At 70.8% G+C, this 56062-nt stretch carries 49 protein-coding genes (1 of these 49 running past the window's edge); 13 read left to right on the top strand and 36 right to left on the bottom strand.

The window, feature by feature from the left end:
• Nucleotides 1–240: the 3' end of an ATP-binding protein gene (locus ACTMVF_RS17860; RefSeq protein ID WP_441272032.1), read on the top strand. It extends 297 nt beyond the left edge of the window; the window shows 240 of its 537 coding nt (coding positions 298–537); its start codon lies beyond the left edge, outside the window; it ends in the stop codon at nt 238–240.
• A gap of 238 nt (nt 241–478) precedes the next feature.
• On the opposite strand, the gene ACTMVF_RS17855 is transcribed toward ACTMVF_RS17860, so the two are convergent.
• The 3 genes from ACTMVF_RS17855 to ACTMVF_RS17845 are packed head-to-tail and all read right to left on the bottom strand — an operon-like array spanning nt 479 to nt 4076.
• A complete protein-coding gene (locus tag ACTMVF_RS17855; RefSeq protein WP_441272095.1) occupies nt 479–3040 on the bottom strand; it encodes an ABC transporter permease in 2562 nt (853 codons plus the stop codon).
• Nucleotides 3041–3045: 5 nt separating this feature from the next.
• Entirely contained in the window at nt 3046–3798 is a 753-nt protein-coding gene (locus ACTMVF_RS17850; RefSeq protein ID WP_441272031.1) for an ABC transporter ATP-binding protein, read from the bottom strand.
• Nucleotides 3795–4076: an SHOCT domain-containing protein gene (locus ACTMVF_RS17845; protein WP_441272030.1), complete on the bottom strand. Its 282-nt coding sequence runs from the start codon at nt 4074–4076 to the stop codon at nt 3795–3797. Before ACTMVF_RS17845 ends, ACTMVF_RS17850 begins: the two co-directional genes overlap by 4 nt.
• A 215-nt stretch (nt 4077–4291) precedes the next feature.
• Here ACTMVF_RS17845 and ACTMVF_RS17840 point away from each other — a divergent pair, with 215 nt between their 5' ends.
• From ACTMVF_RS17840 to ACTMVF_RS17830, 3 genes are read left to right on the top strand one after another with little or no spacing between them, the layout of a single operon-like run.
• Nucleotides 4292–4882, top strand: a complete 591-nt coding sequence (locus ACTMVF_RS17840) for a TetR/AcrR family transcriptional regulator (RefSeq protein ID WP_441272029.1) — start codon at nt 4292–4294, stop codon at nt 4880–4882.
• Nucleotides 4883–4894: 12 nt separating this feature from the next.
• On the top strand, nt 4895–5473 hold the full coding sequence (locus tag ACTMVF_RS17835; RefSeq protein WP_441272028.1) for a DUF4865 family protein: 579 nt from the start codon (nt 4895–4897) through the stop codon (nt 5471–5473).
• Nucleotides 5474–5503: 30 nt separating this feature from the next.
• Nucleotides 5504–5953, top strand: a complete 450-nt coding sequence (locus ACTMVF_RS17830) for a tautomerase family protein (protein ID WP_441272027.1) — start codon at nt 5504–5506, stop codon at nt 5951–5953.
• On the opposite strand, the gene ACTMVF_RS17825 is transcribed toward ACTMVF_RS17830, so the two are convergent.
• A complete protein-coding gene (locus ACTMVF_RS17825) occupies nt 5950–7419 on the bottom strand; it encodes a ketol-acid reductoisomerase (protein WP_441272026.1) in 1470 nt (489 codons plus the stop codon). The two genes, ACTMVF_RS17830 and ACTMVF_RS17825, sit on opposite strands and share 4 nt — an antisense overlap.
• Before the next feature lie 90 nt (nt 7420–7509).
• Between ACTMVF_RS17825 and ilvY the strand changes: the two genes are divergently transcribed.
• Entirely contained in the window at nt 7510–8361 is an 852-nt protein-coding gene (gene ilvY / locus ACTMVF_RS17820; protein WP_441272025.1) for an HTH-type transcriptional activator IlvY, read from the top strand.
• On the opposite strand, the gene ACTMVF_RS17815 is transcribed toward ilvY, so the two are convergent.
• Nucleotides 8348–8797, bottom strand: a complete 450-nt coding sequence (locus ACTMVF_RS17815) for an RpiB/LacA/LacB family sugar-phosphate isomerase (protein WP_441272024.1) — start codon at nt 8795–8797, stop codon at nt 8348–8350. The two genes, ilvY and ACTMVF_RS17815, sit on opposite strands and share 14 nt — an antisense overlap.
• An 84-nt stretch (nt 8798–8881) precedes the next feature.
• Between ACTMVF_RS17815 and ACTMVF_RS17810 the strand changes: the two genes are divergently transcribed.
• Complete coding sequence (locus ACTMVF_RS17810; RefSeq protein ID WP_031483953.1) at nt 8882–9169, top strand: hypothetical protein; 288 nt, start codon at nt 8882–8884, stop codon at nt 9167–9169.
• 116 nt (nt 9170–9285) lie between these two features.
• Here ACTMVF_RS17810 and ACTMVF_RS17805 read toward each other — a convergent pair whose 3' ends face one another.
• Together ACTMVF_RS17805 and ACTMVF_RS17800 are read right to left on the bottom strand one after the other, a co-directional pair.
• Nucleotides 9286–10524, bottom strand: coding sequence for an ROK family protein (locus ACTMVF_RS17805; protein WP_441272023.1), 1239 nt, complete (start codon nt 10522–10524; stop codon nt 9286–9288).
• Between the two features lie 36 nt (nt 10525–10560).
• Nucleotides 10561–11217 carry an alpha-ketoglutarate-dependent dioxygenase AlkB family protein gene (locus ACTMVF_RS17800; protein ID WP_441272022.1) on the bottom strand — a complete coding sequence of 219 codons (657 nt, stop codon included), beginning with the start codon at nt 11215–11217 and terminating at the stop codon, nt 10561–10563.
• Between the two features lie 77 nt (nt 11218–11294).
• Here ACTMVF_RS17800 and ACTMVF_RS17795 point away from each other — a divergent pair, with 77 nt between their 5' ends.
• Nucleotides 11295–12428, top strand: coding sequence for a methyltransferase (locus tag ACTMVF_RS17795; protein ID WP_441272094.1), 1134 nt, complete (start codon nt 11295–11297; stop codon nt 12426–12428).
• A gap of 31 nt (nt 12429–12459) precedes the next feature.
• Here ACTMVF_RS17795 and ACTMVF_RS17790 read toward each other — a convergent pair whose 3' ends face one another.
• A complete protein-coding gene (locus ACTMVF_RS17790) occupies nt 12460–13329 on the bottom strand; it encodes a class II fructose-bisphosphate aldolase (protein WP_441272021.1) in 870 nt (289 codons plus the stop codon).
• A gap of 29 nt (nt 13330–13358) precedes the next feature.
• Nucleotides 13359–14240 carry an SIS domain-containing protein gene (locus tag ACTMVF_RS17785; protein ID WP_441272020.1) on the bottom strand — a complete coding sequence of 294 codons (882 nt, stop codon included), beginning with the start codon at nt 14238–14240 and terminating at the stop codon, nt 13359–13361.
• A 133-nt stretch (nt 14241–14373) separates the two neighbouring features.
• On the opposite strand from ACTMVF_RS17785, the gene ACTMVF_RS17780 reads away from it, so the two are divergent.
• Nucleotides 14374–15153, top strand: coding sequence for a DeoR/GlpR family DNA-binding transcription regulator (locus ACTMVF_RS17780; protein WP_441272019.1), 780 nt, complete (start codon nt 14374–14376; stop codon nt 15151–15153).
• Nucleotides 15154–15237: 84 nt separating this feature from the next.
• Nucleotides 15238–17073 carry a glycoside hydrolase family 15 protein gene (locus ACTMVF_RS17775; RefSeq protein WP_441272018.1) on the top strand — a complete coding sequence of 612 codons (1836 nt, stop codon included), beginning with the start codon at nt 15238–15240 and terminating at the stop codon, nt 17071–17073.
• Between the two features lie 29 nt (nt 17074–17102).
• On the opposite strand, the gene ACTMVF_RS17770 is transcribed toward ACTMVF_RS17775, so the two are convergent.
• Nucleotides 17103–18056 (bottom strand): hypothetical protein, encoded by a 954-nt coding sequence (locus tag ACTMVF_RS17770; RefSeq protein ID WP_441272017.1) that lies wholly within the window; start codon nt 18054–18056, stop codon nt 17103–17105.
• Nucleotides 18057–18243: 187 nt separating this feature from the next.
• Between ACTMVF_RS17770 and ACTMVF_RS17765 the strand changes: the two genes are divergently transcribed.
• Together ACTMVF_RS17765 and ACTMVF_RS17760 are read left to right on the top strand one after the other, a co-directional pair.
• The gene (locus ACTMVF_RS17765) at nt 18244–18459 is read left to right on the top strand and encodes a heavy-metal-associated domain-containing protein (RefSeq protein ID WP_441272016.1); all 216 of its coding nucleotides are present in this window, start codon (nt 18244–18246) and stop codon (nt 18457–18459) included.
• Between the two features lie 67 nt (nt 18460–18526).
• On the top strand, nt 18527–20782 hold the full coding sequence (locus ACTMVF_RS17760; RefSeq protein WP_441272015.1) for a heavy metal translocating P-type ATPase: 2256 nt from the start codon (nt 18527–18529) through the stop codon (nt 20780–20782).
• Nucleotides 20783–20830: 48 nt separating this feature from the next.
• On the opposite strand, the gene ACTMVF_RS17755 is transcribed toward ACTMVF_RS17760, so the two are convergent.
• The 20 genes from ACTMVF_RS17755 to ACTMVF_RS17660 all read right to left on the bottom strand — a co-directional run bounded on the left by ACTMVF_RS17755 (nt 20831) and on the right by ACTMVF_RS17660 (nt 45154).
• Nucleotides 20831–21556: a DUF4328 domain-containing protein gene (locus ACTMVF_RS17755; protein WP_441272014.1), complete on the bottom strand. Its 726-nt coding sequence runs from the start codon at nt 21554–21556 to the stop codon at nt 20831–20833.
• A 133-nt stretch (nt 21557–21689) separates the two neighbouring features.
• On the bottom strand, nt 21690–22289 hold the full coding sequence (locus tag ACTMVF_RS17750; RefSeq protein ID WP_441272013.1) for a hypothetical protein: 600 nt from the start codon (nt 22287–22289) through the stop codon (nt 21690–21692).
• A 5-nt stretch (nt 22290–22294) separates the two neighbouring features.
• Nucleotides 22295–23161 (bottom strand): carbohydrate ABC transporter permease, encoded by an 867-nt coding sequence (locus ACTMVF_RS17745; protein WP_441272012.1) that lies wholly within the window; start codon nt 23159–23161, stop codon nt 22295–22297.
• The gene (locus ACTMVF_RS17740; RefSeq protein ID WP_441272011.1) at nt 23158–24102 is read right to left on the bottom strand and encodes a carbohydrate ABC transporter permease; all 945 of its coding nucleotides are present in this window, start codon (nt 24100–24102) and stop codon (nt 23158–23160) included. The genes ACTMVF_RS17745 and ACTMVF_RS17740 overlap by 4 nt, the downstream gene beginning before the upstream one ends.
• Nucleotides 24099–25382 (bottom strand): ABC transporter substrate-binding protein, encoded by a 1284-nt coding sequence (locus ACTMVF_RS17735; protein ID WP_441272010.1) that lies wholly within the window; start codon nt 25380–25382, stop codon nt 24099–24101. The genes ACTMVF_RS17740 and ACTMVF_RS17735 overlap by 4 nt, the downstream gene beginning before the upstream one ends.
• A gap of 63 nt (nt 25383–25445) precedes the next feature.
• On the bottom strand, nt 25446–26198 hold the full coding sequence (locus ACTMVF_RS17730) for a cupin (RefSeq protein WP_441272009.1): 753 nt from the start codon (nt 26196–26198) through the stop codon (nt 25446–25448).
• Nucleotides 26192–27130, bottom strand: coding sequence for a PmoA family protein (locus ACTMVF_RS17725; RefSeq protein ID WP_441272008.1), 939 nt, complete (start codon nt 27128–27130; stop codon nt 26192–26194). The genes ACTMVF_RS17730 and ACTMVF_RS17725 overlap by 7 nt, the downstream gene beginning before the upstream one ends.
• Nucleotides 27127–28242, bottom strand: a complete 1116-nt coding sequence (locus ACTMVF_RS17720; protein WP_441272007.1) for a Gfo/Idh/MocA family protein — start codon at nt 28240–28242, stop codon at nt 27127–27129. The genes ACTMVF_RS17725 and ACTMVF_RS17720 overlap by 4 nt, the downstream gene beginning before the upstream one ends.
• 253 nt (nt 28243–28495) lie before the next feature.
• Entirely contained in the window at nt 28496–29749 is a 1254-nt protein-coding gene (locus ACTMVF_RS17715; protein WP_441272006.1) for an ROK family protein, read from the bottom strand.
• Between the two features lie 12 nt (nt 29750–29761).
• Nucleotides 29762–32290, bottom strand: a complete 2529-nt coding sequence (locus ACTMVF_RS17710) for a beta-galactosidase (RefSeq protein ID WP_441272005.1) — start codon at nt 32288–32290, stop codon at nt 29762–29764.
• Complete coding sequence (locus tag ACTMVF_RS17705; RefSeq protein WP_441272004.1) at nt 32287–33222, bottom strand: carbohydrate ABC transporter permease; 936 nt, start codon at nt 33220–33222, stop codon at nt 32287–32289. The genes ACTMVF_RS17710 and ACTMVF_RS17705 overlap by 4 nt, the downstream gene beginning before the upstream one ends.
• Nucleotides 33222–34172, bottom strand: coding sequence for a carbohydrate ABC transporter permease (locus tag ACTMVF_RS17700; protein WP_441272003.1), 951 nt, complete (start codon nt 34170–34172; stop codon nt 33222–33224). Before ACTMVF_RS17700 ends, ACTMVF_RS17705 begins: the two co-directional genes overlap by 1 nt.
• Before the next feature lie 6 nt (nt 34173–34178).
• Nucleotides 34179–35462: an ABC transporter substrate-binding protein gene (locus ACTMVF_RS17695; RefSeq protein ID WP_441272002.1), complete on the bottom strand. Its 1284-nt coding sequence runs from the start codon at nt 35460–35462 to the stop codon at nt 34179–34181.
• 199 nt (nt 35463–35661) lie between these two features.
• The gene (gene polX / locus ACTMVF_RS17690) at nt 35662–37398 is read right to left on the bottom strand and encodes a DNA polymerase/3'-5' exonuclease PolX (RefSeq protein WP_441272001.1); all 1737 of its coding nucleotides are present in this window, start codon (nt 37396–37398) and stop codon (nt 35662–35664) included.
• A 110-nt stretch (nt 37399–37508) separates the two neighbouring features.
• Complete coding sequence (locus ACTMVF_RS17685) at nt 37509–38750, bottom strand: DegT/DnrJ/EryC1/StrS family aminotransferase (protein ID WP_441272000.1); 1242 nt, start codon at nt 38748–38750, stop codon at nt 37509–37511.
• A 153-nt stretch (nt 38751–38903) separates the two neighbouring features.
• Complete coding sequence (locus ACTMVF_RS17680; protein ID WP_441271999.1) at nt 38904–40034, bottom strand: GNAT family N-acetyltransferase; 1131 nt, start codon at nt 40032–40034, stop codon at nt 38904–38906.
• Between the two features lie 191 nt (nt 40035–40225).
• Nucleotides 40226–40993: a class I SAM-dependent methyltransferase gene (locus ACTMVF_RS17675; RefSeq protein WP_441271998.1), complete on the bottom strand. Its 768-nt coding sequence runs from the start codon at nt 40991–40993 to the stop codon at nt 40226–40228.
• A 96-nt stretch (nt 40994–41089) separates the two neighbouring features.
• Complete coding sequence (locus ACTMVF_RS17670; RefSeq protein ID WP_441271997.1) at nt 41090–42310, bottom strand: aminotransferase class V-fold PLP-dependent enzyme; 1221 nt, start codon at nt 42308–42310, stop codon at nt 41090–41092.
• A gap of 4 nt (nt 42311–42314) precedes the next feature.
• Complete coding sequence (locus ACTMVF_RS17665; protein ID WP_441271996.1) at nt 42315–43649, bottom strand: pyridoxal-phosphate dependent enzyme; 1335 nt, start codon at nt 43647–43649, stop codon at nt 42315–42317.
• Entirely contained in the window at nt 43646–45154 is a 1509-nt protein-coding gene (locus ACTMVF_RS17660) for a Y4yA family PLP-dependent enzyme (RefSeq protein WP_441271995.1), read from the bottom strand. The genes ACTMVF_RS17665 and ACTMVF_RS17660 overlap by 4 nt, the downstream gene beginning before the upstream one ends.
• 239 nt (nt 45155–45393) lie before the next feature.
• Between ACTMVF_RS17660 and ACTMVF_RS17655 the strand changes: the two genes are divergently transcribed.
• Nucleotides 45394–47637: a WD40/YVTN/BNR-like repeat-containing protein gene (locus ACTMVF_RS17655; protein WP_441271994.1), complete on the top strand. Its 2244-nt coding sequence runs from the start codon at nt 45394–45396 to the stop codon at nt 47635–47637.
• Nucleotides 47638–47712: 75 nt separating this feature from the next.
• Here the strand turns inward: ACTMVF_RS17655 and ACTMVF_RS17650 are convergent, their stop codons facing one another.
• The 4 genes from ACTMVF_RS17650 to ACTMVF_RS17635 all read right to left on the bottom strand — a co-directional run bounded on the left by ACTMVF_RS17650 (nt 47713) and on the right by ACTMVF_RS17635 (nt 51980).
• A complete protein-coding gene (locus ACTMVF_RS17650) occupies nt 47713–48123 on the bottom strand; it encodes a VOC family protein (protein ID WP_441271993.1) in 411 nt (136 codons plus the stop codon).
• A gap of 97 nt (nt 48124–48220) precedes the next feature.
• Nucleotides 48221–50125, bottom strand: coding sequence for a molecular chaperone HtpG (gene htpG, locus ACTMVF_RS17645; RefSeq protein ID WP_441271992.1), 1905 nt, complete (start codon nt 50123–50125; stop codon nt 48221–48223).
• 107 nt (nt 50126–50232) lie between these two features.
• Complete coding sequence (locus ACTMVF_RS17640; protein ID WP_441271991.1) at nt 50233–50949, bottom strand: class F sortase; 717 nt, start codon at nt 50947–50949, stop codon at nt 50233–50235.
• A 116-nt stretch (nt 50950–51065) separates the two neighbouring features.
• Entirely contained in the window at nt 51066–51980 is a 915-nt protein-coding gene (locus ACTMVF_RS17635) for a hypothetical protein (protein WP_441271990.1), read from the bottom strand.
• 225 nt (nt 51981–52205) lie between these two features.
• Between ACTMVF_RS17635 and ACTMVF_RS17630 the strand changes: the two genes are divergently transcribed.
• Nucleotides 52206–53330, top strand: coding sequence for an acyltransferase family protein (locus ACTMVF_RS17630; protein WP_441271989.1), 1125 nt, complete (start codon nt 52206–52208; stop codon nt 53328–53330).
• 8 nt (nt 53331–53338) lie between these two features.
• On the opposite strand, the gene ACTMVF_RS17625 is transcribed toward ACTMVF_RS17630, so the two are convergent.
• Nucleotides 53339–53935: a TetR/AcrR family transcriptional regulator gene (locus ACTMVF_RS17625; RefSeq protein ID WP_441271988.1), complete on the bottom strand. Its 597-nt coding sequence runs from the start codon at nt 53933–53935 to the stop codon at nt 53339–53341.
• A gap of 19 nt (nt 53936–53954) precedes the next feature.
• Nucleotides 53955–56018 (bottom strand): galactose-binding domain-containing protein, encoded by a 2064-nt coding sequence (locus tag ACTMVF_RS17620; protein ID WP_441271987.1) that lies wholly within the window; start codon nt 56016–56018, stop codon nt 53955–53957.
• Between the last annotated feature and the right edge of the window lie 44 nt (nt 56019–56062).

Here is a 56062-nt window from a genome sequence, read left to right as displayed (position 1 = left end):
ACGCTCGCCACCTGCGGGCGTGGCCTCGCGATGGTGGCCGCGGTCAGCGAGAGCTGGGGCGTGCGGCCGGACGGGGACGCGGGCAAGGTCGTCTGGTTCACGCTTCCGACGCCCGGCGCCGCGGCACGGGCCGGGCTCTCGCGGTCGCCGCAGCGGGCGGCCGTGGAGAAGCCTGCGCGGCGGTTCGCGGAGGTCGGGGCGCGTGTTGACCTGCGCAGGCCCGAACGTGCTCCTGCCTGAATTGTTCGGTCGCCTACGGGCGCTCTCAGCCGGTGTCGAGGCGGCGATCGTGCTCAGCGCTCCGCGCCTCCGCGCGTTCGCCCCCTCGACACCGGCGCGCCCTTCGGCTCCCTCATGGCCGGTGTCCTTGGTCCAGTGAGGTTGGTGGGCCCTTGCCGTTGGCTGGGTTGGCCATCGAGTGGCCCTGGGTCGGCAAGAGCTGCCCTGCCGCCCTGCCATCCGGCCACCCCGGCGAGGTTCACTCGGTGGCGATCGCCCGTAGTACGTCCAGGCGTGCCGCCCGGCGCGCCGGGCGCAGGCCCGCCAGGGCTCCGGCCGTGAGGCCGACCAGTGCCACCACCGCGAGTTGCAAGGGCGGCAGCGCGAACGCGAAGGCGCTGTCGCTCGCGCCGTCGGAGGCCTTGACCAGGACCCAGCCGAGGAAGGCGCCGAGGGCGAGGCCGCCGACCGTGCCGAAGGCTGCCACCAGGATCGACTCCCAGCGGACCATCGCGCGCAGTTGGGAGCGGGTCTGGCCCACGGCTCGCAGCAGGCCCAGTTCGCGGGTGCGCTCGTGGATCGCCAGGGTGAGGGTGTTGGCGATGCCGAGGAGGGCGATGAGCACCGCGAGGGCGAGGAGTGCGTAGACGAGGGTGAGCATCATGTCGATGCCGCCCGCCGAGGACTGTGCGTACTCGTCGCGGGTCTGCACCTCGGGGTTGCCGTACTTGACCGCGACCTTCTCCACCGCCGCCTTGCCCTCGTCCGCGCCGACGCCGTCCTTGAAGGAGACGGCGAGGAGGGTGTCGGCGTCCTGGGTGCGGTGCGGGGCCCAGGCGTCGCGGGTGATGACGTAGTCGCCGGCGAGTTCGGACCGGCCGTAGACCGCGCGGACCGTGAAGGTCTGCTGCTGACCGTCGGTGAAGGTGAGATGTGTCTTGTCGCCGGTCGTCAGGTTCTGCTTGTCGGCCTCCTGCTCGGTGAGGGCGATGCCGTCCGTGCCGAGGTCGCGCAGGGAGCCCCGGACGTCGCCGAGGTCGAAGGTGCGCTGCAGGGCGACCGGGTCGGTGACCGTCAGCGCGCGTCCCTTGCCGTCCACTTCGGCGACCCCTCGGCCGAGGCCGACGGCGGTGTCCACCTCGGGCAGCCGCTGGACCGCGGCGGCGAGGCGAGGGCTCAGGCCGCTGCCGCCCGCGCCGAACGACGGGGTGCTGACGGCCACGTCACCCGCGAAGGACCTGGACACGGTCTGGTCCATGGTCGCCTTCAGCGAGGCGCCGAACACCGTGAAGAGGGAGACCACGGCCACGCCGATCATCAGGGCGCTCGCGGTGGCGGCCGTCCGCTTCGGGCTGCGCAGGGCGTTGCGGCGGGCGAGCGAGCCGGTGACGCCGCGCAGCCGGTCGAGGGGGCCGCCGAGGATCCGTACGGCCGTCGTGGAGGCGACCGGGCCGAGGACCACGAAGGCGGCCAGGGCCAGGACGGCGCCGGTTCCCGCCAGCCAGATGGACGGGGACACCAGGACACCGCCGAGCGTCGTGCCGACCGCGAGGGCCAGCAGGCCCAGGCCGGTGACGGCGCGGGGGCGGGAGGCGCCGGAGGTGTCGACGGCCGTCTCGTGCAGGGCGGCCAGCGGTGCGGTGCGGCCGGCGCGTGCGGCGGGCAGCAGTGCGGAGCCGAGGCAGACCATGATGCCTACCGCGAGCGGCAGGGCCATGGACAGTGCGCTGATGACCAAGTCGCCCTCGGGGAAGGGGAATCCGATCGCCGGGAACAGCGCCTGGAGGCCTGCCGCGATACCGATGCCGCCCGCGAGGCCGGCCACCGACGCGGTGACGGCAACGGCGGTCGCCTCGACGAGGGTCGACGCGGTGACCTGACGGCGTGAGGCGCCGAGGGCGCGCAACAGGGCGTTCTCGCGAGTGCGTTGGGCCACGACGATCGCGAACGTGTTGTGGATGGAGAAGGTCGCGACCAGCAGGGCCACGCCGGAGAACACCAGGAGGAAGGTGGTGAAGATCGTCAGGAACTGGCTGGAGATCATGTCGGTGTTCTCCTCGGCCGACTCCTGGCCGGTGATGGCCTCAATTCCCTTGGGTAGTACGGGAGTCAGCTCGTCGACCAGCTCCTGCTGGCTGACGCCCGGTCCGGCGCGCACCTGGATGCTCGCCGCCTCGCCGGGCCCGGCCGTGAGGTACTTCTCGGCGTCGGCCCGGGTCAGGCCGGTGAAGGTCACCTGGGCCATGCCGTCCTCGCCGCCGAAGGTCGCGAGGCCGACGATGGTCACCTTGATCGGGTCAGGCGTGCGCAGGGTCGTCGTGTCGCCGATGTGCAGGTCGCCGCGCTCGGCGGTGCCACGGTCGATGACGACCTCGCCGGACTTCTGCGGTGCGCGGCCCTCGGCGAGCTGGTACGCGTTGAGCTCGGGGTCGGCGATCCAGTTGCCGGCGAGGGTGGGTGGGCCCTGGCCGCCGATCGGGTCGCCGTTTCTGCCGACGAGCTGGCCGGCGCCCTGGATGTTGGGCGCGACGGCCGCTACGCCGGGGACCTTCTCGATCGTGCTCTCCAGGTCCGTGTCGACCGGTTCGCGTACGCCCTCGCTCTCGCCGGGCGTGGTGATGGCGTCGGCGCTGCGGACGACGGCGTCCGTACCGCTGGTGGCGTTGCCGAACATCGTGTCGAAGCCGGCGCGCAGCGTGTCGCCCATGACGAGGGTTCCGGCGAGGAAGGCCACGCCGAGGAACACCGCGAGGAACGTACCGGCGAAGCGGCGCCGGTGGGCGCGCAGGGAGGACACGCTCAGGCGGACGGAGGCGTTCATGGCGGTCATGACGACGACACCTCGAAGGCTTTCATGCGGTCCAGGACCTTGTCGGCGGTCGGGGATTCCATACGGTCGACCAGGCGCCCGTCGGCGAGGAAGACGACCTCGTCGGCGTGGGCGGCGGCCACCGGGTCGTGGGTGACCATGACAACCGTGCGGGCCGTCTGACGCACCGCGCAGCCGAGCAGACCGAGAACCTCCTCGCCGGAGCGGGAGTCGAGGTTGCCGGTGGGCTCGTCGGCGAAGACGACGTCCGGCTGCCCCGCGAACGCCCTTGCCACGGCGACGCGTTGCTGCTGCCCGCCGGAGAGCTCGGCGGGCCGGTGGTGGAGCCGGTCGCGCAAGCCGACGACATCGATCAGCGCGTCGATCCACTCCGCGTCGCCCTTGCCGCCCGCCAGGTCCAGCGGCAGCGTGATGTTCTCGGCGACGGTCAGTGTCGGCACCAGGTTGAAGGCCTGGAAGACGAAGCCGACGCGGTCGCGGCGCAGCAGGGTGAGGCGGCGGTCGTCGAGGCTGCTCAGGTCGGTGTCGCCGATGTGGGCCGTGCCCGAGGTGAGCGTGTCGAGGCCGGCCGCGCAGTGCATCAGGGTGGACTTTCCGGAGCCCGAGGGCCCCATGATCGCGGTGAAGCGGCCGACCGGGAAGCCGACACTCACCCCGTCCAGGGCCCTCACGCTGGTGCCGCCGGTGCCGTACACCTTCACGGCGTCGACGACCCGGGCGGCGGTCCGGGTGACGGTGGTGGTCGTCATCCCGCACCACCCTTGCCGGTACGGCCGAACTGCTCGTCCAGGACGGACAGTCGGCGCCAGTACTCGTCCTCGTCGATCTCGCCGGAGGCGAAGCGGTGACCGAGTACGGTGATGGGTGAGTTGTCATCGGCGGCGGGCCGCCAAGAGGCGCGGCGCCCACGCCATACCGTGCGGCGCAGCAGCGTGATGCCGCCGATCACGATGGCCGCCCAGATCAGCTGGAAGAGCAGGATCCAGGGGCCGGGGCCGCCGTCTGTGAAGTGAGCCAAGGTCTGCATCTCAAGTCATCTCCCGAGTCGGTTCGGACGGTTCGTTCGGTGATGCTTCGAGGCTCGCGCCGCAGGGGGCCCGGGTCGTCGTACGGCCAGCGGCAGTGGGCGTACCTCGCGGGGAGTACGAGGGGCAGGGCTGCGCTGCTCCGGAAGGGCTCGTCCAGGACTTGACCAGGGCTCGGCCAGGGCTCGATCAGGGCTCGACTTCTGTAACTACTAGTATGTACAGTGAGGGCATGAGCACCTCGGACACCTCGGACCGACTGATCGAGTCCACCCGTGAGCTGCTGTGGGAGCGCGGCTATGTGGGCACCAGCCCCAAAGCCATCCTGGAGCGCGCGGGCGCCGGGCAGGGCAGCATGTACCACCACTTCAAGGGGAAGCCGGATCTCGCGCTGGCCGCGATCCGGCGTACCGCCGAGGAGATGCGGGCTACCGCCGCGGGAGTACTCGACGATCCGGGGACGCCGTACGAGCGCATCGAGGCGTATCTGCGACGGGAGCGCGATGTGCTGCGTGGCTGTCCGGTCGGGCGGCTGACCATGGATCCGGACGTGATCGCCAGTGACGAGCTGCGGGCGCCCGTCGACGAGACGCTCGACTGGCTGCGTGAACGGCTCGCCGGGATCGTCGAGGAGGGCAAGGAACTGGGCCAGTTCGCGCCCGGGCTCGACGGCGAGTCGATCGCGGCGACGATCGTCGCGACCGTCCAGGGCGGCTATGTCCTCGCCCGCGCGTCCGGTTCACCCGCCGCCTTCGACGTGGGCGTCCGGGGACTGCTCTCCCTGCTCGCACCGCACCAGGAACACTAGGAGGGCGTCCCGATGCACGCGATGCAGTACGAGCTCACCCTGCCCGCCGACTACGACATGGAGATCATCCGTCGCCGCGTCGCGAGCAAGGGGCACCTGCTGGACGAATGGGACGGCCTGGGCTTCAAGACGTATCTGATGCGCGAGCACGGCGTCCACGGGTCGCCGGTCAACCAGTACGCGCCGTTCTATCTCTGGAACACCGTGGCAGGCATGAACTCCTTCCTCTGGGGCGGCCCGTTCCAAGGGATCGTCAACGACTTCGGGCGGCCGTCGGTCCGGCAGTGGTCCGGGCTGGCGTACGAGGAGGGCGGCGCCACCGACTCCCCCGCTCGGGTCGCGGTGCTGCGGCGCCAACAGGTGCCGGACGGTGTGCGGTTGACCGATGCCATGGCGGACGCGGCGCGAGAGACCGGGCGGCTGGCAGGCGAGGGCGGCGTGGTGCTCTCGGCGGCTGCCGTGGACACGAGCCGCTGGGAGGTCGTCCACTTCTCACTCTGGGAGCACGACACGCCCAAGGCCGACGGTGACGTGTACGAGGTCCTGCACATGTCCGAACCGGGGCGGGCCCGGCTGCCACAAACGGTGTAAGACCCCACCCTCTGAAAGGAGTCCCCCGACATGCCCTTCGTCCGTATCGACGCCCTGGGATCCGACCCCGAGCGGCTGGACGCCCTCGGCCGTGCCGTGCACGACGCCCTGGTGGAGGCCGTCGGAATCCCGGCCGACGACCGGTTCCAGGTGCTGGTCGGGCACGACGGCACCCGAAGCACGCTGCGCTACGACAGCGACTATCTCGGCATCCACCGGGACGACGGCCTCGTGTACGTCACGATCACCCTGCGCTCCGGCCGGACCCCCGCGCAGAAGCAGGCGCTGTACCGGCGGATCGCCGAACTCGCCCACGCCTACGCGGGGACCGAGCCGCGGAACGTTTTCGTCAACCTCATCGAGAACGAGCCGATCAACTGGTCGTTCGGCGAGGGAGTGGCCCAGTACGCCGACTCCCCCGCCCCCGTCGACTCGCCCGCCCCCGTCGACACTCCCGCCCTCTCCGGACCGTCGTCCTAGGCCACGGCGATGTCCACCGTCGGCCGGAGCTTCGCGGCCGCGGCCAGGGCCTCGTGCACCGGGTGGGTGTCGAAGGCCTCCAACAGGGCAGCGTCCGCCGGGTGTTCGGCGGCCGGGTAGGCGATCTGCTCGTAGGCGGCCTGGAAGCGCGGGCCCCAGCGGCGAGCGCCGAGGCGGGCCGTGCGGGAGCAGTTGTCGACCATGTGGGCCACGTCCCGGGCGTGCATGTAGGGCAGCAGTGAGTCAACGGCCTCGATGACGGACTCGTTGACGATCTCCGACCAGGGGTGGCCGCGCTCGGCGAACTCGTCGATCTGGGCGGTCATCGTGGCCACGAACACCCCGGCGGTGAACGGGTCGACGGAGAGTTCGCGTTCGGCCCGCCGGGCGTGCACCCCGTCGCCGGCGGCCCACATCGGTGAGCCGCCGATCCTGCTCATCGGGCGTACGCCGAGCCGCCGTTCGGCCAGGATCACACTGCGCAGTTCGGTGCCGTCGGCGACCTCGTCGTAGATCTCGGCGACGATCTCGCGGGCGGGCCCGTACGTCGCCGTGTACGCCCGGTCGAAGACAGACCGACCGTCGGAGTTCAGGCCCTCGCGCACCGCCCGCAGACCGGCTCGGGAGATGGTGCGGGCGATCGGGCCGGTGACGTTCTCGCAGGAGCGCTCGTACGCGGTCACCTCGTCGTCCCCGGCGAGGCGGTAACGGCCGTACAGGCTCTCGACGATGCCATGGACGGCGCCGAGCAGGATGGCGCGCTCGCCGACGATGTCGGAGAGGTACTCACTGTCGAGCGTGGTGCGGAAGGTGTACGGCGAGCCCAGCGCGACCGACCAGCCGAGCGCGAGGTCGCCGGCACAGCCGTCCGGGTCGGCGTGCACGGCGAAGCTGCTGTTGATCCCGGCGCCGTTGATCTGCGCGCCCTGCTCGTAGAGCCTGCGCACGGAGTCGCCCATCCCCTTGGGGCACACGGCGATCACCCCGTGCCCCGGCGGGAACTCCCCGCCCGTTTCCCGCAGATGGCCGAGCAGGAAGCCGTGGGAGAGGCCGATGACGGTGCCGGGCTTCAGGGCCGCGAAGATCTCCCGATGGTGGGCGGCGAGCGCGGCGTCGGCGATCAGCAGGATCACCAGGTCGCTGTCGGCGGTGACGGCGAGCCAGTCGCCGAGTGTGCCGTCCTCCTCGGTGAAGCCGTGGGCGCGGGCGTCGGCGGCCGAGCCGGAGCCGGGGCGCAGTCCGACGGCCACCTGGATGTCGGTGCCGGCGAGGGAGTCACGCAGGTTGCGGGCCTGGGCGCGGCCCTGCGGGCCCCAGCCGATCACGCCGATGCGCCGGACGCCGGCGAAGGCCTGCGGCAGGAGGGGGAAGAGTTGCCGGCCGCCGCGCAGGATCGTCTCCGTGCCGCCGGGGACGTCCATCGATTCGAGGGGGAAGACGCGGGAGGTGTAGGTGGTGGAGGTCATGGTCGAGTTGTAGGCTCCACGCGAGTGTTGCAGCAAGCGCAACTTGTGCAGCGCAGTGTTGCAGGATATGAAACAGTGAGGTCGGAAGCTGTGCGCGACGATCATCGGGACCTACGTCTCTTCCTGCATCTGGCGCAGACGCTGAATTTCGGGCGGACCAGCCTCGACTGCCATGTCAGCCCGGCGACGCTGACGCGGACCGTGCAGCGGCTGGAGGCCGATCTCGGGCACCGGCTGTTCGACCGTGGCCCGCGGGGGGTGTCGCTCACGGCCGAGGGGCACCGCTTCCGGGAATACGCCGATCAGGCGCTGGAGTTGTGGCGCGCCTACCGCGAGGAGCACCCCGACCCGGCCGAACTCACCGGCCGACTGGCCGTGTTCGCCACGGTCACCGCCTGTCAGGCGCTGCTGCCCGACCTGTTGGCGCCGTTCCGCACCGCCCACCCCCAGGTACGGCTCGATCTGCGCACCGGTGACGCGGCGGCGGCGCTGGCCCGGCTGGACGAGGGCGAGGTGGACGTGGCCGTCGCGGGGATCCCGGCGCGGCTGCCCGAGCCGCTGGTCGGCCGGACGGTCGCCGTGACCGAGCTGGTCCTGGTCACCGCGCGGAACCGCCCCGACCCCGGCCTCGACGGGCCGTTCGTCCTGCCCCACCGCGGGCTGGTCCGCGAGGCCGCCGACCGCTGGTTCCGCACCCGCGGAGCGACACCCGAGGTGGTCTGCGAACCCGACGGCCACGAAGGACTGTTGACGCTGGTCGCCCTGGGGTGTGGCACGGGTGTGGTGCCGCGTCTCGTACTGGAGCACAGTGCGGTGCGCGACCGGCTGTCGGTCGTCCCCGCCGATCCGCCGCCGGAGCCGTTCCCGATCGGGCTGTGCGTCCGGCGGGCCGATTTGCGCCGACCGCTGGTGGCCGCCTTGTGGAGCCTCACGGCTCCCTGAGGTCCATGCGGCCGACGCGGGCCACGTTCTCCCGGTCCGCGGCGTCCGCGCTGGCCTCGGCCGCGAACCAGGCGTCGAGTATCTCCTTGAGCAACGGCTCGGACGTCAGACGCAGGCTGAGCGCGAGTACGTTGGCGTCGTTCCAGCGGCGGGCGCCGTCCGCCGTGTACGCGTCCGTGCACAGGGCGGCCCGTACACCCGGCACCTTGTTCGCGGCGATCGACGCGCCCGTGCCGGTCCAGCAGCACACGACCGCCTGGTCGGCCGTCCCGGCGGCGACCTCGCGGGCGGCCGCCTCGGAGCAGGCGGCCCACTGGGGGTCGTCGCCGGGGCTCAGCGCGCCGTGGGTGACGACGTCGTGGCCGCGGCCGCGCAACTCGTCGACGAGGAGGCGGGCCACAGGTTCGTCCATGTCCGAGGAGACGGAGATCCGCATGTCTTGAGCCTACCGCCGGGCATGCGTCCGCTCGGCTCGCGGCCGAGCATGGAGGTGACCGGCGGAAACGGCCGAGGAGGAGCCATGCCGACCCTGCACATCGAGCACCCGATCAAGGACTTCGCCACCTGGAAGTCGGCCTTCGACCGCTTCGCCCCGCAGCGCGCCGAGGCGGGCGTACGGCACCACCGCGTCCAGCGGCCGGTCGACGACCCCGCCTACGTCGTCGTGGACCTGGATTTCGACGAGGTGGCCGACGCCGAACGGTTCCTGGGGTTCCTCAGGACGAGGGTGTGGTCCTCCTCGGAGAACGCGCCGGCGCTGGCCGGTGCGCCCCGGACGCGGATCCTGGAGACGGCGGAGGAGGCCTGAGACCCAGGGTCCGCGACTCCGGGACGATCCGGGGGGACCTAGGGCCTGTCTGACAATTCCCGTCGTCCGCCCGGAGGGCGGGCGCCGCGAGGCGGGCGGGAATTGTCAGTCAGGCCCTAGGTCAGTGCCCCCAGCGGATCGTCCAGCACCGGCTGCCAGGCCAACTCGGCGGCGCCGACCAGGCTGTTGTGGTCGAGGGTGCAGGCGAGGATCGGGACGCCGCCGCTCTGGCCCCACAGGCTGCGGTCGGCGACGACCGCGCGCAGGCGGTCGGGGTCGGCGTCCAGGAGGGTGCGGTGGAGACCGCCGAGGATGATGCGGTCCGGGTTGAGGATGTTGACCAGGCCGGCCAGGCCCAGGCCGAGGCGGTCGATGAGGGCCTCGGTGGCCGTGCGGACCGCGGGGTTTTCGTACTGGGTGCGGATCAGCTCCTTGGCCTGCTGAAGCAGGTTGACCTCGGGGCCCGGCTCGCGGCCGGCCGCCGTGAGGAGGGCCAGCGGGTCGGCCTCGACGTCGAGGCAGCCGCGGCTGCCGCAGTGGCAGGGTCTGCCCTCGGGGTTCACGGTGAGGTGGCCGACCTCCAGGGCGAGGCCCGAACTGCCGGTGTGCAGACGGCCGTCCAGCACGAGGGCGCCACCGACGCCCCGGTGCCCGGTGGCCACGCACAGCAGGTGGCGGGCGCCGCGACCCGCGCCGTGCCGGTGCTCGGCGAGGGCGGCGAGGTTGACGTCATTGCCGGCGAACGCCGGTCCGGTGATCCCGGCCTCCCGCACGCGCTCCGCGAAGATCCGGCGCACCGGCGCGCCCACGGGCCAGGCCAGGTGCAGCGGGTTGAGCGCCAGGCCGTCCGGTTCCGCGACGGCGGACGGTACGGCGAGCCCGGCGCCCACGCAGCGCAGTCCGGTCGCGCGCAGCAGGTCGGCGCCCGCCTCCACGACCGAGCCGAGGACCTTGGCGGGATCGGCGTCCACCGTCTCACAGCCGGGTGCGGTGGCGACGATACGGCCGCCGAGGCCGACCAGCGCCGCCCGGAAGCCGTCGGCGTGCACCTGTGCGGCGAGGACGACCGGCCCGTCCTCGGCGACCGCCAGCCGGTGCGAGGGCCGCCCCTGCGAACCGGCCGCCGCGCCGGGCCGGGCATCGACCCGGATCAGCCCGAGCGCCTCCAGCTCGGCGGCGACCGCGCCGGCCGTGGCCCGGGTCACGCCGAGCTCGGCGGTGAGGACGGCACGCGTGGGGGCGCGTCCGGTGTGGACGAGCTCCAACGCGGGTCCGAGCGCACCGCGCCCCCGGTCCAGCCGCGTCCTCGAGGTGGTTCCTTCCCCCGCCGGCCGGGGGTCCGCCTTGCCGCTCATGAGGGCGAGTCTCCCATGATCCGCAGATGCGGCGGCCTACAGCCCGCTCACCCTGAGCGTGATGTTCAACCGCCCTGTCAGCCCCAACTCCGGCGGTGCGGTGCCCGGGTACACCCTCGGCACGCCGTGGTACGCGAGCCGCGACGGACCGCCGAACACGAACAGATCACCGCTGCGCAGCTCGACATCCGTGTAGGGCCGGGCCCGGTTCTCGGTGTTGCCGAAGCGGAAGACGCAGGTGTCGCCGAGGCTCAGGGACACCACCGGGGCGTCCGACTGCTCGTCGCTGTCGCGGTGCATGCCCATGCGGGCGTCGGCGTCGTAGAAGTTGATCAGGGCGATGTCGTACGGCGTCTCCGAGTACGCCGCCTCCGACTCGCCCAGCGTGTCCCGCACCGCCTGCCGGCCCAGCTCGCCCAGCCAGTCGGGGAACGGTTTGACCGGGGTGCCGTCGCCGTCGACGGCCGTGCGGGCGTAGGCGTACGGGTACCAGTGCCACCCCAGGCAGACCTGTCGGGCGGTCATGGTGCCGCCGCCGGGCGTGTGGACCGTGCGCAGCCCGGCCGGTGGTCGGGCCCACTCGCGGCAGGCGTCCAGCAGCTCGCGCCGGCGGTCCGGATCGAGCCAGCCGGGCACGTGCACCGCGCCCGGCGCGACCTGCGTACGTTCCCGGGGGAACAGCTCGGCGTCCATGCCTTCCATCCTCCCCCACCGGCCCCACCCGCCGTGAGCTGCGGCTCAGCTAGCCTTGACGCACGATGAACGACCGTATGACGACGCCCTGGGGCGAGCTCGCGCTGACCCGTTTCCCCGAGGACCCGCGTGACAGGCTGCGTGCCTGGGACGCCTCCGACGAATACCTCCTCAGGCACCTGGCGGAGCGGGAGACGCCGCTGTCCGGCACGGTCGTGGTGGTCGGTGACCGCTGGGGCGCCCTGGTCACGGCGCTCGCGGCGCACCAGCCCGTACAGATCACGGACTCCTACCTGACCCAGGAGGCGGCCCGGGCCAACCTCGCCCGCGCCGGCGTCGAGACGGGCTCCGTCCGGCTGCTCACCACGCAGGACCCGCCGCCGGAGCGCATCGACGTCCTGCTCGTGCGGGTGCCGAAGAGCCTGGCGCTGCTGGAGGACCAGTTGCTGCGGCTGGCGCCCTCGGTGCACGAGGGCACGGTGGTGGTCGGCACCGGGATGGTGAAGGAGATCCACACCTCGACGCTCCAGCTGTTCGAGCGGATCCTCGGCCCGACCCGTACCTCGCTCGCCGAGAAGAAGGCCCGGTTGATCTTCTGCACGCCCGAGCCGTCGCGGGAGCGGCCCGCCAACCCGTGGCCGTACACCTACACGCTGCCCGACGGCATCGGCCCGGTCTCGGGGCGCACGGTCGTCAATCACGCGGGTGTCTTCTGTGCCGACCGGCTCGACATCGGTACGCGGTTCTTCCTGGGGCACCTGCCGGACGGGAAGGGCGCCCGGCGGGTGGTGGACCTCGGGTGCGGCAACGGCGTCGTCGGTACGGCGGTGGCGCTGGCGAACCCGGAGGCCGAGGTGCTGTTCGTGGACGAGTCGTTCCAGGCCGTGGCCTCGGCGGAGGCGACGTACCGGGCGAACGGCGTGCAGGGGCACGCCGAGTTCCGGGTCGGGGACGGGCTGGCGGGCGTGCCGGCCGGGAGTGTCGACCTCGTGCTCAACAATCCGCCGTTCCACTCCCACCAGGCGACGACCGACGCGACGGCCTGGCGGATGTTCACGGGGGCGCGGCGCGCGCTCGGGCCGGGCGGTGAGCTGTGGGTGATCGGCAACCGGCATCTCGGCTATCACGTGAAGCTGCGGCGGCTGTTCGGCAACAGTCAACTGGTCGCGAGCGACCGGAAGTTCGTGGTGCTGAAGGCCGTCAAGAAGTAGTCGCCAGGCGATGGCCGCCAAGCGGTAGCCGTCACGGCGTGGCGGTGGCCGGGTCGGCGACGGTCCGGAGGATCTCCGCCACTGTCCGCACCATCGCCTCCCGCCCGACGCTCAGGTATTTACGGGAGTCCACGGCCTCGGGGTGGGCGGCGAGGAACTCCCTGATCGCGCCGGTCATGGCCTGGTTGAGGGCGGTGCCGACGTTGACCTTGGCGATGCCGCCCGCGATCGCGGTGGTCAGTTCGTCGTCCGGTACGCCGGAGGAGCCGTGCAGGACCAGGGGGACGTCGAGCGTGGCGGTGAGGCGTTTGAGGAGGTCGTGGTCGAGGGCGGCGGTGCGCGTGGTCATCGCGTGGACGCTGCCGATGGCGACGGCCAGCGCGTCCACGCCGGAGTCGGTGACGAAGGCGCGGGCCTCGGCGGGGTCGGTACGCGCGCCGGGCGCATGGGCGTCCAGCGGCTGCTTGCCGTCCTTGCCGGCGACCTCCCCCAACTCCGCCTCGATCCAGAGGCCTTGAGCGTGCGCCCAGTCGGCGGCCGCCTTCGTCGCGGCGAGGTTCTCGGCGTACGGCAGACGGGACGCGTCGTACATCACGGAGCTGAACCCGGCCTCCGGCGCCTGGCGCAGCAGGCTGTCGCTCTGGATGTGGTCGAGGTGCAGCGCGACGGGGACGGTGGCGCGTTCGGCGGCGGTGACGGCGGCGCGGGCCAGCGGGAGGAGCCGTCCGTAGCGGAACTTGACGGCGTTCTCGCTGACTTGGAGGACGACGGGCGCCCCCATCGACTCGGCACCGGCGATGACGGCCTCGACGTGCTCCAGGGTGATGATGTTGAACGCGGCGACTGCGGAGCGGGCTGTGGCGGCCCGGGTGACGAGCTCGCCGGTGGTGACGAGGGGCACGGCCTGTCCTTTCCAGGAGTCCCGGGGCTTCAGGGCGCGAGGATCACCGAGCGGGTGAGGTGGCGCGGCTGGTCCGGATCCAGGCCGCGGGCCGCTGCGACGGCGACCGCGAGCCGCTGGGCGCGGACCAGTTCGGCGAGCGGGTCGAGACGGCCCTCGATCCACAACCCGCCCGTGGAGCGCACCTGTTCGGCCAGCCCCTCGGGCGCCTCGCCGAACATCCAGGTCGCGGTGCCGCTCGTGGTGATGCTGATGGGACCGTGCCGGTACTCCATGGCCGGGTAGGCCTCGGTCCAGGACAGCGACGCCTCGCGCATCTTCAGCCCGGCCTCGTTGGCCAGCCCCACGGTCCAGCCACGCCCGAGGAAGGTGAACTGCCCGCACTCCACGAGCCCTTCGGGCAGTTCGCCGGCGAGTGCGGTGCGGCCGTCGGCCACGACCTCGTCGGTGTGCAGGCCGAGGTGGGCGCGGAGCAGGGTGACGGCGGTGGTCGCGAACCGGGTCTGTACGACGGACCGTTCGTCCGCGTAGTCGAGGACGACGACCTCGTCGGCGGCCGTCATGACGGGTGTGTTCGGGTCGGCGGTGAGCGCCGTCGTACGCGTGTGTCCCTCCAGCCGTCGCAGCAGGTCCAGCACTTCGGTCGTCGTACCGGAGCGGGTGAGGGCGACGACGCGGTCGTACGCCCGCCCGGGCGGGAACTCCGACGCGGCGAAGGCGTCCGTCTCCCCCTGGCCCGATCCCTCGCGCAGCACGGCGAAGGCCTGCGCCATGAAGTACGACGTGCCGCAGCCGACGACCGCGACCCGCTCCCCCGGCGCCGGAAGCACCCCGCCGAGGCCGGCCGCCTCCGCCGCGGCGCGCGTCCAGCACTCGGGCTGGCTGTTGAGCTCGTCCTCGACATGCGTCATGCCGCCGCCCTCCGCACTTCCAGCCCGTGGATGATTGTTCTTGCAAGATAGCCGCACACTTCGAGCAGAATCAAGCATTCCGCCGCGAGAGGCGTGCGCTAGGGTCGCCGGGAGATCGAGGAATGGAGGGCGGATGTCGCGCGACGCCCGCTGGAAGGCGCTGCTGGAGCTGCTCGTCGAGCGGGGCCGGCTGGACGTCGAGGAGGCGGCCGCCGAGCTGGAGGTGTCGGCCGCCACGATCCGCCGCGACTTCGACCAGCTCGCCGAGCAGCAGATGCTGGTGCGTACGCGGGGCGGAGCGGTCGTGCACGGGGTGTCGTACGAACTTCCGCTGCGCTACAAGACGGCCCGCCACGCCTCCGAGAAGCAGCGCATCGCCAAGGCGGTGGCCGACCTCGTCGCGCCCGGCGAGGCGGTGGGGCTGACGGGGGGCACGACGACCACCGAGGTGGCGCGGGCCCTGGCCGTGCGCAGCGATCTGGCGTCCGGCTCACCCGCGCTCACCGTCGTCACCAACGCGCTCAACATCGCCAATGAGCTGGCCGTGCGACCCCAGTTCAAGATCGTGCTCACCGGCGGGGTGGCGCGCCCCCAGTCGTACGAGCTCATCGGTCCGCTCGCGGACGCGGTGCTGGCCCAGATCACGATCGACGTGGCGGTGCTCGGCGTCGTCGCCCTCGACGTGACGCACGGCGCCGCCGCGCACGACGAGGCGGAGGCGGCGATCAACCGGCTGCTGTGCGAGCGGGCCGAGCGGGTGGTCGTGGCCGCGGACTCCAGCAAGCTGGGCCGGCGGGCGTTCGCCCGGATCTGCGCGGCCGACGCGGTGGACACGCTGGTCACGGACACGGCGGCCGCACCCGACACCGTACGGCGCTTCGAAGAGGCGGGGCTGACGGTCATCGCGGTCTGAGAGTCCTCTCCCCGGTCCCGGCCCCCGCCCCGCCGATTCCACCTACGCTGGGATCGAGGCGCATGGCGGGCCAGGGAGGCTGCGATGAGCACGACACCGATCGACGGGGACGTACGGGCGACTTCGCGCTATATGCCGATCGCCGAGCACGGGCTGATCGGCGATCTGCGCAGTGTGGCCCTGGTGGGGACGGACGGCACGATCGACTGGTACTGCTGCCCGGCCTTCGACGCCCCGAGCGTCTTCGCGGCGATCCTGGACGCGGAGCGGGGTGGCTGCTTCGAGCTGGCGGCGACGGTGCCGGCCCGGACCGAGCAGTTCTACTTCCCGGACACGAACGTCCTGATCACCCGGTTCTTCACCCAGAACGGCGTCGGTGAGGTGCAGGACTTCATGCCGGTGGACGGCGGCCTGGTGGAGACCGAACGGCACCGCCTGATCCGGCGTGTGGTGTGCGTCCGCGGGTCGATCCCCTTCCGTACGCGGGTCGCGCCGCGCTTCGACTACGGCACCCGGCCGCACACCGTCCGCAGGGTGGGCGACGTCGCGGTCTTCGAGTCCGAGAAGCTGTCGCTCGGACTGACCGCGACCATGCCGCTGGAGGTCGACGGGCCCGACGTGTGCGCCGAGTTCAAGCTCTCCGAGGGCGAGTCGGCGGTGTTCGCGCTGGACCAGGTCGGCGGCGAGGTGAACCCACGGCGGTGCGCGCGGACCGAGGCCGAGGAGCAGTTCAACAGCACGGTGGCGTACTGGCGGCACTGGCTGTCCGCCTCCAAGTACCGGGGCCGCTGGCGGGAGATGGTGCACCGCTCCGCGCTCACCCTGAAGCTGCTCACCTACGCGCCCACCGGCGCGATCGTGGCCGCGCCGACGACGAGCCTGCCCGAGCAGCCGGGCGGCGAACGCAACTGGGACTACCGGTATGTGTGGGTGCGTGACGCCGCCTTCTGTGTGTACGCGCTGCTGCGGCTGGGCTTCACGGGTGAGGCCGAGGCCTTCATGAAGTTCCTGACCCAGTACGTCAGCCGGAGCGACGGCGGTCACGCCGGTCCGTTGCAGGTCATGTACGGCATCGACGGCCGCACTGATCTGACCGAGCGCGAACTCGACCACTTGGAGGGGCACCTCGGTTCCGCCCCGGTGCGCGTCGGCAACGCCGCCGCCGACCAGCTCCAGCTCGACATCTACGGCGCGCTGATCGACTCGATCTACCTCTATGACAAATGGGCGGAGCCGATCTCCAGCGACCAGTGGGACGACATGTGCGGGCTGGTGGACTGGGTGTGCGACAACTGGGACCAGCCCGACGAGGGCATCTGGGAGACCCGCGGCGGACGCAAGAACTTCCTGTACTCGCGGCTGATGTGCTGGGTGGCGATCGAGCGGGCCATCCGCATGGCCAACCGGCGCGGGCTGCCCGCCGATCTGCCGCGCTGGCAGCAGTGCCGGGACACGATCTACCGGCGGATCATGCGCCGGGGCTGGTCCGAGACGCGCCAGGCCTTCGTCCAGCACGAGGACGGCGACGTGCTCGACGCGGCCGTGCTGATGATGCCGCTGACGAAGTTCATCTCGCCGACCGACCCCAAGTGGCTGTCCACCCTGGACGCCCTCACCCAGGACCTGGTGTCCGACTCGCTGGTCTACCGCTACGACCCGGCGGCGAGCCCCGACGGACTGCAGGGCGACGAGGGCACGTTCTCGATCTGCTCGTTCTGGTACGTCGAAGCCATGGTCCGTGCCGGCCGCGTGGACGAGGCGCGGCTGGCCTTCGAGAAGATGCTGACGTACGCCAACCATCTGGGCCTGTACGCCGAGGAGATCAGCCACACGGGCGAGCAACAGGGCAACTTCCCCCAGGCGTTCACCCATCTCGCCCTGATCAGTGCGGCCTTCAACCTGGATCGCGTCCTGGGGTGACCGGAGTTCACCGGTTCCCAGCTCTGACGTCAGTGGCCGTGGCCCGGCTCGGCCTCCGGCGAGGACGGCTGCGACGGTGCGGGCGACGCCGCTCCGGCCCGGACCGTGAACGCCGCGGTGCGCACCTGGCCCTCGTGCTTGAAGTCGAGGAACAGGCGGTACGTGCCGCTGCTCGGCGCCGTGGCCATGAACGAGATCTCCGGACCGGGCTTCGTCCTGCCGTCGCCGGGCGCGCCGCCCGGGTGGATGTGGAGGTAGGCGAGGTCGCCGGAGCGCAGGGCGACCAGGTGGCCGTAGGCGCCGAGGTAGGGCTGGAGGTTGGTCACGGGGCGGCCGTTTCGTGAGACCTTCAGCTTCAGCTCGCTCTCCTTGCCCGGGAGCAGGCCGCCGTCCAGACGGACCTCATAGCCGTCGATCTTCGCGGTGGAACCCGGCGCGGGCAGCTTCTGCGGCTCGTAGGAGCCCGAGGCCGCCAGGTCCGCGCCGAGCGTGAGGCTCTCGGCGCCCTCCTTCGCCGGGGTGAAGTCGGCCAGGACTCGGTAGCCGCCCGCGCGGGGCAGCTCTACGGGGATGCTCCAGGTGCCGTCGGCGGCGCGGGTGGGGTGCAGATGGCGGTACGTCACCATGTCGCGTGAGGCCACGATGAGGTGCAGTTCCTTCTCCTGCTCGGGCTCGTAGGCGGTGACGGCCCGGCCGTCGCTGTCACGTATGACGAAGCGCAGGTCGGAGCGGGTTCCGGCGGTGACGCTCGGAGTCCTCAGGTCGAGGGTGTAGCCGCCCTGGGAGACCTGGAGCCCGCCGGGCAGCTCCGTCTCGGGCCCGCCGCCTCCGCTCGGTGTCAATGGCGCCTCTCCGTGGCTCTCGTGGGAGGCGGGCGCGGAGCCGTCGACGACGGGGGCGACGCCCGTGCCTACGGCGTAGGCGGTGCCGAAGGTCGCGGCCAGTGCGGCGGCGAACGCGCTGATCTTCAGTCCGGCATGCATGGCGGTCTCCTGGGGTTCGGATCCTTGGAATGAGCCTTCGATGCACTTCACCATACCCCTAGGGGGTATGAAGTCAACTTGGTCTCGGGCTTGATTTGACTACCCCCTGGGGGTATACATGGCATCGGCGAGGATACCCCCGCCCCGTATCCTGGTCGACCGCGACCACGCACTTCAGGAGGAACCGATGTCCACCACCACCTACGCCGTCTCCGGCATGAGCTGCGCCCACTGCAAGGCCACCCTCACCAAGGCCATCGGCGAGCTGGACGGCGTCACCGGCGTCGATGTCGATATCGCGGCCGGTCACGTCACCGTCGCCAGCGCCACCGAACCCGATGACGCCCTGATCGCCGAGGTCGTCGACGACGCGGGCTACGAGCTGACCGGCCGCGCGGCCTGACCCGCACCCCCGAACAGTCGGAGCCCGGCCGCACCGGACTCCGCCCGCCCCCGCACCAGGAGCAGCGATGACCACCACCGCGTCCGACGCCGCGACCGAGATAGAACTCGCCATCGGCGGCATGACCTGCGCCTCGTGCGCGGCGCGCATCGAGAAGAAGCTGAACCGCATGGACGGGGTGACCGCCACCGTCAACTACGCGACCGAGAAGGCTAAGGTCAGCTACGGCGGCGACGTCTCCGTCCAGGACCTGATCGCCACCGTGGAGGCGACCGGGTACACCGCGCGGGAGCCCGCGCCGCCCGTCCAGGAGCAGCCCGAGCACACGGACGAGCACGACGAGCTACGGCCGCTGCGCGAGCGGTTGATCACGGCCGTGACGCTCGCCGTCCCCGTCATCGCGATGGCCATGGTCCCCGCCCTCCAGTTCGAGTACTGGCAGTGGCTGTCGCTGACCCTGGCGGCGCCCGTCGTGACGTATGCCGCATGGCCCTTCCACAAGGCGACGATCACCAATCTGCGGCACGGCGCAGCCACCATGGACACGCTGATCTCGGTCGGCACGTCGGCCGCGTTCCTGTGGTCGCTGTGGGCGCTGTTCCTCGGCACCGCGGGCGAACCGGGCATGACGCACCCCTTCGAGCTGACGATCTCCCGCAGTGACGGCTCCGGGAACATCTATCTGGAGGCGGCCGCCGGAGTCACCGCCTTCATCCTGGCCGGGCGCTACTTCGAGGCGCGTTCCAAGCGCAAGGCCGGCGCGGCCCTGAAGGCCCTGTTGGAGCTGGGCGCCAAGGACGTCACCGTCCTGCGCGCCGACGGCACCGAACGGACCGTCGCTGTCGCGGAGTTGAAGGTCGGCGACCGCTTCCTGGTCCGTCCCGGCGAGAAGATCGCCACCGACGGCACGGTCGTCGAGGGCTCCTCCGCGGTGGACGCCTCGATGCTCACCGGCGAGTCCGTGCCGGTCGAGGTGGCCCAGGGCGACCCGGTCACCGGCGCCACGCTCAACGCGGGCGGCCGCCTCGTCGTCGAGGCCACCCGTGTGGGCGCCGACACCCAACTCGCGCGGATGGCCCAGCTGGTGGAGGACGCGCAGAACGGGAAGGCCTCGGCCCAGCGGCTCGCGGACCGGATCTCCGCCGTGTTCGTGCCGGTCGTGATCGCCCTGGCGCTGGGCACCCTGGGCTTCTGGCTCGGCAACGGCGCCGGGCCGGCCGCCGCCTTCACCGCCGCGGTCGCCGTACTGATCATCGCCTGCCCGTGCGCCCTGGGCCTGGCCACGCCGACGGCGCTGATGGTGGGCACCGGGCGGGGCGCGCAGCTCGGGATCCTGATCAAGGGCCCGGAGGTGCTGGAGTCCACGCGCGAGGTCGACACGATCGTCCTCGACAAGACGGGCACGGTGACCACCGGCCGGATGACCCTGCTGGCCGTGCACACCGCCGACAGCACCGACGAGACCGAAGTCCTGCGGCTGGCGGGCGCATTGGAGCACGCCTCCGAGCACCCGATCGCCCGTGCGGTGGCCGACGGGGCGCTTCAGAAGCTGGGTTCGCTGCCCGCGCCCGAGGACTTCGCGAACGTGCCCGGTCTCGGGGTGCAGGGCTTGGTCGAGGGCCATGCCGTGCTCGTGGGCCGGGAGCGGCTCCTCGAAGAGTGGGCGATGGAACTGCCGGAGCCGCTGGCGCACGCCAAGTCCGAGGCCGAGGCCTCCGGTCGGACCGCCATCGCGGTCGCCTGGGACGGTGAGGCGCGCGCGGTCCTGGAGGTCGCCGACGCCGTGAAGGAGACCAGCCCCGAGGCGATCCGTCGGCTGCGCGCCCTCGGCCTCACCCCGATCCTGCTGACCGGCGACAACAAGGCCGTCGCCGACGCCGTCGCCCGCGAGGTCGGTATCGCGCCCGAGGACGTCATCGCCGAGGTGCTGCCGCAGGACAAGGCCGATGTCGTCAAGCGGCTGCAGGGAGAGGGCCGTTCGGTCGCGATGGTCGGCGACGGGGTCAACGACGCCGCCGCCCTGGCCCAGGCCGACCTCGGTCTGGCGATGGGCACCGGCACGGACGCCGCGATCGAGGCCGGCGACCTCACCCTGGTCCGCGGCGACCTGCGCGCCGCCGCCGACGCGATCCGGCTGGCCCGCAGGACGCTCGGCACCATCCGGTCGAACCTGTTCTGGGCCTTCGCCTACAACGTCGCCGCGCTGCCGCTCGCCGCGGCCGGACTGCTCAACCCGATGATCGCCGGTGCGGCGATGGCGTTCTCCTCGGTCTTCGTCGTCGCCAACTCCCTGCGGCTGCGCTCGTTCCGGGCCGCGAGCTGAGCCGCCGCGCCGCCCGCCCCGAAGGGGGCGCACGGAGGGGCCCTCCCGTCAGGCCGACGCGCCCTTGACGACCTGAGACCGGTACGGCCCCTCCATCGCCTTGAGCCGCTGCATGCCGGTCAGCCGGACGGCGAAGTGGACGGCGGCAGCGGCGGCGAGGATGTGCACCAGGTCGGCGGCCATGTACTGCGTCACCGCGTCCCTGATCTCCGTCGGCGTCTCGGCGTTCTTGTATGTCGTCCCGGCGTACCGGTTGAACAGGAGGCTGAAGGCGAACAGACCCCACCACAGGTTCACCGGCCAGGTCCGCGCCCGGTACCGCTCGCCGTCGGCCGGCAGCAAAGTGGCGGCGCCCCACATGTCGAGGGCGATGCGGTACGGCATCCAGAGGTTCACCAGCGGGATGAGCCAGCCTCCGACGGCCCACCCGGGGCCGTTGCGGAACCGGTCCGGCGCCAGCAGTCCGGTGTTGCGGCGCATCCGGAAGAACCAGACGACGAACACGATCGCGCAGGGCAGGTACACCATGACCTGGTATCTGCCGGCCGTCTCGTACAGCGACGCAGCGGCCGCGAACTCCTGCTGCGGGGCCGTGACGAAGCCGCCGTCCGCGTCGGTCACCGCCCGGAGCCGGAATCCGGCGAACAGACTGAACAGGTCGCAGAGGGCGACCAGAGCGAGCCCTCCGACGGCTGCGGCCATGAGGCCGACGGACGACGCGGGCGCACCTGCGGGCAGCAGGGGACGCGGACGTAGCTCATTGGATGCGGACATGGTGATGAGGCCCCCCACGGGCGGAAAGGAAAAAGTCCGCGGGAAGAAGGCGCGGCCGACGCACGATACGCCGACCGCATACCTCCCGTCCATGACAATCCAGCAGGGGGCGGGTCTCTGGGATCAGTCCAGGTCAACTGGGCTGCCGGTCAGCGCAGACCCTGCGTCGTACGTCGATGGCGGTGAGGGCCAGTGCCAGGGGTCCGGGCGCCAGGAAAGCGAGCGGCAGAAGCATCCAGGCGCACGCGGCGGCGGTGGCCACCGCCAGCAGGACCAGGCCGTTGCCGCCCACGTCCCGCGCAGCATCCCGGGCGGCCCCGCGCACCGCGGCTGTCCAGTCGGTGAGCGCCTCCGGGCGGGCGCAGGCCCTGAGGCCCACCACCGTGGCGCCTGCCCCGATCGCGGCGGCCGTCACCGCGAACAGCGGCGCCCCGGGCAGGCCCGCCCCGGCCAGCGCCAGATCCGCGGCGAACAGCAGGACGCCCACGAGCGCGACGGCGCCCGCCCCGAGGTCCCCGGCCCGCAGTCGGCGTCGTAGGAGGGCGAAGTACTGCCCCGCGGTGGCCGGCCGCTCCTCCCCCGCTCCGCGCAGCACCGCGCACGCCGTGGACAGCGCGGCGGGCGCCGTCACCAGGGGCAGACACGCCACCGCCGTGGCGAGGCCGACGCTCAGCACGTCGGCGAACAGGGTCATCCGCGGCCCGAAGACCTCGCCCGGCTCACGCGTTCCCATGCCGCTCACCCCTTGAGTCCGGAGCTGGCCATGCCCTCCACGAGCAGGCGCTGGAAGGCGAGGAAGAACAGCACGATCGGCAGCAGCGCGATCACGGACATCGCGAACATCGGGCCGAACGCCGAGGTGCTGGAGGCGTCCACGAACGACCGCAGGGCGAGCGTGAGCGTGAACTTGTCCGGGTCGAAGAGGTAGATGAGCTGGGTGAAGAAGTCGTTCCAGGTCCAGATGAAGGTGAAGATGGCGGTCGTGATCAGCGCGGGGCGGGTGAGCGGGAGCACGACCTTGAAGAAGCTGCGGAACGGACCGCAGCCGTCGATACGGGCCGCCTCCTCCAGCTCGCGCGGCAGCCCCCGCATGAACTGCACGATGAGGAAGACGAAGAAGGCCTCCGTCGCGAGGAACTTCGGCAGGATCAGCGGCCAGTAGGTGTTCACCAGGCCGAGCTGGTTGAAGATGATGTACTGCGGGATCAGCACCGCGTGGTGCGGCAGCATGATCGTCGCGATCATGAAGGCGAACAGCGGTCCCCGGAAGCGGAATCGCAGGCGTGCGAAGGCGTAGGCGGCGAGCGAGCAGCTGATCACGTTGCCGAGGACCGCACCGCCCGCGATCAGCAGCGAGTTGCTCAGCAGCCGCCAGATGGACACGTCGTTGACGCCGTCCAGGGCCGTGGAGTAGTTGGACCACTCCAGATGGCTCGGCAGCAGGTCGAGGCTCGCGATGACCTCGTCGGCGGGCTTGAGCGAGGTGGCCAGCAGCCAGGCCAGCGGGTACAGCATGACCAGCAGCGCGGCCAGGCAGCCGACGTGCAGGGCGATCCGGCCCCAGGCAACGGGCTTGCGGGCAGCGGGAGTTGTGGTGATGGTCATCGGTCCCCCTCGGAGGCGTAGAAGACCCAGGAGCGCGAGGTGCGGAACAGCACCGCCGTGACGGCGCCGATCACGAGCAGCAGCACCCAGGCCATGGCGGAGGCGTAGCCCATGTGGGAGGCGACGAAGCCGCGGTCGTAGAGGTAGAGGGTGTAGACGAGGGTCGAGTCGGCGGGGCCGCCCTTGCCCGCGCTGAGGGCGAAGGCGGGGGTGAAGACCTGGAAGGCCTGGATGGTCTGGAGGACGAGGTTGAAGAACAGGACCGGGGACAGCATCGGCACCGTGACGGACAGGAACTGCCGCCATTTCCCGGCCCCGTCGACGGCCGCCGCCTCGTACAGCTCGGCTGGGATCTGCTGGAGGCCGGCCAGGAAGATGACCATCGGCGCGCCGAACTGCCACACCGTCAGCAGGGCCACGGCGAGCAGCGCCCAGCCGGGTTTGTTGACCCAGCCGCCGGTGCCGAGCAGGTTGTCCACGGTGCCGCCGTCGTTGAAGACCGCGCGCCAGACGAGGGCGATGGACATCGACGCACCCAGCAGCGAGGGGGCGTAGAAGGCCGATCGGTAGAAGCCCTTGCCGCGTTTCATGCCTTTGAGGGCGAGCGCGACGACGAGGGCGAGGGCGAGTTGCAGGGGCACCGCGATGACGACGTACGTCAGTGTGGTCAGCACCGACCGCCAGTAGCGCGGGTCCTCGGTGAACATCTGGACGTAGTTGCGCAGGCCCACCCAGCGCGGCGGGTTGAACAGGTCGTAGTCGGTGAAGGACAGGTACAGCGACACGGCCATCGGCAGCAGCGTCAGGACGATCGCGCCGAGCACCCACGGGGACAGGAACACCCAGGCGGGGCCCTGGCTTTCGCGCTTGGGGCGACGCTTCGGGGCGGTGGTCGCCCCCGGTTTCCTGGCGGCGGGCGCGGGGATGTCGGTGGTGGTCATGACCTCAGCTCCGCCTTCGCCTCGGTGACGTAGTTCTCGGCCGCCTCGCGGGGCGACATGCGCGCGTAGGACACCTGGTCGTAGTCGCGCTGGAAGGTGGCCTGGAGGGCGTTGTCGCCGGAGGGCGGAGCCTGTGGCGGGTCCTTGAGCGTGCCTTCCACGGAGGACTGGTAGTCGGCGATCGTCTTGTCGAAGTCCTTGAGCTGTGGCTCGGTCTCCTCGCGGATCGACTCGTTGACGGGGATCCCGCGAGTGGCCCCGAGGATTTTCGCTGCCTGCTCGTCGTTGATGAGGAAGTCGACGAGCTGCGTCGCCTCCTTCGGGTGACCGGTGTTGGCCCCGACGCCCAGGAACATCGACGGCTTGAAGTACTGGCCGGGGGTACCGTCCTCGCCGGAAGGCATCGGCGCGAGGGCGACGCCGGTCGGTATGAGGGCGAGGAAACCGCTGGCCGGGGCGTCCCAGTTGGCGTCGGCGATGGCCTGGCCGCGCCCCAGAGGGGTGTTCTCGACGGAGCCGTCGAGCTGTGTGGTCTGCTCGGCGGGCGAGACGGCGCCCTCGCGCCGGAGCTTGTCGGTGAAGGTCCACCAACGGGTCAGGTCGTCGGCGGTGAAGCCGAGCCCGCCGTGCTTCGTGTAGAGGGCCTTGCCCTGGCCGCGCAGCCAGACCTCGAAGGCGTCCTCGCTCTGGCCGGGGTCGGTGGCGCCGGGCTTGCCGGTCTTCTTCGCCAACGCGCGCATGGCGTCGGCCCATTCGCTCCAGGTCCAGCTCCGGCCCGGGAGCGGCACGCCGGACGCCTTCCACGCCTTGACGTCGTAGGCGACGGTCTCGGTGCCACGGCCCTGGGGGATGGCGTACTGCGTGCCGTCGAGCCGTCCGGTGGCGAGCAGACCCGGGTCGATCTCACCGGTGCGCAGTACGGCCTTCTGCTCGGCCAGGTCGAGCAGGACGCCGCCGGAGGCGTACTGGTCGATCTGCCGGTAGTCGAGCTGCATCACGTCGGGGGCGTCGCCGCCGGCGGCCTGCGTGGCGAGCTTCTGCTTGTAGGCCTCGTAGGCCGAGAACGACGTCTGCACCTGGATGTCGGGGTGCTGTTTCTCGAACAGGGCGACGGCCTGCTCGGTGCGCTCGGCGCGGTCGGGGTTGCCCCACCACGTGTAGCGCAGCACGACCTTGCCGCCGCCGACCGACTCCCCGGATCCTGTGCAGCCCGCCAGCATCGCGCAGAGCACGAGTGCGGCGGCCGACGCGCAGAACCCCTTTGTCCTGTGTCCGGGCATGCCGAGGTCACCTCTTCTCTCCTCGGGCTTTCTGTTGGCCCCCCTTCGGCCCCCCTCTGCCCGCTACTCGCCGCCGTACGGCAGCGTCGTCCCGGGCAGGTTGTACTCGTCCCGGCGACCGCACATGCCGAAGCCGCCGAGCCTGGTGGGCGCGGTCTCGTACGAGGTCGCGTCGGCGAGATACGCCGGCTCGCCGGCCTCCAGCGCATCGAGCTGGGCGCCCGTGCGCTCGGCCGTGGCCAGCGCACCCGCCCGCCACAGCCCTCGCCAGTTCGGCACCTTGGCGCGCACGAGGCGGGCGGCGGCGCGCTGGAACTCCAGGTACGGGCCGCTGTCGCCGGCGACGAGCGCCTCGCGCAGGGCGAGGTAGCCCTCGACGGCGAGGTCCCGGCGGCGGCGCGCGGCAGCCGCCGTGTCCGCACCCGTGCCGGGCGGGATCGTCGCGGCCGCCGCGTACTTCTCGGGGTCGGCGAGCACCTCGGCCGGGAAGGTGAAGACGGCGTCCCCGGCCTCGGGCAGTCCGCTGTTCTGCATCAGCACGGTGATGCGCAGATCGCCGCCCTGGACCATCCGGTGCACGGTCCCGGGCGTGAACCACGCGACGGAGCCCGGCTCCAGGGGGATGTCCCGGTAGCCGTCGGGGCTCAGCGTCTGCACGGCGCCCCGGCCGCCGGTGACGACGTACGCCTCCGTGCAGACCAGGTGCAGATGCGGGCTGCCGCCGCACACGCCGTCGGCGGCCTCCCAGTCGTAGGCGCTGAGGTGGGACAGGCCGACGGCGCCGGGCAGCGGGTGCGGAAGGTGGGGCTTCACCATGGCATTCCCTCCAGGTGGGAGGCCACCCGCTCCCGGTCCCAGGCCCCGTCGGCGAACACGACGCGATACCGGTACGCGAAGGACTCGCCCGGCGGCAGCTCGAACTCCTCGAAGAACGCCCAGGAGAACGCCACCGTCGGGATCGGTTCGGAGCGCACGAACCAGTGGGACTCGTGGATCGCGGCGTTCTCGTCGAGGTTCTCGGGGGCGTGTGCGAAGACGAGCGTGGAGTGGCCGTCGACGTCGTCGTGTTCGGCGGTGAAGGCCAGCCACGGGCCCTGCGTGCCCATCAGCTTGCCCGCGTCCGCGCCCGCTCCCCCGTCGAGGTCGGCGCCGAAGGCGGTGCCGCCGGTGAAGTCCCGGGGCCCGCGCCACTGGAGTCCGGTGTAGCCGGCCATCTCACGGCCGGCGGTGGTGGGCGAGCCGAAGGCCAGCGGTACGGCACGGAGGTTGGTCAGCCGGATCGACCAGTCCAGGGCCCAGGCGCCGGCCTCCTCGTCCACCGAGTGGACGGTCAGCCCGCGCACCTCGCGCGCCCACTCCTCGCCGCCGTTCTCGACCCAGGTGAGCTCCTCGGTGAAGGCGAGCCGGTCGTCCTCGGCCGTGAAGTCGGCGAAGCCGTCGTGCCGCATGGAGCCGACCCGCTCGGGCAGGGCGAGGTAACCCTCGCCGTGGACATAGCAGTTGCCACCCCAGAAGTTCTGCCCGGACAGATGGCTCGCCGTCATCTGCAGGCCCTTGTGCCAGCGGTGGTCGCTCGGCCGGTAGCCGGTCACGGTGTGCCCGGCGAGAGTGCGCACCGGGTGGGCGTAGGGCTTGCGGGACTCGAAGGCCTCCGGGTCGGGGCGGTAGACGTAGCGGAGGATCTCCGTGCCGTTGGCCGCCTCGACGGCGATGTGGTCGCCGTGGACGTGGCTGACGCGGATGCTCATGCGCGCTCCTTGGGGGCCCAGTGGGGGTGGTCGCCGTGCATGGCCGGGTAGAAGGGGTCGCCGGGCCGGATCTCGCCCGCGAGCACCGGACTCCCCGTGAAAGCGGCCTTGTAGAGGGCGGCGGCGAAGTCGAGGGTGGCCCGGGCGTCCAGGCCGCTGCCGGGCGGCCGGACACCGTTGTCGTAGGCGTCCAGGAGGGCGCCGAGCTGGGCCGTGTGCGAGCTGGGCAGGTCCGCCGCGGGGGTGCGCCAGGCGGTGGCGCGCTCGGAGGGGACGTGCGGGGCCGGGGTGTAGACCCAGTCGTCGTTGCGGTGGCCGTACAGGTGGGTGAGTTCGACCGTCGCGTCGGCGCAGTCGATGCGGATGCGGCTCACCTCGTGCGGGGACAGCACGCTGTTGACGACGGTGGCGAGGGCGCCGTTCTCGAAGCGTACGAGGGCGGTCGAGACGTCCTCGCTCTCGGTGTCGTGGACCAGGCGCGCGGCCATGGCCCGGATCTCCGCCCATGGCCCGAGCAGGTGCAGCAGCAGGTCGAACTGGTGGATGCCGTGCCCCATGGTGGGCCCGCCGCCTTCGCTGGCCCACTTCCCGCGCCACGGCACCGCGTAGTAGGCCGCGTCACGGTGCCAGGTCGTCTGGCAGTGCGCGACGAGCGGGGCACCCAGCTCACCTCTCGCGATCAGCTCACGGGCGTGCACGGCGCCGGATCCGTAGCGGTGCTGGAAGACGACCGAGGCGTACGCACCCGACGCCTCCTCGGCCGCCGCGATGTCGTCGTACTCGGCGAGCGACAGACACAGCGGCTTCTCGCACAGCACCCAGGCGCCGGCCTTGAGCGCGGCGACCGTCTGCTCCCGGTGCAGCGACGGCGGCGTGCCGATCAGGACCAGGTCGGGGCGTACGGCGTCCAGCATGTCGCCCGTCGAGGTGTACCCGGCGACGTCCTCGCCCGCGAGCTCCCGGAAGGCGTCCAGTCGGGCCTGGTCCACGTCGACCGCGGCGACCAGCTCCACCCGGTCCGCGTGGTGTCTCAGCGCGGGGAGATGGCTGCCGCTGACGATGGCGCCGGTGCCGATCACGGCGACGCGGCGGCGGGCGGGGCTTGGGGACATGCAGTTCTCCTCGGACGGCCGGCGGACAGCCCGCTCAGAAAGCGCTTGCACTTCGAGGCGACCCTAGGCAGGGACCTAATGTCAGGACAACCCCTCTGCGGCGACATGAGCAAAGCCTTGACCGTTCGGCTCGGCTCACCACCCGCACGCTCCCCTTCCGGGCGGGCACCCAAACGGGATGAAGATCACTGAGCGCTCAGGAGCGGTGGCGCGGCGCAACTCGGCACGGCTGACGGGCCGTTGGGCGGGCGCGTCAGCCGATCGGCTGGGCGGTCTGGGCGCTCGACTGCGACCGGGTCCGGGCCTGGCTGACCAGGCCGAGCCGGGCGAGGAACTGCTCCAGGGTGAAGGCGGCCATGCCCAGGCACACGGCGTTGCCGGGGACGTCGGACACCTCGACGGTGAGGCCGGGCAGGGAACCCGGCAGCACGTGATGGGGCAGTTCGTCCCGTACGGCGGGGACGAGCCATGGGGCCAGCACCTTGGGCAGCCAGCCGGTGAGAGTCACCTTCGGGACGTTGAGCAGGTTGACGAGGTCGCCGAGGGCGGCGGCGAGATAGCGGCCCGTGCGCCGGACGAGCTCCCGCAGCACCGGGTCCCCCGCGGCCAGGCCGTCGGCGACGGTCTCGACGAGGTCCCGCTGCCCGGGCTGCCCCAGCGCCGGATGGGACGGGTCGATCTCGGCCAGCGTCGCCTCCAGGCCGGGGGCGCCGACGTACGCCTCCACGCACCCGTGTCGGCCGCAGCGGCACGGGCGACCGTCCAGCATCAGTAGGGTGTGTCCCCATTCGCCGGCGTTGTTGGTGATGCCGCGGACCAGGGTGCCCTCGATGGCGATGCCGGCTCCGGCCCCGGTGCCGATGTTGACCACGGCCATGCTGTCGACGACGCGTCCGACGCCGAACCACATCTCGGACAGGATCGCCGCCTTGAGCGGATTGTCGACGTACACCGGCAACCGCAGCCGTGCGGCCAGCAGTTCCTCGATGTGGACGTCGTGCCAGTCCCAGTTCGGCGCGAAGACGGAGACGCCGGCGTCGTGGTGTACGTGGCCCGGCATGCTGACCCCGACTCCCACGATCCGGTCGCGCTCGGTACCGGCCGCGTCCAGGGCCGCCTCGATCACGCCGACGATGCCCTCGACGACGTACGCCTGGTCGTTCTGGTCCTCGTCGAGGGCAGTCTCGTGCCGGCCCAGGACGCCGAGAGCGAGGTCGTACACCGTGGCGTCGACGTAGGTCTCGGCGACGTCGACACCGACGATGCGGCCCCGGTCCGGGTTGATCGTGAGCCGTTCGTACGGCCGTCCCACGGCGTTGCGCTCCACGGCGGCGATGTGCAGCACGCCCTCCGCCAGGAACTGGCCGGCCAGTGTCGTCACGGTGGCCTGGCTGAGGCCCGTGTGCCGGGCGAGTTCCTGGCGGGAGGACGGCCCGAGGTCGAACAGGGCGTGCAGCACCTCGAAACGGTTCTCGCTGCGAACGTCACGGGCCGTGTGCCGGGCCACCGGTACTCCCCCTCAGTCGGTCGGTCCCCCCAGCCACAGCGTACGGATCTCCGGCGTGTCACGCCCCTCGATACCCTGGGCGAGCAGGGTCAGGCCCGGCCAGTTCGGTGGTACCCAGAGTGCGTCGGGGTCACCTCCCGAGAAGTCGGGCCGGTCTCCGACCCAGACGCGCCCCACGCACTCTCCGCCGGCCCATCCGGTCACCCGGACCTGCGTGGCGTCCAGCCGGATCAGATATCCGGCCGGCGACGCCGGCAGGTCGACGTCGAGCCATGCCTCCTCCCCCGGTTTCAGCACCAGCGGGAGCCGTACCTCCTCCGTACGGCCGGAGCCGGCGGCGAACGCGGTCAGCAGCTCGTCGTCCTGCACCGCGCACGACCAGTCGCGTACGGCGTCGAGCGCGAGCAGGTCGGCGCGCAGGCCGGGACCGCTCGGGTGGTGCGGCAGCGTGACCGAGACGTGGTGGGTGCCGGCGGACAGCAGCACCCAGGGGTTCTCGGCGTGGACGGTCTCCGGCTCCCCGTCGTCCACGCTCACCCGCAGCGGTTCGACGACTCCGCGCAGATGCAGCGCCGACGGGGTGGGCGCGTGGACCGTACGGGTGTAGGTGAGCGGCGCCGCGACGCGGGTGCTGCTCCAGCCCCCGAGCACCCGGGTGGGCGCGGGAGCCCCCGCCCAGTGGCCGTGCACCGTCCACAGGGCCGACACGTCCGTGGTCCCGCGGACCTTCCAGAGGGTGCCGAGGCCACGCAGCGCGCCGAGGCGGAGCGCGGGCAGGCGGGCGTCGTCGAAGTTGGCGTGGCCCCAGATCTCCACGACGGCCTCGATCGCGACACTGCCCGTGACGTCGCGGACGTCGATACGCCGGGTGGCGCCGAACCCGGCGACCGTCGGGAGCGTGCGGCCCGCGACCGACAGGTCGACGATGTCCGCCGCGCCGGTGAGCAGCAACTCGTCGACGTCCGTCAGGTCGGTGGCGGTGCGGTAGGCGCCACGCCCCCGGTACACCCCGAGCGACTCCAGGGTGGGGGGCAGTTCGTGCAGACCGGCCGGCTGCTCGGGGGCCGCCTCGGAGCGCCGCCGCAGCTCCTGCACGGCGGTCGGCTTCGCATCGCCGGGTCGCTCCGGTGCGTCGGTCAGGTGGACTGTGCCGTCCGGGTCGACCGACCGCAGCCGTGCCGCGTCGGCCGACGGCAGCGCGACGAGGATGACCTGGGCCACGGTCCGCCGCCCGGACACCGGGATCTCGGTCCGTGTTCCGTCCAGTACGACGGTGACGGGCACGTCGGAGGAGAACACCAGCACCCGGTCCGTCCGCGCCACGAGGTCCGCCGAGGCGAGTGCCAGGGTGGCCCCGGCGAGCGGTACGTCCACCGCCATGAGGGGGCACGATCCCGGGGCCACCGCGACCGGCACTCCCTGGACGACCGCCGTGCCCGGCTCGGTCCCGAGATGCGGTACGGCCACCAGCCGGCCGCCCTCGGGAAGGTCCAGCGCCGCCGAGACCGAGCCCGTCGGGAAGTCGCAGCTCAGCTCCTCGTGCAACGACGGTGTGGCGAGGGCCAGTTGGGGACCCCAGGTCTCGACGACCCGTGCGAGTACCTGCGCCTCGGCGTACTCCGGCCGTGCCACGCCGGTGGACGTGACGTATCCGCCGAAGTCGTAGCCGTGGCTCATGAAGTTGCCGGGGCGCCCCCAGTTGCCGCTCGACGGGGTGTACCCGAAGTTCCAGCCTGACGACTGGAGATACGGTGCGATCAGTTTGGCGCCGCTCGCCAGCAGCCGCCGCAGCGTGCGGTGGCGCCGGTTCGTCTCGGTGACCAGCAGCGGCACCCCGCGCTCCGCGACCAGAGCGGCATAGCGGCGCACCTCGGCCTCGATGTCCGGGGAGTCGTCGTCCGGGTAGAAGTTGCAGGCCGGTACGACGTCGTCCACGTCCCCCGTGGCGCCCGCGAGGTCGCCCTGTCCGGAGCAGGCGATCAGCGGCACCGTGATGCCGTGCCGAAGTGCCGTGTCCCGTAGGGCGGTCATGTACCCGGGGCGGTCCGTGCAGTCGAAGAAGTCCAGCTCGTTCTCCAACTGCACCATGATCACTGAGCCGCCCGCCGTGTACTGCCGCTCCGCCAGCAGTGGCAGCACCTGGTCGAACCAAGCGGTGACCTGCTCCAGATAGCGGGGCTCGTTCTGACGGACCCTCAACTCGGCGTTCAGGCCCAGCCATGCGGGCAGCGCGCCGCCGTCCCACTCGGAGCAGATGTACGGGCCCGGCCGCGCGATGACGTACAGGCCCGCCTCCTGCGCGAGGTCCAGGAAGGCGGCGACGTCCCGGCGGCCCTCGAAGGACCAGCGGCCGGGCGCCAACTCGTGGAAGTTCCAGGGCAGATAGACGTCGACGCAGGTGTACCCCGACGCCCGTACCTGTTCCAGCCGCTCACGCCACTGCTCCCGCGGGAGGCGGAAGTAGAACAGGGACGCGCACAGCAGGGTGCGGGGACGGCCGTCGATCCACACGCCCTGACCGTCTACGTGGATGGTGGTCACTTCACTCCCGCGCTTCCGCCGCTGATGTCCATTTCGTACAGGTACTTCTGGCCGAGGTAGTAGACGATGATCATGGGCAGGGCGAGCAGGATCGAGCCGACCATCACCAGGTTCCACGACGGTGACTGGCCCGCCGCCGAGGTGCTGGTGATGTACTGGATGCCCAGCGACAGCGGCATCTTGGACTCGTCGTTCAGATAGATCAGCGGGCCCATGAAGTCGCCCCACGTGTGGGTCAGGGTGAAGATGCCGATCGCGATGAGCACCGGCCACAGCATCGGCAGCATGATCCGCCGGTAGATGCCGAAGAAGCCGAGGCCGTCGACCATGGCCGCCTCGTCGAGCTGGCTGGGCAGCCGGGAGACGAACTGCCGTACCAGGAAGACGTTGAAGGCGTTGGAGAAGAAGTTCGGCACGATCAGCGGCAGATAGGTGTTCACCCAGCCCAGCTCCCGGAAGAGGATGAACTGCGGGATCATCGTGATCTGCGTCGGGATCATCATGGTGGCGATGACGATCAGGAACAGGGCGTTCTTGCCGGGGGCCCGCAGGCGGGCGAAGGCGTAGCCGACCAGGCCGCTGGAGAGCATCTGCCCGGCGACCGAACAGAGCGAGATGATCACGGAGTTGATCAGGAAGCGGCCCATCGGCAGCTCGGAGCCGAAGACCCGGGTGAAGTTCTCCCAGTGGAACTCGGTCGGGAAGAGGGTGAAGGAGTTCGTGTTCACCGTCGCGTCGCTGGAGAGCGCGATGGAGCCGACGAACACCAGCGGCGTGGTGAGGATCGCCGCCACGACGATCAGCGTCGCGTACGTGAACGGGGTGGCCCGGAACGCCCGTAGCCTGCCGGGGCCTTGTCCCATACGGGCCTTGCGCGACGGGGCGCTGTGCTGCGTCGGCTGCGGCGCCGGGGTGGTAAGGAGGCCGGCCATCACTTCACCTCGGTTTCGTAGAACACCCAGCGCCGGGCGGTGCGGAATGCGATCAGCGTGAAGACGAGGACCACGAGGAAGAGCAGCCAGGAGATCGCCGACGCGTAGCCCATGTGGTAGTTGCCGAAGGCCTCGTCGAAGAGGTACGGCACCATCGTCTCGGCCCCGGCGTAGGCCGCGGGCAGCTTGCCCTTGGGCACCAGGATGTACACCTGGGCGAAGACCTGGAAGGCGCCGATCATCCCCATGATCAGGTTGAAGAAGATGATCGGGGTCAGGTGCGGCAGCGTGATGCTCCAGAACTGCCGCACCGCGCCCGCGCCGTCGACCTCGGCCGCCTCGTACAGCTCCTTCGGGATGCCCTTCATCGCGGCGAGCAGCAGCACCGTCGCGGCGCCCGCACTCCATGCCGACATCACGATCAGCGCGGGGGTCGCCCAGTCCCCGTCGAGCAGCCAGGACGGGCCCGAGATGCCGAACAGGCCGAGGGCGTCATTGAACGGGCCGTTCGGGGCGAGCACCTGCCGGAAGATCATCGCCGTGGCGACCAGCGGCACCAGGGTCGGCAGATAGATCAGCGTGCGCAGCAGTTTCCGGGCGCGTACCTGCTTGTTGAGCAGATTCGCCAGCCACAGGCCGAGCACCAGGCCGAGCGGCACCGAGACCGCCGCGTAGTAGAAGGTGTGCCACAACGCCCTCCAGAACCTGGGGTCGTCGGTGATCAGCGTGACGTAGTTCTGGAACCCGACCCAGACGGGATCGGTGAACGAGTCCCAGTCGGTCATCGAGTAGTAGAGCGACGCGATCATCGGCCCGAACAGGAAGACGAGGAACCCGATCATCCACGGTGAGACGAACAGATAGAACCAGAGCGCCTCACGGCGCCGCCGCTTCGAGGACGTCCCGGTCTTCGGGACGTCCGTCGAGGCCGTCTTGGAGATGGTCGCCATCACCGGTCATCCCGCGGACTTGATGATGGACTCGAGGTCCTTCTGCAGGGCGGTCAGCGCCTTCTTGGCGCTCTCCTTGCCGAGCCAGAAGTCGGCGAGGCCTGCGTCGATGGCCGCCGTCATCTCGTTCCACTCGGGGATGAACGGCGCGCGGAAGATGAAGTCGCTGGACTCGGCGAACGCCCCCATGTTGACGTCGGTCTTCATCCACGAGGGCTTGAGGAACGCCTCGCTCTGCTGCACCGCGAGGCTGGCCGGCACGTCCTCGCCGTCGTCGATGATCTGCTGCTGCGCCGCGTCCGAGGTGAGGAAGTCGATCGCCTTGAAGGCGTTGTCGCGCTGCTTGCAGGTGCGGGAGATGGCCAGTCCGCTGCCGAACGCCGAAACGGCCTGCTTCTTGCCGCGCCAGATCGGCGCGATGTCCCACGCGAACGTCGCATCCGTCAGACCGGCGGTGACCCAGAAGCCGTTGGCGTGCGTGGCGCACTTCTGCATCGGGAAGGCCTGGTCGCCGCCGACCTCGGAGCCCATGTCGGCGTAATCCGCCTTGCTCGGCGCCACCTTGTGCTTGTAGACGAGGTCGCCCGCCCACTGGAGCGCCTCGACGACCTCGTCGCTGTCGACGGCGGGGCGGCCGTCGGCGTCGATGATGGTGCCGCCGTTCTGGTACGCGAGGCTCCACCACTGCGGGTACCACTCGGCGCCGGTGTAACCCCACTGCTTGCCGGGGACGGTGAGCTCCTTGAAGGCGTCGAGCGCGTCGTCCCAGGTCCACTCGGCGGTGGGCGCCTTGATGCCCTTCTTCTCGTACAGGTCCTTGTTGTAGTACACGGTGATCGCGCCGGAGCGGTCCGGGATCGCGTACAGCTTGTCCTCGTACGTGTAGATGGAGCCGACCGGGCCGAACCGCTTCTCGGTGTCGAGGCCGGCCTTCTTGGCGAGGTCGTCGAGGGGCAGGAGCTGGTTCTTGCTGGAGTAGGTGTTGACGCTCTCGGCGACCTGCATGATGTCCGGGCCGCTGCCGCCCGCGATCATCGTCTGCACCTTCTGGGCGTACGAGTCGCTGGGTATCAGCTGGAGCTTGACCTTCAGCTCCGGGTACTTCTTCACCAGCAGGTCGATGCGCTTCTGGTACGTCTTGCGGTCGGCGTCGCCGCCCCAGACGGTCATGACGAGCGGGCCGCTCGAACTTCCGCTGCCCGAACCGCACGCGGTGAGCGTCACGACTCCGGCCGCGACTCCGAGGCCGAGGAATCCCCGGCGCGACATCTGGACCTTGTCAACTGGCATGGCACTACTCCTCGGTGAAAAGGGCGAACGCGCAGGAAACAGCCCTCGGGAGCCCCGGACCCGGCTTCGAGTGACGGTTAAACTAACCCTCGTTAAATCTCGCTACAAGCCCTTGTTTCCCACGAGTTTCAAACTGCACGACTCGCACACGAGTGAGAGCCGACCGCGCTCGGCGCCCTCGGGGCCCCTTCGCCAGAGGTCAGCCCTTGTCCAGGAAGCGCCGCAGTCGGGTCAGCGGCCAGGTGTTGATCACGTCGTCCTTGGTCAGCCAGCCGCGCTGTGCCGTGCCCACGCCGTAGCGCAGGTTGGCGAGGTGGATCACGGCGTGGGCATCGCTGTCGACGGCGAACTTCACGCCGTGCCGCCTGGCCCGCAGGATGTCCTCGTCGCGCAGGTCGAGCCGGTCCGGATGGGAGTTGATCTCCAGGGCCGTGCCGGTGCGGGCGCAGGCGGCGAACACCGCGTCCAAGTCCGCGTCGATGCCGGGGCGCTTGCCAATGATGCGGGTGGTGGGGTGGCCGATGATGTTCACGTGCGGGTTCTCGCAGGCCCGCACGAACCGCCGGGTCAGCGCCTCGCGCCCCTGGTTGAAGTGCGAGTGCACCGAGGCCACGCACAGGTCGAAGCCGGCGAGGAACTCCGGCGGCCAGTCCACGTCGCCGTCGGGGCCGATGTTCAGCTCCGCGCCGTGCAGCACCCGCATGCCGGCCCGCTTTCCGCGCTTGCCGACCTGTCCGTCGAGTTCGCGGACGCGTTCGCGCTGGGCCAGGATCCGTTCGTCGGTCATCCGCTGCATGGCCATGTCGGGGCCGTGGTCGGTGACCGCGTAGTAGGCGTAACCGCGCTCGGCGGCCGCGGCGACCATCTCCTCCAGCGGGGCGAGACCGTCGGTGAGGTCGGTGTGGGTGTGCAGATCGCCCCGGATGTCCTGCTCCTGGACCAGTTCGGGCAGCTCGCCGCGCAGCCCGGCCGCGATCTCGCCCCGGTCCTCGCGCAGGGTGGGCGGGATCCACGGCAGGCCGAGCCGGGCGTACACGTCCTCCTCGGTCTCGGAGACGATCTTCTTGCCGGTCTCGGTGTCGAAGAGCCCGTACTCGGAGAGCTTGAGCTTCTTGTGGACGGCGAGCTCGCGGGTGCGGATGTTGTGCGCCTTCGAGCCGGTGAAGTACTGCATCGCCGCGCCCCAGGAGTCCGGCGGCACGACCCGCAGGTCGACCTGGAGGCCCTTGCTGGTGCGGATCGACGTCTTCTTCTCGCCGTGCGCGATGACCTCCGAGACGTACGGCAGCTCGGTGAAGGCCCGCATCACGGGCTCGGGCTTCTTCGCCGCGACGAGGACGTCGATGTCGCCGATGGTCTCGCGCACGCGGCGCAGCGATCCGGCGTAGGAGCAGCGCTTGCAGCCGGTGACCTGCGACATCTCGGCGACGATGTCCTCGGCGAGGCTCATGGCGACGTCGATCAGGACGCGGTCGCCGGAGGACTGCAGCAGGCCGATGCCGTGCAGGATGTTCTCCTCCGTCTTCGGCCCGAAGCCCTTCAGGTCGCGCAGGCGTTCCTCGTGGATGGCGTCGGCGAGTTCCTCGGTGGTGGAGATGCCCAGCTCCTGGTAGATGACCAGGGCCTTCTTCGGGCCGAGCGTGGGAATGGCGGTGAGCTGCCGGACGCCGGCGGGGATCTTCGCCCGTAGCTCCTCGATGGCGGACACGCTGCCGCTGGAGAAGTACTCGACGACCTTCTCGGCGATCGACTTGCCGACGTTGGGGATCTCTTTCAGACCTTTGACGTCGAGTGTGGACACGTCGGCATGGTGGCCGCCGATCGCCCGGGCGGCCTTCTCGTAGACGCGCGCCTTGAACGCGTCTCCTCCGGTGATCGAGATCAGGTCCGCGTACTCCTGGAGCAGCGCGGCGACCTCGTCGTTGGGACGGGCCACACCTCCAGGGTAGGCAAGGTGGGGCAGGGCGGCTCGGTGCCGGAACCCGATCGGGCGAGCCGCCCGTTCCGCTAGGCGTCGCCGGGCAGGCGGGAATTTGACGACAGGGCCTAGTGGCCCAGGGGCGTGGGTGGCGTGGCCGTGGTGTCGTACACGGGGGTGGTCGGGAGCGGAGGGTGTGCGGTGGCCGCCCGCTCCTTGGTCAGGGCGTGCGTGATCCTGAGGGCCAGGAGGGGGTCGGCGGGCAGGGTGTGCGCGGCGAACCAGCGGGCGGCCGAGGGGTCGGGGGACGGTTCGACGAACTCGGCGCCCGCGTAGTCGTCGAGCGGCGGGTCGTAGACGTATCCGGCGACCACGCCGTGGTTCACCAGGCGTTCGAGCAGGGCGTCGCGGTGGTGGACGAGGAGCGGGACCCGGAAGAGGGGCGGCGGGCCGTCACCCGCCCGGTCGCGCAGGGCCGGGGTGGCCCAGGTGGTGCCCGACAGCAGTGCGACACCGGCCCTGCGGCGGGCGAGGTCGCCGTCGAGCAGGGCCATCCGCAGCTCCAACTGCCCCCGGACCAGGGCCCCGTGACGGGTGCGGAAGCCGTGCAGGTCGACCCGTACCCAGGGCTCGTACGCGGCCAGGCTCGGCGCGTGGCGTGCGCTGCCGGCGAGGCGGGGCGCGTGCAGGGCCATGCGGAAGTCGTCCCGCTCCAGCAGCCGCAGGCGCTGCATCGTGCGCCACACGGGACGCACCAGGTGGAGCGAGCGAACGGCGGACCGGGCCAGCGGGCGCAGTGCGGTGGCCAGGTCGGCGCGCAGGCGGCGCGGGGTCAGCAGATCGTCGCGCAGCAGCTCCAGCTCCCGCCGGGTGCGCGCGTCGTCGACGGCCAGGAAACCGCCGGCCATTCCCGCCACGTGCTTGGACAGGCTGAACGCCGCCGCCTTGCCGAAGGTGCCGATCGGCTGCCCGTCGACATGGGTGCCGATGGCGTGCGCCGCGTCCTCGATCAGCGGGATCCCCAACTCGTCGCAGTGGCGGCGCAGTTCGACGACCCGGTCCGGCATGCCGTACAGGTTCGTGGTCAGGACGGCGTCCACGTTGCGCCAGGTGGACTCCGGTACGGCGGCCGGGTCGATGTTGCCGTCCCACTGGGACACGGGGGCTTGCACGGGGCGCAGTCCGGCGGCGAGGACGACGAAGAGGATCACGTCGTCGTTCACCGGGGACATCAGCACCCGTGCGCCCGGCCGGCACCAGCGCCGCAGCGCCAGGTACAGGGCGAGTCGGGCCGAGGGCGTGTAGACGCATTCGCGTCCGATGCGCCGTGTCATCATCGCGGCGAGCCGCGATCCGTACGGCATGGTCACCTCTTCTGTGGAAGGGCACGAGAAAGGGTCGCCCGAGGCAGGCGGGCGGGCGCGCTCGCGGGCGTCGATCGAGGCCGCCGAGCGGAAGGTCGAAGACCGCGAGGGCCGTGGATGCGGCGCCGACGCGTGACGAGTGGCGAAAGCGGACCCCGCTCAGCGGGCCCGAGCTCCTCCCACGCCCGGCAGATGGGTCGGGCTCGAGGTACGCAAGGTGCCGACGGTCTTCAGCAGCCGGTCGGCGGGCTCGCGCAGCCTGGGGTGGGCCAGCACCGTGTTCCGCAGGCCGCGCACGGGTCTGCGCCACATCCGGTGGGCCGCCGCCACCGGGTGCGCGCGCGTCGCGAACCCTTCGGCCACCCGCAGCTCACGGGTCTTGAGCCAGTCCTTGTACTCCTTCTCGCCGCGCCCCATGTCCATGAGCGTCACGCCGTCCCGGCCCGCGGCGTCGGCCATCCGCAGATGCATCATCAGGCCGGGCGAGTAATAGCCGAACTCGGGGTCGTACGCGGTGAACCAGGCCGCGAACACCGTGCGCGACCTCGGCCCGAAGTGCGCGGCGACCGGCCGGTCACCGGCGTACACCACGGACAGGATGCCGGTGAAGTGTTCCTCGCGGACCTGGAAGAGGTGCTCGACGAGGTCGACGATCCACGACCTGGAGAACCGGTCCATCCGCCCCGTCCTGCGGTACTGGGCGGACTTCCACCGCATGAGGGTGCGCAGCACCCGCGGGTCGCGCTCGTCGTGGACGAACCGCACCTCCCCCACGTTCCGGCCCAGGCGGCGCTCCTTCTTCAGCGTCGTCTTGGCGAGTCCGGGGTACGCGGCGCGCAACCACTGCGCATAGTCGCCCTCGCCGGGCTTCAGGTCGAGCACGGGAGAGGCGAACGTGCCCGTGACGCACGGGCCGAACGGCTTCTGCTCCGCGACGAGGTGATCGAACTCGAAGACGGACAGTGCGCAGGCCCGCAGCAGCTCCCGGGTGTCCCAGGTGACGCCCGGACGGTGCACGAGGGCCTGGCAGTCGGAGAGGCCGAGACCGATGGCCCGCCCCACTCCGAAGGCGGTGCGCTCGTACGGGAGGAAGCCGACGGCCTCCCCGCCCTCGTGCAGCACCGCCACCCGCGCCCCGCCCCGGTACCTGCCGACTCCGATCGCGAACTCCGGCGCCAGGAAAGGGTTGGCGTACTCGGGCGACTCGTCCATCGCCCGGTGCCACGACCGGCGCAGCGACTCGCCCAGCTCCTCGGGTCTGTGAATCGTGATGGCGCTCTTGGACCGCACAGCGACCACTCCCCCCAAAAGTCCCCCCAGGACGCATTTTTAGCGCCTCGCCGCAATGTCCCCCATGTCGAACTTTGCGGCGAACTTTACGGCGAGGCTCAAACGTCGCGAAACAGTACGCACGCTGTCAAGGCGCCTGCGGGAACCTTTAGCTGTGCTTGGTGCGCACCCGGCCAACCGACAACGCATGCTCAGCGGATCGCCACGACGACGTGGCTGGCGCCGTACTGCCAGACGACTCCGGTGTGCCCGAACCCCGCCTGCCGCAGCAGCCGTTGATGCGCGGACACCGACAGGCGCGCCGCGCTGTCCGCCGTACCGCTCTGCGGCTGTCGGCGGCCGCGTTCGGCGAGGAGGTCGGTCAGCTCGGGATCCTTCGCGACGGCCGTCCACCAGGAGGCCCAGTCCTCGTGGGCGAAGGCCTGCCCGCGTTCGGCGTGGCGGCGGCCGACGCATCCGGTGAGTTCGGCGAGCCGGGCGTCGTCGTGCGGGAAGTGGTCACCGTTGACGAGGACGCCGCCGGGCCGCAGCAGCGCCGCCAGCTGCCGGTAGACGCGGTACAGGGCGTCCACGCCCAGATAGTGCAGGGCCGTCGTCGACACGGCCGCGTCGAGCGGGCGGTCCAGCCGCAGGGCCGTCGTCCAGCCCTCCGCACCGATCACCACGTCCACGTAGCGGGCCGCGTCCGCGTGGTGGGTGCGGGCCAGTTCCAGCAGCAGCGGATCCATGTCCACGCCCACGATGTCCGCGTGCGGCAGCCGCCGGGCCAGCCGGGCCGCCAGCGATCCGGGACCGCAGCCGAGGTCGACGACCAGCGGCCTGGCCGGGCCGCCCGCCACGGTCTGCTCGACCACGTCGCCGATCACCGTGAAACGCTCCTCGCGGTCCACGGCGTACCGCTGCTGCTGGCGTTCCCAGCGCTCCACCCATCGCTCCGCCGTCGCCAGGCTCAGCCCCATCCGGTCGTGCCACCTCGCCGTCTCGCACCTACTCGTACCGTCGGCGCCCGACACTACAAGATGGAAACGGTTCCCATTACCCCTCATGGCGGTACGTCACCCGAGGGTGGCAAGGACGGCCAGCAGCCGGTCGACCTCCTCGGCGGTGTTGTAGACGTGCAGGCTCACCCGCACCGACCCGGTCCGCTCTCCCGCGCTGCCCTGGCAGTGCTGGTCGGAGCGGACCATGAAGCCGTGACTGAAGAGGATGAAGCCCAGGTCACCGGAGTCGACGGCACGGTGGCGGAAGGTGACGATGCCCTGGCGCTGCTGAACGGACGAGTCAGCGGCCAGGCTGGTCCGGCAGCCAAGGATCTCGTAGGCGTCGAGGTGACGCAGTCCGTCGGTGAGCCGGGCCGCCAGGGCGACCGTCCACTGCTCGATCCGGTCGGTACCGGCGGCGTCCAGCCAGTCCAGGGCGGTGGCGAGGGAGACGATGCCGACCGTGTTGGGGGTTCCGGACCAGCCGCCCGGCGTGAACTGCGGGCCGCGCGCCTGGCGGGCCCAGACGGCTCCCGTGCCGGGCAGCGCCAGGGCCTTGTGCCCGGAGAAGACGACGAAGTCGACGTCCAGGTCGGCCACGGACACGGGCAGATGGCCGATGCTCTGGGCGGCGTCCAGGCAGATGACCGCGTCCGGGCCGACCGCCCGGCGGATGCGGTGGATGTTCATGTTGCCGCCGTACACGTGGTGGACGTGACTGGCGGCGACGAACCGGGTGCGCGGACCGGCCAGTTCCGTGAGCGCGGTGTGGTCGTAGTCGCCGGACGCCTGCTGGTACGGCATCGGCCGGACGCGGATGTGGACGCCCTGCCGCGCCAGCTGCCGTTGGGTCTCCAGCCAGGGCGCGATATTGGCCTCGTGGTCGGCGACCGGGACGACGATCTCGTCGCCGTCGGTGAGGAGTTGGGGCAGCCAGTCGCGGGCGATGCCGCGCAGCCCTTCGGTGGCACCGCTGGTGAAGTGCACGGCCGAGCGCGTCGGGGCGGGGTCGCCCAGGAACCGCCGGACCCGGTCGCGGGTCTGCTCGACCAGGGACGTGGTCCGGTTGGCCCAGGTGTAGGTGCCGCGTCCCGCGTTGGCGTTGGTCGTGGTGAGGTAGGTGTGGACGGTGTCGAGTACGGCCTGCGGTTTCTGGGCGGTGGCGGCGCTGTCCAGGTAGGCCAGCTCCGGGTGTGCGGTGATGATCGGGAACTGGGCGCGCAGAGCGCGCTGCCAGTCCGCCAACTCCTCGATGCCGACGGGGCCTTGGGTGATGTGGGTCCTGGATACGGTCATGGGATCAGTCCCGTACGAGCGGTGCGCCCGCGTCACGCCAGGCGATGACGCCGCCGGTGAGACTGCGGACGTCCGGGTGCCCCATCCGGGTCAGCAGGGCGGCGTAGCGGGCGGACTTCTCGCCGACCGGGCAGGCCAGAAGGACCGGGCGGTTGCGGCTGAACGGCAGCCCGCCGTGCAGGAGTTCCTCGAAGAGCTCGTCGACGATGTTGACCGAGCCGTCTATGTGCAGGGCGGCGTAGGCGTAGGGGCTGCGCAGGTCGACGACGAGCGGTTCTCCGGTGGCGATCCACGCCTGGGCGTCGGCGACACCGATGGCCGGCGCCGTGCGTATCTCGGCCTCCGACAGGTCCGCCGGGGAGTTCCTGCGGCGGGGGCGGCCGAAGAGGTCGGGGCGCCGCTGACGGACGTAGCCGAGGTAGCTCTCGACGCGGTCGCAGACTATGAAGACCGCCGACTGCCGCTCGGCAGGTTCTTCTTCGGCCAACTCCTGTTCGGCGGCGCGTAGTTGGCGTACGGCTCCGAAGTAGGCGGCCCCTCCGGTGGGGCCGGCCAGGATGCCGCAGCGGCGGTTGAGGGTCAGCATTCCCTCGATCGCCTCGTCAGCGCTGACGGTCTCGATGGTGTCGTAGGTACCGGGGTCGAACAGCCCCACCTCGTGCGCCTCGTCGATGGTGCGGATGCCGGGGATGAAGTCGGACTTGGCCGCGACGAGGCCGGCGACCCGTACGGCGGGGTCGTGTTCGCGCAGGGCGCGGGCGACGCCGGTGGAGGAGCCGGCGGTGCCCACGCAGGCGATGAACCAGTCCGGGGCCCGGCCGTCGAGGTCCTTGACGATCTCCGGTCCGGTGCCGGTGAAGTGGGCCTCGGTGTTGCGCGGGTTGAAGTACTGGTCGGTGTGCAGATAGGTGCCGTCGGGCTCGGAGAGGGTGCGGTGGAACAGGGTGAGCGGGTCGTCGGTGGCGGTCGGGTCCAGGCACTCGCTCTGGCCGGGGAGTTCCTCGATCTCCGCGCCGAGCAGCAGGAGCAGGTCCTTGATCTCCGGGATGCGCATCCGGTTGGTGACGCTCTTGAAGGTCAAGCCGTGCATGCCGGCGAGGACGGCGAGGGCCTTGGCGGTGTTGCCGCTGGACAGCTCGACGACCTGGCCGCCCTCCTCGGCCGCTCCGGACAGGTGTGGTCGCGCCATGTTCCAGGCGGCCCGGTCCTTGACCGATCCGAAGGGGTTGAGCAGCTCCAGCTTGGCGTACAGGTCGATGTGCCTGAGGCCGTGCACGGCCGGGTCGATGCGCACCAGCGGTGTGTTGCCGATGGCCTCGGTGATGCTGTCGTACCTCACTGCGCTCCCCCCACGGGTGTGGTCGGCCAATACTGGTCGTCCAGGCACCAGCGCCATGTGTCGCCCTCCTGCCAGGCGGCGACCTTGCGCGCGGAGGGCTGGTGCTGGGCACGGGTGGCGTGGAAGTCCATGCAGTAGCCGGCCGTGTTGGCGAACGCCAGCAGGTCGCCCGGTTCGGGGCGGCGCGGCAGGAAGACGGTGCGGCGGGTGATCAGGTCGGACTCCAGGCAGAGGCTGCCGAAGAGATGCACGGCGACCGGTTCGGTGCCGGCGTCAGGGCCGGCCCCTGTGCCTGGTCCTGCTGCTGCTCCTGCTGCTGCCGGGTACCGTGGGACGACGACGGGGTCCATGAGCACCCCGTGCTCCTCCAGCGCCACGTCGTCGGCCTTGGCCGCCAGCCGTACGAGAAGGGGTCCGTCGGCCTCCCTCTCGCGCACCTCCAGCACCTTCGTCAGGGTCAGTCCGCACTGGTCGAGGAGTGCTCGGCCGGGTTCGGTGTGCAGGTCGTACAGGTGCTCCAGGAGCAGGGCGGCCAGTGGGCGGCCGCCCAGGGACGCGGCCGGGCGGGAGAGCAGTTCGTCGAGGTAGCGGGCTCCGGCGACGGGGCGGTGGGCGGGGTACAGGCCGAGGGTGCCGCGCAGGGTGCCGGCCTCGTTGCGCAGTCCGTAGCCGTGGCCGCCGTACGTCAGAGGTGGGCGGGTGCCCAGCACGGCTTGGGTGAGTTCGGTCGTGTACCGCTCCCACTGTCCGCCGTGCGCAAGGTAGTCGACGCCGAACCCGCCGCCGATGTCCACGGCCCTGGGCCTGAGCCCGCGGCTGCGGCACTCCTCCAGCACCCGTAGACAGCCCTCCAGAGCCGTGGCCTTCTCGGTGAGGCTCGTCGTGTCCAGGTGGTAGGCCACGCCGACCAGGTCGACCACGTCGGCGTGCCGCTCCACGGCCTCCAGGAGAGAGTCCAACTCCCCTACCCGGGTGCCGAATCGGCTTCGCCGGCTCAGCACCCGTACGCCGGACGCCTCGAAGCCCGACAGCCGGAGCAGGATGCGGGCGCGGGGCAGCGCGTGTTTGCGTACCAGCGTGGCGAGTTGCTCCAGCTCGCCTCGCGTGTCGAGGCTGACGGTGACCGACGTACGGGCCGCCAGCCACAGGAATTCCGGGTTCTTCGGGCCGGTGGCGGTGATCCGGTCGGGGGTGAGGCCGGCGCCGAGGGCGTGCTGCAGCTCCTCCAGCGAGGCGACGTCCACACCGGCGTCCGTGGCGGCGAGCCGCCGCAGCAGGGCGCTGGACCGGTTGGCCTTGTGGGCGAAGTAGATCTGGCCGGACAGGTGGTGGGTGCCGTACACCGAGCGGAACTGCTGGATGTTGTCCGCGAGTTGGTCGGGGATCACCACGTTCAAGGGTGACCCGAGCGCGTCGGTCAGCGTGTGCAGCAGCTGCGTGGAGTGCAGCAACGAGCGCAATCGCGACTCCAGCCGCGGTTCGAGATACAGGGGCTGCCCGCCCATGCCTGGCCCTCCCCAGCACTCGGGCCCGACATCCCGGGCACTGCCGATCACTCCCCGCGGTTCGCCGTATAGCTCCTTTCCCTTCCTTCGAGTGGTTTACGCCCCGTACTTGCCGCAGTGGGCGGTACGTCAAGGGATGGCGGGAACCCATGGGGTGCATCACCCACCCTTTTGCTCAACTTCCTTCTCTCGTACCGTCATTGCGGAATTGAAATGACCATGACGATGGAAGAGGCTGCATGGGCAGAGGTCTGCTGTCACTGGTTCTCGCCGCGGTCACCGGAGCGGCGCTGCTCGCGGCGCCCGCGGCCGCCGCGCCGGCCCCGCCGTCCGGGTTGTCCGCGCCGCCCGGTCCGTCCGATGTCTACCGCCCGGTCCGTGGGCCGGCCGCCCCCGCGGAGTACCGCTACCTCCAGAAGACCCTGCCGGGCGAGTCGATGCCGCGCCACGCCCATGACCTCGCCGCGGCGCAGGCCCGCGCACTGCCGACCGTCGGCGGACGCTGGAAGGGCATCGGCCCCACCAACATCGGCGGACGGATCGTGTCCCTCGCGCTCGACCCCAAGCGCGCCGACACCCTGTACGCCGCGGCCGCGAGCGGCGGGTTGTGGCGCAGCACCGACGCCGGGGCGACCTTCCACTCGGTGTGGCCCGACAGCTGGACCCAGGCCATGGGCGCGGTGGCCGCCGCCCCCGACGGCACCCTGTACGTGGGCACCGGTGAGCCCAACCCGGGGGGCGGGAGCATCACTTACGAGGGGACGGGCCTGTACCGGAGCCGGGACGGCGGCAAGAGTTGGACGCCGATCGGGCTGCGCGACTCCGGCGCGATCAGCGCCATCACCGTCGACCCCGCCAACCCCCGCCGTATCTATGTCGCCGCGGCCGGCTCTCTGTACAACGGCGGTGGCGACCGGGGCATCTATCGCTCGGAGGACGGCGGCACCTCCTGGAAGCGGATCCTCACCGGCGCCAACGAGTTCACCGGGGCCACGGAGATCGTCATCGACGGCGACCGGCTCTACGCCGTGCTGTGGGACCACCGGCGCACACCCGAACTGCGGACGTACGGCGGTGTGGGCTCGGGCGTCTTCCGCAGCACGGACGACGGCACGACCTGGCAGCGGCTCGGCGGCGGACTGCCCGCCCAGGGCCCCGACGTGGGCCGCATCGGTCTGGCGGTGGCGGGCGAGAAGCTCTACGCGATCGCCAACAAGGCCAGTGGCCCCTTCGAGGGCTTCTACGCCTCCGCCGACGGCGGCGACAACTGGACCCGGACCCCTGCCAACGAGGACCTCACGGGCTCCCAGTCCAGCTTCGGCTGGTGGTTCGGCAAGGTGTGGATCGACCCGCGCGACAGCGAGCACGTCCATGTGGCCGGCGTCCCCCTGATGACCACGAAGGACGGCGGCGACACCTGGAGCGCCGACGACACGAGCCTGCACGTCGACCACCACGCCATGGTGTGGGACCCACGCCGTCCGGGCCGCGTGTACATCGGCAACGACGGAGGCGTCTACCGCTCCGACGCGAACGGCGACGGCGGCTGGGTCAAGTCCCGCCACCAGCCGTACACCCAGCTCTACAGCGCGGCGATCAGCCCGCAGGACGTCACCAGGATCTCGGGCGGCGCCCAGGACAACGGCTCCCTGCGCTCCTGGGGCGGAGAGCTGTTCAACGAGTACCTCGGCGGTGACGGCGAGGAGAACCTGATCAACCCGACCGACGTGAACAACGTCTTCGCCTGCTACCAGTACGGCAACTGCTTCAGCTCCACCGACGGCGGCGACACACTCACGTACTTCGCCGACCGGACGACGTACCAACGCCGCAACTGGTTCACCCCGGTGGTCTTCGATCCGCGCGACCCGAAGGTCCTCTACTACGGCTCGGAGGTGCTCAACCGCTCCACGGACGGGGGCGAGACGTGGCAGCCGGTCAGTCCGGACCTGACGGGTGGTCCGGGCCCCGACCCGATCTACACCAACTACGGCACGATCACGTCGATCGCCCCCGCGGGCGACGGACGCACCGTGTATGTGGGCACGGACGACGGCCGCGTCTGGGTCACCAGGGACCTCGGGGCGACCTGGACGAAGCTGGCCGAGGGACTGCCCTGGGTGACCCGGGTGGTCGTCGACCCGAAGAACCCCGACCGCGTCTGGACCACACACTCCGGCTACCGTTCGGGCTCCTCACTGCCTCATGTGTACGGCAGCACGGACGGCGGCCGGCACTGGCGGAACCTGTCGGGCAACCTCCCGGCGGCGCCCGTCAACGACCTGGTCGTCGCCCGCGGCGGCATCCTCTACATCGGCACCGACCAGGGCGTGTTCACCAGCGTCGCGGGCAGCGCCCACTGGCTGCGCCTCGGCCGGGGCATGCCGCAGGTCCCCGTCGACGACATCGAGTACGACCCGGGTCACCACCGCCTGGTGGCCGCGACGTTCGGCAGGGGCTTCTACGAACTGACGACGCTCTGACCGACGTTCCGGGCCCGGACCATCGGGCCCGGAACACCCGTTCCGTGGTGACGACAGTGCGTTTGACGCGCTCCCTCAGCCGCCCTGCCCTGCGATGTTGACCATCCAGGTGATGCCGAACCGGTCCGTACACATGCCGAAGACGTCGCCCCACATCTGCTTCTCCAGCGGCACGGTCACCGAGGCGCCGGCGGACAGCTTCTCCCAGTAGCCGCGCAGTTCGGCGTCGTCGTCGCCGCTCAGGCTCACGGAGATGTTGTTGCCGGGCCGGTGGTCGTCCGTCGGGGTGTCGGCACCCATCAGGGTGAAGTCGCTGGGGGTCTCCAGCATGCCGTGCATGATCTTGTCGGCCATCGGGGTGTCCTTCTGACCGAACTCGGCGTAGGTGTTGAGCACCAGGGTGCCGCCGAAGACTTCCTTGTAGAACTCCATCGCCTGCCGGGCGTCACCGGCGAAGGTGATGTAAGGGTTGAGACGCGAGGCCATGAATCCTCCAGGAATAGGGCCACAGGCCGACTTCAAGGAAGGTAGCGCGGGCCACTGACAGCGGCCCGCGCACTCGACCACATGGCCTACAGCGCCCCTACAGGGTGCGCTCCAGGCGGTCCGCCACCAGCTTCACGAAACGCGCGGGATCCTTGGTCTGGCCGCCCTCGGCGAGCACCGCCAGCGTGTGGAGCAGTTCGACGGACTCGGCGAGTTCCGTGCGGTCCGCGCGCTCCTGGTACGCCTGGTTCAGGCCCTTCACCAGCGGGTGACCGGGGTTGAGCTCCAGGATCCGCTTGGTGCGCGGCACCTCCTGGCCCATCGCCCGGTACATGTTCTCCAGGGCCGGGGTCAGATCGTGCGCGTCGGAGACCACGCAGGCCGGAGAGACGGTGAGGCGCGTCGACAGGCGCACCTCCTTGATGTCGTCGTCCAGCTGCTCGCCCATCCAGCCGAGCAGACCGGAGTACTCCTCGGCCTGCTTCTCCCGCTCGTCGTCGGCGTTCTCGTCCCCCGTGGCGTCCAGGTCGATCTCGCCCTTGGCGACGGACCGCAGCCGCTTGCCCTCGTACTCGCCGACGGCGTCGACCCACACCTCGTCGACGGCGTCGGTGAGCAGCAGGACCTCGATGCCCTTGTCCCGGAACGCCTCCATGTGCGGGGAGTTCTCGATGCTCTGCCGGGACTCGCCGGTGATGTAGTAAATGTCCTCCTGGCCGTCCTTCATCCGCTCCACGTACCGCGCCAGCGTGGTCGGCTCGTCGTCCGAGTGCGTGGTCGCGAACGAGGAGGCGGCGAGGATGGCGTCACGGTTCTCGGAGTCGGTGACCAGGCCCTCCTTCAGGACGGTGCCGAACTCCCGCCAGAACGTGGCGTAGCGGTCGCTGTCCTTGGTCATGAACTCCTTGACCGTGGACAGGACCTTCTTCGTCAGCCGGCGCTGCATCATCCGGATGTGCCGGTCCTGCTGCAGGATCTCGCGGGAGACGTTGAGCGAGAGGTCCGCCGCGTCGACGACGCCCTTGACGAAGCGCAGGTAGGGCGGCAGCAGCGCCTCGCAGTCGTCCATGATGAAGACGCGCTTCACATACAGCTGGACGCCGCGCTTGAAGTCCCGCGTGAACAGGTCGTGCGGAGCGTGCGAGGGGATGAAGAGCAGCGACTGGTACTCGAAGGTGCCTTCGGCCTGGAGCCGGATCGTCTCCAGCGGCTCGCGCCAGTCGTGGCTGATGTGCTTGTACAGCTCGTGGTACTCGTCGTCGGAGACCTCGTCGCGCGAACGCGCCCACAGGGCCTTCATGGAGTTCAGCGTCTCGGGTTCGGCCGGGGTCTCGCCATCGCCATCGGCCGCCTCCGGGACCATCCGGATCGGCCAGGTGATGAAGTCGGAGTACCGCTTGACGATCTGCCTGATCTGCCACGGGGAGGTGTAGTCGTGCAGCTGGTTCTCGGGGTCGGCGGGCTTGAGGTGGAGCGTGACGGACGTGCCCTGCGGTGCGTCCTCGGCGGTCTGAAGCGTGTACGTGGCCTCACCGCGCGATGTCCAGCGGGTGCCCTGGCTCTCGCCGGCGCGCCGGGTCACCAGCGTCACCTCGTCCGCCACCATGAAGCCGGAGTAGAAGCCGACACCGAACTGACCGATGAGCCCCTCGGCCCCGGCCGCGTCCTTGGCCTCCCGCAGCTCCTCGAGGAACGCGGCCGTCCCCGAATTGGCGATGGTGCCGATGAGCTGCCCCACCTCGTCGTACGACATCCCGATGCCGTTGTCCCGCACCGTGAGGGTACGGGCCTCCTTGTCGACGGCGATCTCGATGTGCAGGTCTGACACGTCGGCGTCGAGGGAGTCGTCCCGCAGCTTCTCCAGGCGCAGCTTGTCGAGCGCGTCGGAGGCGTTGGAGACGAGCTCCCGCAGGAAGACATCCTTGTTCGAGTAGACCGAGTGGATCATCAGCTGGAGCAGCTGACGGGCCTCTACCTGGAACTCAAACGTCTCGGTCGGCATGGTTCGCGACTACCTCACAGGTTCAGTCACCGGAACTGGTCGCAGTCACTGTAAGACACGAGGTCGGCGCGGAGTGGCGCGGTGCGCAAACAGCGCAGCCAGGGGGATCAGGCGAGGTGGGCGAAGACGACCAGGTTCGCGGTGTAGTCCTTGACCTGCCGGTCGTAGTCCCCCGCGCAGGTGATGAGCCGGACCTGGGCCCGGGGGGTGTCGCCGTACACGCGCTGGCTCGGAAAGCTGTCCTTGTCGAACGTCTCCACGCTGTCGATCACGAAGGACGCTTTGCGCCCGTCGGCCCGTTCCACCTGAAAGCGGTCCCCCTTCTTCAGCTCGCTGAGGTTCGCGAACACCGCGGCGGACGTCGCCGTGTCCACGTGCCCGGCGATGATCGACGTGCCCCTCTCACCGGGGGATGCCCCCTTGGCGTACCAGCCGACCAGGTTGGTGTCGTGGGCCGGTGGGGGCTGGAGCTGGCCCGAACTGCCGATGGCGAGGTCGGTGAAGGGCGCGTCGACCGAGATCTTGGGGATGAGCAGGCGGGTCGGCCGGGACCGGGGCAGATGCTTGCCCACCTGCCACCGGGCGGGCGAGGACGACTCGGCCGCCGGCGGCGTGTGCGGTTCGACCGCGGGGGGAGCATGCGGGGCGGAGCGGGCTTCGGGCCCCTCGTTCCGGCCGTCCGGGAGAGTCACCATCAGTGTCACGACGGCGACCACGCCCCAGAACGTCGCCGCGGCTGCGCGCCTTATCCGCCGTGCGGCCACGGAACCGGCGTCGCGGAGGGCCGGGTCGGCATCGGGGGAAGAGGGACGGCCGGCGGCCATCGGGCACCACCTCACTCGGGCACGGCAGGGGACACAGCGGACGGGAGGGCGGGCGGGGCCGCCGCGACGCGCGGCGCACGTGCGGCGGCCACAGCGGTCATGCGGTCAGGCACGGGTCAGGCCGCGGATCCGGCTGCCTTCTTGCGACGCAGCGCGTACAGGCCGGTGCCGGCGACCGCCAGCGCGGCCAGCCCGCCCGTGGTGACACCCGGCGAGGCGAGACCGCCGCCTCCGGTGTGCATCCCTCCGTGCGGCTTGCCGTGGTCACCGCCCCAGGAGTCCTCCTCGTGGTCACCGCCCCACGAGTCCTTCCCGTGGTCGTCTTCCTTCCAGGACCCCTTGTCGTGGTCACCGCCCCAGGAGTCCTCCTCGTGCCCGCCGTCCTTGCTCCGGTAGCTGTCCGGGTCGTGCTTGGGGTCCTTGGCACCGCCCCAGTCGTCGTCGTTGTGCAGAGCGGCCAGCGCTCCGCCGCCCGTGCGCATCCCGCCGCGAGGCTCCTCGTGCTTGCTCTCCTCGTCGTGCTTGCTCTCCTCGTCGTGCTTGCTTCCCTCGTCGTGCTTGCCTCCCTCTTCCTTCTTGCCCCCGTCGTCGTGCTTGCCCTCCTTGTCGGGCTTGGGGTCCTTGGAGGCGCCCCAGTCGTCGTCGCTGTTCACAGCGGCCAGCGCTCCGCCACCCGTGTGCACACCGCCGCGAGGCTCCTCGTGCTTGCTCTCCTCGTCGTGCTTGCCGCCGTCTTCGTGCTTACCGCCCTCGTCGTGCTTGCTCCCCTCGTCGTGCTTGCCTTCCTTGTCGGGCTTCGGGTCCTTGGACCCGCCCCAGTCGGAGTCCTCGTCGGTGACGGCGGTCAGCGCTCCGCCACCCGTGTGCATCCCGCCGCGGGGCGCGTCGTGCTTGCCCTCCTTGTCGTGCTTCTTGCTGTAGGAATTGTCTTCGTGGTCCCAGTCACCCGCCGTAACGGCGTAGGCTGCGGGTGCGATCGCCAAGGCGGCCGTGGCCGTCGCGGTGGCGAGCAGCATGCGGACAGAGCGCATAGGTGAGTCCTTCCGTCATGGCCTGGGCGGCTGACGCTTCATCACCACTGGAGCCAGGCCTGACGTGATCCACCGTCAGCCATTCCTCCCGGTCGCACCATTCAGGGCGTTCACACGGGTTACGCCGACACCCCGACCGGCCGTATGGCGACGCCCCCCTCGCGTTCGAAAAACCGTGCTGACCTGCAGAGGTTTATGGGGCTCTGAAGTGGTGAGGCGCGTGGGATGTCTCAGCACAGCGTCGCAGCAAGCGGGGCGGTGGACACCGCTCGCGTTCCCGCCACAGCGCCGTCACCTGCGCCTTCGAAGCAGCGGGACGCGTTCTTCGACAACGTCAAGTACGCCGCGATCGTGCTGGTGGCGGTGGGCCATGCGTGGGAGCCGCTGCGCGACGGCAGCCGGACCGTCAGCGCGCTGTACATGCTCGTGTACGCCTTCCACATGCCGGCCTTCATCGTCGTCTCGGGATACTTCTCCCGCGGCTTCGACGGCCGCCCGGAGCGGCTCAAACGCCTGGTCACCGGTCTCGTCGTCCCGTACGTCGTCTTCGAGACGGCGTACACCCTGTTCACCCGGTGGACCGACCAGGAGCCGAACCGCCCGGTCAGTCTGCTGGACCCGCTGTATCTGACGTGGTTCCTGGCGGCGCTGTTCCTGTGGCGGCTGACCACCCCGCTGTGGCAGCGGGTGCGCCTGCCGGTGCCGCTCGCGCTCGTCGTGGCGATGCTGGCCACCCTCTCGCCGTCCATAGGCAACGACCTCGACCTGCAGCGCGCCCTGCAGTTCCTGCCGTACTTCGTGCTGGGTCTGTTTCTGAAGCCGGAGCACTTCCGGGTGGTGCGCCGCCGCTCGGTGCGGATCGCGGCCGTGCCCGTGTTCGCGGGCGCGTTCGTGGTGGCGTACTGGGCGGTGCCACGGATGACCGGCGGCTGGTTCTACCACCGCGACAGCGCCGAGGAGCTGGGCGCGCCCGCGTGGTACGGGGTCGTGATGACGCCGGTGCTGTTCGTCTGCTCGCTGCTTCTGGTGGCCTGCTTCCTCGCCTGGGTGCCCGGGCGGCGGATGTGGTGCACCGTGCTGGGTGCGGGGACGCTGTACGGCTATCTGCTGCATGGCTTCGTCGCCCAGGGCGCCAAATTCTGGGGCTGGTACGACCCCGTCTGGGTCCAGCGCCCGCTCGGCGCGGTCGTCGTCACCGTCGTCGCCGCCGTGGTGGTGACCCTGCTGTGCACCCCGCCCGTCCGGCGCGTCCTGCGTTTCGTGGTGGAGCCGGACCTGCGGTGGCTCTTCCGGCGGGACACGCCGGGCCCTGCGGAACCGGTCCGTGAGCGGGCCGCCGTACGCGGATGACCTCCCCGTCAGCTCTCGCGCACCAGCCCGGCGATGTGCGCGATGACCGTGTCGAGGATGTCGTTCCAGGCCGCCTCGTCGCCGAGCACGAGGAAGTTGAGGGTCAGCCCGTCGGTCATGGCGGCCAGATAGCGGGCCAGGACGGGGACGGGCACGTGGAGCCGCAGGCCCATGGTGTGTCGCAGCTGGTCGATGAGCTCGGCGTAGGTGTCGGTGTACAGCTCGTACTGGCGTCGGGCCAGATGCTCGAAGCCGGGCCGGCGCAGGGCGTACTGGGTCAGTTCGTAGGTGAGCATGTGCTCGTCCGGGTGGGCGCGCACATGGTCCCAGTACGCCTGGAAGCCCGCCCGGACGGTCTCCTCGAGGGTGGCTCGGGGCCGTATGGCCTCCTTCACCACCGTCACGGAGTGGTCGGTGAGGGTGGTGATGACGGACTCGATCAGCTCCTGCTTGGAGTCGAAGCAGTAGTGGAAGACGCTCAGCGAGACGCCTGCCTCGGCGGCGATGGACCGGGTCGTGGTGTTGGGTACGCCGTCCCGGGCCATCGCCCTGATCGCCGCCTCGGTGAGCTGTCGCCGCCGCTCGGCGGACGGCAACCGTGCCATGGAGCCCCTCTCGTGGGTGTCAGTTGCTGTGGACGCCGACCTCGTAGAGGGAGTAGCCCCAGTCGGTGCCGCGGTCCAGCCCCTGGATGCGTACATACCTGGCCGGTGTACCGCTGAACCTGGCCGTGTCGAGGCCGCCGTCGCCGGATGTCGTGGACCAGGCGGTCTGCCAGTTCACGCCGTCCGTGGAGAGCTCGATGCGGTACGACTTGCCGTACGCGCGCTCCCAGTCGAGGGTGACCCGCTTGACCAGGTGGGTGGAGCCGAGGTCGACCTTGTACCACTGGTCGTCGCTCCAGTCGCTGGCCCAGCGGGTGCCGCCGTCGCTGTCGACGGCCCGGTGCGGCTGGTAACTCGTGAACAGGCTCCACTCCGAGGAACTGGCGGTCGTGGTCGCACCGCTCGCGAGATTGACGCCGGCCCGGTGGTTCTCGGAGGCCGCCCAGGTGTCGAGGTAGGACTCGGCGCCCCGGAAGAGGTCGTCCACCGTGTCCTGGCCGCCGACGCGGCGGATGTCCTCGATCCAGTCCGGGACGAGCCCGTAGTGGGCGGCCCCGTCGGTGTTCAGGTCCCAGGTGCGCTCGCCGGTGGTCTGCCGGTCGATGACGGAGCCGCCGTCGACGCTCTTGAAGGGGTACGTCACCTTGTTCGGCGCGTCCGCTCCGCGCGGTGCCGGCCAGCCGCCGACGCCGTTCATGTCGGTGCCGTAGCCGTAGCCCACGCCGTACTTGTCGCGCAGGGCCTCGGTGCGCTTCGCCTCCGCGACGAAGCCCTCGGAGCCGTGCATGTACTGGGCGATGAAGCCGCCGAGGCCGTAGACCCGTTCCGTCCAGTTCAGGTCCATCCAGCTGTGCGAGGAGAGCACGCCGGGGTAGGACGCGGCCTCGAAGATGTCGAGCGCGCGGCCGGTGGCCTTGACGCTCATGTGGTCGATCTCCAGCATCATCTTGCGTTTCATCATGCCGCGCACGGCGTATTCGCCGAGTTCGGTGAGCCCTCGCACGTTGCACTGGGCGTCCGCGTCGTACGACGGGACCTCGACACCCGCCGGGAGTTCCTTCTCGGCCCCGGGGGCCGCGGCGCCGCCGATGGGGTTGTCGTGCTGAGGGCCGGTGCACTTCTCCGTCTTCCAGAAGGTGCCGGTCGACAGGAACTGCCCGACGTTGATGGCCGTTCCGAGGCCGCCCTCGTCGAAGCGGACGCCGCACAGGGCGTTGTCGAACTTGTGGCACAGGAACATGCTGCGCACGCCCAGCGCGTGCAGCTCGTCCAGGCCCTTGTCGATGTCGGCCTTGCTGCACTGCGCGATGTCCAGGATCTGCTTGCAGCCGAACGGCTCGGAGGTCTCGACCCCGAGGATGACCGCCAGCTTGCCCTGCTCGATGACCTCGCGGGCCTGCGCGCTGTCGGTGACGATGCGGAACCAGCCCTTGCCGGTGCCGCCGTACATCTTGTCGATGTAGGCCTGCAGGTCGTACGTCAGCTTGGCCTGGAGCCGGATGGACGTCATCTCGTCGCAGCTGCGGTCCTTGAAGAAGTACACGGAGCAGATCACGCCGTTGGTGACGAGGTCGTTGACCAGCACGCGCTGGCCACCGCGCCAGGCCCGCTCGATCCAGGCGTAGTAGTTCTGCTGGTGGGTGAGCGAGTCGTGTGCGGGCCAGTCCTTGAAGGTGGGCCAGCCGACCGGGTCGTGCTTGCCGTCGCCGCCGTTGGTGATGAAGTCGAAGATGGCGAGCGAACCGTCGGGATAGTGCTCGGGGCAGTCCTTGAGGGCGTCGGCGATGCCCTGCTCGGAGAAGGGCTTTCCGCAGATCAGACGTCCGCCGAAGGCCTCGTTGGAGAAGAGGTGGTCGTGCGCGTCGACGAAACCGCGGACCTCACCCTTGGCGTTGGTGCCGGTGAAGGGCTCGCCGGTGACGTTGATCCGGGAGTCCGGCGCGGGTCGTGCGGTGGGCACCCACCAGTCGGTTCCGGCCGCCGAACTGGGCGTCGGGCCCAGTGCGAGGGCCAGCACGAGGAGGAGGAGCGACACCACGGTGCCGTTCTTGCGTCTGCGGTACGGGCGTCCGGCACTGGTCACAGCCCACGTCCCTCGGTCGGCGGGATGCGGGGTCCGATTGTCAT

The organism is Streptomyces sp. SD31, from assembly GCF_052068475.1.
Taxonomy (GTDB): Bacteria; Actinomycetota; Actinomycetes; order Streptomycetales; family Streptomycetaceae; genus Streptomyces.
This window is presented reverse-complemented; position numbering and strand designations above follow the sequence as displayed.

Bases quoted from the DNA above. Each gene is read 5' to 3' on its own strand.
- ACTMVF_RS17700 (WP_441272003.1), bottom strand. From the start codon at position 34,172: ATGGCGACCATCTCCAAGACGGCCTCGACGGACGTCCCGAAGACCGGG.
- ACTMVF_RS17765 (WP_441272016.1), top strand. From the start codon at position 18,244: ATGTCCACCACCACCTACGCCGTCTCCGGCATGAGCTGCGCCCACTGC.
- ACTMVF_RS17720 (WP_441272007.1), bottom strand. From the start codon at position 28,242: ATGTCCCCAAGCCCCGCCCGCCGCCGCGTCGCCGTGATCGGCACCGGC.
- ACTMVF_RS17630 (WP_441271989.1), top strand. From the start codon at position 52,206: ATGTCTCAGCACAGCGTCGCAGCAAGCGGGGCGGTGGACACCGCTCGC.
- ACTMVF_RS17835 (WP_441272028.1), top strand. From the start codon at position 4,895: ATGCACGCGATGCAGTACGAGCTCACCCTGCCCGCCGACTACGACATG.
- ACTMVF_RS17675 (WP_441271998.1), bottom strand. From the start codon at position 40,993: ATGGGGCTGAGCCTGGCGACGGCGGAGCGATGGGTGGAGCGCTGGGAA.
- ACTMVF_RS17815 (WP_441272024.1), bottom strand. From the start codon at position 8,797: ATGCGGATCTCCGTCTCCTCGGACATGGACGAACCTGTGGCCCGCCTC.
- ACTMVF_RS17660 (WP_441271995.1), bottom strand. From the start codon at position 45,154: ATGGGCGGGCAGCCCCTGTATCTCGAACCGCGGCTGGAGTCGCGATTG.
- ACTMVF_RS17840 (WP_441272029.1), top strand. From the start codon at position 4,292: ATGTACAGTGAGGGCATGAGCACCTCGGACACCTCGGACCGACTGATC.
- ACTMVF_RS17650 (WP_441271993.1), bottom strand. From the start codon at position 48,123: ATGGCCTCGCGTCTCAACCCTTACATCACCTTCGCCGGTGACGCCCGG.
- ACTMVF_RS17745 (WP_441272012.1), bottom strand. From the start codon at position 23,161: ATGACCATCACCACAACTCCCGCTGCCCGCAAGCCCGTTGCCTGGGGC.
- ACTMVF_RS17640 (WP_441271991.1), bottom strand. From the start codon at position 50,949: ATGGCCGCCGGCCGTCCCTCTTCCCCCGATGCCGACCCGGCCCTCCGC.
- ACTMVF_RS17800 (WP_441272022.1), bottom strand. From the start codon at position 11,217: ATGGACGCCGAGCTGTTCCCCCGGGAACGTACGCAGGTCGCGCCGGGC.
- ACTMVF_RS17755 (WP_441272014.1), bottom strand. From the start codon at position 21,556: ATGTCCGCATCCAATGAGCTACGTCCGCGTCCCCTGCTGCCCGCAGGT.
- ACTMVF_RS17740 (WP_441272011.1), bottom strand. From the start codon at position 24,102: ATGACCACCACCGACATCCCCGCGCCCGCCGCCAGGAAACCGGGGGCG.
- ACTMVF_RS17730 (WP_441272009.1), bottom strand. From the start codon at position 26,198: ATGGTGAAGCCCCACCTTCCGCACCCGCTGCCCGGCGCCGTCGGCCTG.
- ACTMVF_RS17810 (WP_031483953.1), top strand. From the start codon at position 8,882: ATGCCGACCCTGCACATCGAGCACCCGATCAAGGACTTCGCCACCTGG.
- ACTMVF_RS17845 (WP_441272030.1), bottom strand. From the start codon at position 4,076: ATGCAGACCTTGGCTCACTTCACAGACGGCGGCCCCGGCCCCTGGATC.
- ACTMVF_RS17855 (WP_441272095.1), bottom strand. From the start codon at position 3,040: ATGAACGCCTCCGTCCGCCTGAGCGTGTCCTCCCTGCGCGCCCACCGG.
- ACTMVF_RS17670 (WP_441271997.1), bottom strand. From the start codon at position 42,310: ATGACCGTATCCAGGACCCACATCACCCAAGGCCCCGTCGGCATCGAG.
- ACTMVF_RS17725 (WP_441272008.1), bottom strand. From the start codon at position 27,130: ATGAGCATCCGCGTCAGCCACGTCCACGGCGACCACATCGCCGTCGAG.
- ACTMVF_RS17785 (WP_441272020.1), bottom strand. From the start codon at position 14,240: ATGACGCATGTCGAGGACGAGCTCAACAGCCAGCCCGAGTGCTGGACG.
- ACTMVF_RS17795 (WP_441272094.1), top strand. From the start codon at position 11,295: ATGACGACGCCCTGGGGCGAGCTCGCGCTGACCCGTTTCCCCGAGGAC.
- ACTMVF_RS17825 (WP_441272026.1), bottom strand. From the start codon at position 7,419: ATGACCTCCACCACCTACACCTCCCGCGTCTTCCCCCTCGAATCGATG.
- ACTMVF_RS17635 (WP_441271990.1), bottom strand. From the start codon at position 51,980: ATGCGCTCTGTCCGCATGCTGCTCGCCACCGCGACGGCCACGGCCGCC.
- ACTMVF_RS17735 (WP_441272010.1), bottom strand. From the start codon at position 25,382: ATGCCCGGACACAGGACAAAGGGGTTCTGCGCGTCGGCCGCCGCACTC.
- ACTMVF_RS17770 (WP_441272017.1), bottom strand. From the start codon at position 18,056: ATGCATGCCGGACTGAAGATCAGCGCGTTCGCCGCCGCACTGGCCGCG.
- ACTMVF_RS17775 (WP_441272018.1), top strand. From the start codon at position 15,238: ATGAGCACGACACCGATCGACGGGGACGTACGGGCGACTTCGCGCTAT.
- ACTMVF_RS17655 (WP_441271994.1), top strand. From the start codon at position 45,394: ATGGGCAGAGGTCTGCTGTCACTGGTTCTCGCCGCGGTCACCGGAGCG.
- ACTMVF_RS17780 (WP_441272019.1), top strand. From the start codon at position 14,374: ATGTCGCGCGACGCCCGCTGGAAGGCGCTGCTGGAGCTGCTCGTCGAG.
- ACTMVF_RS17705 (WP_441272004.1), bottom strand. From the start codon at position 33,222: ATGGCCGGCCTCCTTACCACCCCGGCGCCGCAGCCGACGCAGCACAGC.
- ACTMVF_RS17695 (WP_441272002.1), bottom strand. From the start codon at position 35,462: ATGCCAGTTGACAAGGTCCAGATGTCGCGCCGGGGATTCCTCGGCCTC.
- htpG (WP_441271992.1), bottom strand. From the start codon at position 50,125: ATGCCGACCGAGACGTTTGAGTTCCAGGTAGAGGCCCGTCAGCTGCTC.
- ACTMVF_RS17750 (WP_441272013.1), bottom strand. From the start codon at position 22,289: ATGGGAACGCGTGAGCCGGGCGAGGTCTTCGGGCCGCGGATGACCCTG.
- ACTMVF_RS17850 (WP_441272031.1), bottom strand. From the start codon at position 3,798: ATGACGACCACCACCGTCACCCGGACCGCCGCCCGGGTCGTCGACGCC.
- ACTMVF_RS17760 (WP_441272015.1), top strand. From the start codon at position 18,527: ATGACCACCACCGCGTCCGACGCCGCGACCGAGATAGAACTCGCCATC.
- ACTMVF_RS17805 (WP_441272023.1), bottom strand. From the start codon at position 10,524: ATGAGCGGCAAGGCGGACCCCCGGCCGGCGGGGGAAGGAACCACCTCG.
- ACTMVF_RS17830 (WP_441272027.1), top strand. From the start codon at position 5,504: ATGCCCTTCGTCCGTATCGACGCCCTGGGATCCGACCCCGAGCGGCTG.
- ACTMVF_RS17625 (WP_441271988.1), bottom strand. From the start codon at position 53,935: ATGGCACGGTTGCCGTCCGCCGAGCGGCGGCGACAGCTCACCGAGGCG.